The sequence below is a fragment of the Herbidospora yilanensis genome, assembly GCF_001570565.1.
GTDB lineage: Bacteria > Actinomycetota > Actinomycetes > Streptosporangiales > Streptosporangiaceae > Herbidospora > Herbidospora yilanensis.
Genome location: NZ_BBXE01000015.1, coordinates 276875 through 332970 on the forward strand (window position 1 = coordinate 276875; position 56096 = coordinate 332970).

General features: G+C 70.8%; 56 protein-coding genes and 1 pseudogene (1 of these 57 cut by a window edge). 25 read left to right on the top strand and 32 right to left on the bottom strand.

Annotation, left to right across the window (positions count from 1 at the left end):
- The first annotated feature begins 124 nt into the window (after positions 1-124).
- Together AW273_RS07570 and ilvA are read left to right on the top strand one after the other, a co-directional pair.
- Entirely contained in the window at positions 125-739 is a 615-nt protein-coding gene (locus tag AW273_RS07570) for a LysE family translocator (protein WP_232327154.1), read from the top strand.
- Positions 740-755: 16 nt separating this feature from the next.
- Positions 756-1970, top strand: a complete 1215-nt coding sequence (gene ilvA, locus AW273_RS07575) for a threonine ammonia-lyase (RefSeq protein WP_062346599.1) — start codon at positions 756-758, stop codon at positions 1968-1970.
- An 8-nt stretch (positions 1971-1978) separates the two neighbouring features.
- Here ilvA and AW273_RS07580 read toward each other — a convergent pair whose 3' ends face one another.
- The 3 genes from AW273_RS07580 to hppD are packed head-to-tail and all read right to left on the bottom strand — an operon-like array spanning position 1979 to position 5140.
- Positions 1979-3376 carry a M1 family metallopeptidase gene (locus tag AW273_RS07580; RefSeq protein WP_062346601.1) on the bottom strand — a complete coding sequence of 466 codons (1398 nt, stop codon included), beginning with the start codon at positions 3374-3376 and terminating at the stop codon, positions 1979-1981.
- A gap of 58 nt (positions 3377-3434) precedes the next feature.
- A complete protein-coding gene (locus tag AW273_RS07585) occupies positions 3435-3992 on the bottom strand; it encodes an RDD family protein (protein ID WP_083949575.1) in 558 nt (185 codons plus the stop codon).
- 53 nt (positions 3993-4045) lie between these two features.
- Positions 4046-5140, bottom strand: coding sequence for a 4-hydroxyphenylpyruvate dioxygenase (gene hppD, locus AW273_RS07590; protein WP_083949576.1), 1095 nt, complete (start codon positions 5138-5140; stop codon positions 4046-4048).
- A gap of 97 nt (positions 5141-5237) precedes the next feature.
- On the opposite strand from hppD, the gene AW273_RS07595 reads away from it, so the two are divergent.
- Both AW273_RS07595 and AW273_RS07600 read left to right on the top strand, forming a co-directional pair.
- Positions 5238-5705: an Lrp/AsnC family transcriptional regulator gene (locus tag AW273_RS07595; RefSeq protein ID WP_062338945.1), complete on the top strand. Its 468-nt coding sequence runs from the start codon at positions 5238-5240 to the stop codon at positions 5703-5705.
- An 89-nt stretch (positions 5706-5794) separates the two neighbouring features.
- A complete protein-coding gene (locus AW273_RS07600) occupies positions 5795-7906 on the top strand; it encodes a transglycosylase domain-containing protein (RefSeq protein ID WP_083949600.1) in 2112 nt (703 codons plus the stop codon).
- 38 nt (positions 7907-7944) lie between these two features.
- Here AW273_RS07600 and AW273_RS07605 read toward each other — a convergent pair whose 3' ends face one another.
- Genes AW273_RS07605 through AW273_RS07620 form a run of 4 tightly spaced genes read right to left on the bottom strand, consistent with a single transcriptional unit; the run spans position 7945 to position 12828 of the window.
- On the bottom strand, positions 7945-9897 hold the full coding sequence (locus AW273_RS07605) for a thioredoxin domain-containing protein (RefSeq protein WP_062346608.1): 1953 nt from the start codon (positions 9895-9897) through the stop codon (positions 7945-7947).
- Between the two features lie 47 nt (positions 9898-9944).
- Positions 9945-10277, bottom strand: coding sequence for an STAS domain-containing protein (locus AW273_RS07610; protein ID WP_062346610.1), 333 nt, complete (start codon positions 10275-10277; stop codon positions 9945-9947).
- Positions 10277-11296, bottom strand: coding sequence for a cobalamin B12-binding domain-containing protein (locus AW273_RS07615; RefSeq protein WP_062346611.1), 1020 nt, complete (start codon positions 11294-11296; stop codon positions 10277-10279). The genes AW273_RS07610 and AW273_RS07615 overlap by 1 nt, the downstream gene beginning before the upstream one ends.
- On the bottom strand, positions 11293-12828 hold the full coding sequence (locus AW273_RS07620; RefSeq protein ID WP_083949578.1) for a SpoIIE family protein phosphatase: 1536 nt from the start codon (positions 12826-12828) through the stop codon (positions 11293-11295). The genes AW273_RS07615 and AW273_RS07620 overlap by 4 nt, the downstream gene beginning before the upstream one ends.
- 160 nt (positions 12829-12988) lie before the next feature.
- Between AW273_RS07620 and AW273_RS07625 the strand changes: the two genes are divergently transcribed.
- Positions 12989-13387: an ATP-binding protein gene (locus AW273_RS07625; protein WP_062346614.1), complete on the top strand. Its 399-nt coding sequence runs from the start codon at positions 12989-12991 to the stop codon at positions 13385-13387.
- A gap of 93 nt (positions 13388-13480) precedes the next feature.
- Positions 13481-14629 (top strand): hypothetical protein, encoded by a 1149-nt coding sequence (locus AW273_RS07630; protein ID WP_062346616.1) that lies wholly within the window; start codon positions 13481-13483, stop codon positions 14627-14629.
- On the opposite strand, the gene AW273_RS07635 is transcribed toward AW273_RS07630, so the two are convergent.
- From AW273_RS07635 to mca, 3 genes are read right to left on the bottom strand one after another with little or no spacing between them, the layout of a single operon-like run.
- A complete protein-coding gene (locus tag AW273_RS07635) occupies positions 14618-14896 on the bottom strand; it encodes a GNAT family N-acetyltransferase (RefSeq protein ID WP_062346618.1) in 279 nt (92 codons plus the stop codon). The genes AW273_RS07630 and AW273_RS07635 overlap by 12 nt on opposite strands.
- A complete protein-coding gene (locus AW273_RS37045) occupies positions 14889-15059 on the bottom strand; it encodes a hypothetical protein (protein ID WP_157555625.1) in 171 nt (56 codons plus the stop codon). The genes AW273_RS07635 and AW273_RS37045 overlap by 8 nt, the downstream gene beginning before the upstream one ends.
- Positions 15060-15069: 10 nt before the next feature.
- Positions 15070-15960 carry a mycothiol conjugate amidase Mca gene (gene mca / locus AW273_RS07640; protein WP_062346620.1) on the bottom strand — a complete coding sequence of 297 codons (891 nt, stop codon included), beginning with the start codon at positions 15958-15960 and terminating at the stop codon, positions 15070-15072.
- A gap of 127 nt (positions 15961-16087) precedes the next feature.
- Here mca and AW273_RS07645 point away from each other — a divergent pair, with 127 nt between their 5' ends.
- The 3 genes from AW273_RS07645 (at position 16088) to AW273_RS07655 (ending at position 18447) form a co-directional block, all read left to right on the top strand.
- Entirely contained in the window at positions 16088-16501 is a 414-nt protein-coding gene (locus AW273_RS07645) for a DUF4307 domain-containing protein (protein ID WP_062346621.1), read from the top strand.
- Positions 16502-16580: 79 nt separating this feature from the next.
- Complete coding sequence (gene greA, locus AW273_RS07650) at positions 16581-17081, top strand: transcription elongation factor GreA (protein WP_062346623.1); 501 nt, start codon at positions 16581-16583, stop codon at positions 17079-17081.
- Between the two features lie 124 nt (positions 17082-17205).
- Entirely contained in the window at positions 17206-18447 is a 1242-nt protein-coding gene (locus AW273_RS07655) for a C40 family peptidase (RefSeq protein WP_232327155.1), read from the top strand.
- On the opposite strand, the gene AW273_RS07660 is transcribed toward AW273_RS07655, so the two are convergent.
- Together AW273_RS07660 and AW273_RS07665 are read right to left on the bottom strand one after the other, a co-directional pair.
- Complete coding sequence (locus tag AW273_RS07660) at positions 18416-19027, bottom strand: acyl-CoA-like ligand-binding transcription factor (protein WP_062346627.1); 612 nt, start codon at positions 19025-19027, stop codon at positions 18416-18418. The genes AW273_RS07655 and AW273_RS07660 overlap by 32 nt on opposite strands.
- Positions 19005-20480, bottom strand: coding sequence for an MFS transporter (locus tag AW273_RS07665; protein WP_062346629.1), 1476 nt, complete (start codon positions 20478-20480; stop codon positions 19005-19007). The genes AW273_RS07660 and AW273_RS07665 overlap by 23 nt, the downstream gene beginning before the upstream one ends.
- Positions 20481-20557: 77 nt before the next feature.
- Here AW273_RS07665 and abmR point away from each other — a divergent pair, with 77 nt between their 5' ends.
- The 8 genes from abmR to phoH2 all read left to right on the top strand — a co-directional run bounded on the left by abmR (position 20558) and on the right by phoH2 (position 28462).
- The gene (gene abmR / locus AW273_RS07670) at positions 20558-21067 is read left to right on the top strand and encodes an ATP-binding transcription factor AbmR (RefSeq protein WP_062346630.1); all 510 of its coding nucleotides are present in this window, start codon (positions 20558-20560) and stop codon (positions 21065-21067) included.
- 243 nt (positions 21068-21310) lie between these two features.
- Positions 21311-23104: a phosphoenolpyruvate carboxykinase (GTP) gene (locus tag AW273_RS07675; protein ID WP_062346632.1), complete on the top strand. Its 1794-nt coding sequence runs from the start codon at positions 21311-21313 to the stop codon at positions 23102-23104.
- Positions 23105-23288: 184 nt separating this feature from the next.
- Positions 23289-24251, top strand: coding sequence for a TIGR04222 domain-containing membrane protein (locus tag AW273_RS07680; protein WP_062346634.1), 963 nt, complete (start codon positions 23289-23291; stop codon positions 24249-24251).
- The gene (locus AW273_RS37785; protein WP_232327157.1) at positions 24241-25050 is read left to right on the top strand and encodes an MbnB/TglH/ChrH family RiPP precursor modification enzyme; all 810 of its coding nucleotides are present in this window, start codon (positions 24241-24243) and stop codon (positions 25048-25050) included. Before AW273_RS07680 ends, AW273_RS37785 begins: the two co-directional genes overlap by 11 nt.
- A 53-nt stretch (positions 25051-25103) precedes the next feature.
- The gene (locus tag AW273_RS37790) at positions 25104-25475 is read left to right on the top strand and encodes an SCO6045 C-terminal-like domain-containing protein (protein WP_062346638.1); all 372 of its coding nucleotides are present in this window, start codon (positions 25104-25106) and stop codon (positions 25473-25475) included.
- Positions 25476-25563: 88 nt separating this feature from the next.
- Positions 25564-26076 carry a hypothetical protein gene (locus AW273_RS07695; protein WP_232327158.1) on the top strand — a complete coding sequence of 171 codons (513 nt, stop codon included), beginning with the start codon at positions 25564-25566 and terminating at the stop codon, positions 26074-26076.
- Between the two features lie 56 nt (positions 26077-26132).
- Positions 26133-26894, top strand: coding sequence for an isoprenyl transferase (locus AW273_RS07700; RefSeq protein ID WP_062346640.1), 762 nt, complete (start codon positions 26133-26135; stop codon positions 26892-26894).
- Between the two features lie 254 nt (positions 26895-27148).
- Positions 27149-28462, top strand: coding sequence for an RNA 5'-3' helicase PhoH2 (gene phoH2 / locus AW273_RS07705; protein WP_062346642.1), 1314 nt, complete (start codon positions 27149-27151; stop codon positions 28460-28462).
- A 2-nt stretch (positions 28463-28464) separates the two neighbouring features.
- Here the strand turns inward: phoH2 and AW273_RS07710 are convergent, their stop codons facing one another.
- Genes AW273_RS07710 through AW273_RS07720 form a run of 3 tightly spaced genes read right to left on the bottom strand, consistent with a single transcriptional unit; the run spans position 28465 to position 31089 of the window.
- Positions 28465-28989, bottom strand: coding sequence for a hypothetical protein (locus tag AW273_RS07710; protein ID WP_062346643.1), 525 nt, complete (start codon positions 28987-28989; stop codon positions 28465-28467).
- Complete coding sequence (locus AW273_RS07715) at positions 28986-30407, bottom strand: ATP-binding protein (protein WP_062346645.1); 1422 nt, start codon at positions 30405-30407, stop codon at positions 28986-28988. Before AW273_RS07715 ends, AW273_RS07710 begins: the two co-directional genes overlap by 4 nt.
- A gap of 7 nt (positions 30408-30414) precedes the next feature.
- Complete coding sequence (locus AW273_RS07720; RefSeq protein WP_030451904.1) at positions 30415-31089, bottom strand: response regulator; 675 nt, start codon at positions 31087-31089, stop codon at positions 30415-30417.
- 181 nt (positions 31090-31270) lie between these two features.
- On the opposite strand from AW273_RS07720, the gene AW273_RS07725 reads away from it, so the two are divergent.
- Together AW273_RS07725 and AW273_RS07730 are read left to right on the top strand one after the other, a co-directional pair.
- The gene (locus AW273_RS07725) at positions 31271-32050 is read left to right on the top strand and encodes an aggregation-promoting factor C-terminal-like domain-containing protein (RefSeq protein WP_232327160.1); all 780 of its coding nucleotides are present in this window, start codon (positions 31271-31273) and stop codon (positions 32048-32050) included.
- A 66-nt stretch (positions 32051-32116) separates the two neighbouring features.
- A complete protein-coding gene (locus AW273_RS07730) occupies positions 32117-34015 on the top strand; it encodes a glycosyltransferase family 2 protein (RefSeq protein WP_083949579.1) in 1899 nt (632 codons plus the stop codon).
- Here AW273_RS07730 and AW273_RS07735 read toward each other — a convergent pair.
- The 6 genes from AW273_RS07735 to AW273_RS38455 all read right to left on the bottom strand — a co-directional run bounded on the left by AW273_RS07735 (position 34012) and on the right by AW273_RS38455 (position 40532).
- Positions 34012-35004, bottom strand: coding sequence for an alpha/beta fold hydrolase (locus AW273_RS07735; RefSeq protein ID WP_062346795.1), 993 nt, complete (start codon positions 35002-35004; stop codon positions 34012-34014). The two genes, AW273_RS07730 and AW273_RS07735, sit on opposite strands and share 4 nt — an antisense overlap.
- A gap of 52 nt (positions 35005-35056) precedes the next feature.
- Positions 35057-36916: a helix-turn-helix domain-containing protein gene (locus AW273_RS07740; protein ID WP_062346649.1), complete on the bottom strand. Its 1860-nt coding sequence runs from the start codon at positions 36914-36916 to the stop codon at positions 35057-35059.
- The gene (locus tag AW273_RS07745; RefSeq protein WP_062346651.1) at positions 36917-37681 is read right to left on the bottom strand and encodes a 3-hydroxybutyrate dehydrogenase; all 765 of its coding nucleotides are present in this window, start codon (positions 37679-37681) and stop codon (positions 36917-36919) included. It lies immediately after the preceding gene.
- 11 nt (positions 37682-37692) lie between these two features.
- Positions 37693-39132 carry a class II fumarate hydratase gene (locus AW273_RS07750; protein ID WP_062346653.1) on the bottom strand — a complete coding sequence of 480 codons (1440 nt, stop codon included), beginning with the start codon at positions 39130-39132 and terminating at the stop codon, positions 37693-37695.
- A gap of 33 nt (positions 39133-39165) precedes the next feature.
- A complete protein-coding gene (locus tag AW273_RS38450; protein WP_232327163.1) occupies positions 39166-40155 on the bottom strand; it encodes a serine/threonine kinase C-terminal domain-containing protein in 990 nt (329 codons plus the stop codon).
- A 185-nt stretch (positions 40156-40340) separates the two neighbouring features.
- Positions 40341-40532, bottom strand: coding sequence for a hypothetical protein (locus AW273_RS38455; RefSeq protein WP_232327165.1), 192 nt, complete (start codon positions 40530-40532; stop codon positions 40341-40343).
- 635 nt (positions 40533-41167) lie between these two features.
- On the opposite strand from AW273_RS38455, the gene AW273_RS38460 reads away from it, so the two are divergent.
- A complete protein-coding gene (locus AW273_RS38460) occupies positions 41168-41515 on the top strand; it encodes a hypothetical protein (RefSeq protein ID WP_232327167.1) in 348 nt (115 codons plus the stop codon).
- Here the strand turns inward: AW273_RS38460 and AW273_RS39290 are convergent.
- From AW273_RS39290 to AW273_RS07790, 4 genes and pseudogenes are all read right to left on the bottom strand, one after another.
- Positions 41407-42126, bottom strand: a pseudogene (locus tag AW273_RS39290) (serine/threonine-protein kinase); the annotation flags it as partial. The gene AW273_RS38460 and the pseudogene AW273_RS39290 sit on opposite strands and share 109 nt — an antisense overlap.
- Positions 42127-42169: 43 nt before the next feature.
- Positions 42170-43336, bottom strand: coding sequence for a serine/threonine-protein kinase (locus AW273_RS07780; protein WP_062346664.1), 1167 nt, complete (start codon positions 43334-43336; stop codon positions 42170-42172).
- Between the two features lie 80 nt (positions 43337-43416).
- The gene (locus tag AW273_RS07785; protein WP_062346666.1) at positions 43417-45060 is read right to left on the bottom strand and encodes a fumarate hydratase; all 1644 of its coding nucleotides are present in this window, start codon (positions 45058-45060) and stop codon (positions 43417-43419) included.
- A 102-nt stretch (positions 45061-45162) separates the two neighbouring features.
- On the bottom strand, positions 45163-46143 hold the full coding sequence (locus AW273_RS07790) for a DMT family transporter (RefSeq protein WP_063909870.1): 981 nt from the start codon (positions 46141-46143) through the stop codon (positions 45163-45165).
- 71 nt (positions 46144-46214) lie between these two features.
- On the opposite strand from AW273_RS07790, the gene pdxR reads away from it, so the two are divergent.
- A complete protein-coding gene (gene pdxR / locus AW273_RS07795) occupies positions 46215-47531 on the top strand; it encodes a MocR-like pyridoxine biosynthesis transcription factor PdxR (protein ID WP_062346668.1) in 1317 nt (438 codons plus the stop codon).
- Here pdxR and AW273_RS07800 read toward each other — a convergent pair.
- Entirely contained in the window at positions 47464-48651 is a 1188-nt protein-coding gene (locus tag AW273_RS07800; RefSeq protein ID WP_063909871.1) for an MFS transporter, read from the bottom strand. The genes pdxR and AW273_RS07800 overlap by 68 nt on opposite strands.
- A gap of 218 nt (positions 48652-48869) precedes the next feature.
- Here AW273_RS07800 and AW273_RS07805 point away from each other — a divergent pair, with 218 nt between their 5' ends.
- The gene (locus AW273_RS07805) at positions 48870-49493 is read left to right on the top strand and encodes a DUF1707 SHOCT-like domain-containing protein (RefSeq protein ID WP_232327171.1); all 624 of its coding nucleotides are present in this window, start codon (positions 48870-48872) and stop codon (positions 49491-49493) included.
- Here AW273_RS07805 and glpX read toward each other — a convergent pair.
- Entirely contained in the window at positions 49490-50542 is a 1053-nt protein-coding gene (glpX, locus tag AW273_RS07810) for a class II fructose-bisphosphatase (protein ID WP_062346671.1), read from the bottom strand. The genes AW273_RS07805 and glpX overlap by 4 nt on opposite strands.
- A gap of 99 nt (positions 50543-50641) precedes the next feature.
- Between glpX and AW273_RS07815 the strand changes: the two genes are divergently transcribed.
- Positions 50642-51235 (top strand): TetR/AcrR family transcriptional regulator, encoded by a 594-nt coding sequence (locus tag AW273_RS07815; RefSeq protein ID WP_062346673.1) that lies wholly within the window; start codon positions 50642-50644, stop codon positions 51233-51235.
- A gap of 24 nt (positions 51236-51259) precedes the next feature.
- Positions 51260-51784 carry a DUF4245 domain-containing protein gene (locus tag AW273_RS07820; protein WP_062346799.1) on the top strand — a complete coding sequence of 175 codons (525 nt, stop codon included), beginning with the start codon at positions 51260-51262 and terminating at the stop codon, positions 51782-51784.
- On the opposite strand, the gene AW273_RS07825 is transcribed toward AW273_RS07820, so the two are convergent.
- The 3 genes from AW273_RS07825 to AW273_RS07835 are packed head-to-tail and all read right to left on the bottom strand — an operon-like array spanning position 51781 to position 54203.
- The gene (locus AW273_RS07825; RefSeq protein WP_062346801.1) at positions 51781-52011 is read right to left on the bottom strand and encodes an exodeoxyribonuclease VII small subunit; all 231 of its coding nucleotides are present in this window, start codon (positions 52009-52011) and stop codon (positions 51781-51783) included. The genes AW273_RS07820 and AW273_RS07825 overlap by 4 nt on opposite strands.
- A 10-nt stretch (positions 52012-52021) precedes the next feature.
- The gene (gene xseA, locus AW273_RS07830; RefSeq protein ID WP_083949583.1) at positions 52022-53227 is read right to left on the bottom strand and encodes an exodeoxyribonuclease VII large subunit; all 1206 of its coding nucleotides are present in this window, start codon (positions 53225-53227) and stop codon (positions 52022-52024) included.
- A 4-nt stretch (positions 53228-53231) separates the two neighbouring features.
- A complete protein-coding gene (locus AW273_RS07835; RefSeq protein WP_157555627.1) occupies positions 53232-54203 on the bottom strand; it encodes a DUF8129 domain-containing protein in 972 nt (323 codons plus the stop codon).
- A 98-nt stretch (positions 54204-54301) separates the two neighbouring features.
- Here AW273_RS07835 and AW273_RS07840 point away from each other — a divergent pair, with 98 nt between their 5' ends.
- Complete coding sequence (locus AW273_RS07840; protein WP_062346677.1) at positions 54302-55276, top strand: 4-hydroxy-3-methylbut-2-enyl diphosphate reductase; 975 nt, start codon at positions 54302-54304, stop codon at positions 55274-55276.
- Positions 55277-55298: 22 nt separating this feature from the next.
- Here the strand turns inward: AW273_RS07840 and AW273_RS07845 are convergent, their stop codons facing one another.
- Both AW273_RS07845 and AW273_RS07850 read right to left on the bottom strand, forming a co-directional pair.
- Positions 55299-55769, bottom strand: a complete 471-nt coding sequence (locus AW273_RS07845; protein WP_062346678.1) for a DUF6542 domain-containing protein — start codon at positions 55767-55769, stop codon at positions 55299-55301.
- Positions 55766-56096, bottom strand: the 3' portion of a protein-coding gene (locus AW273_RS07850; RefSeq protein ID WP_083949584.1) for a DNA recombination protein RmuC. The gene runs 974 nt beyond the window's last position; the window shows 331 of its 1305 coding nt (coding positions 975-1305); its start codon lies beyond the right edge, outside the window — the gene reads right to left on this strand; the stop codon is at positions 55766-55768. The genes AW273_RS07845 and AW273_RS07850 overlap by 4 nt, the downstream gene beginning before the upstream one ends.

The window sequence follows — 56096 nt, forward strand, 5'->3', positions numbered from 1 at the left end:
CCTAGTGTCTGCGGCCCCTAGTGTCAGCGAGTCGTTCCGCTTGCGCCTGGGGCGGGGAATATTCCCGATTCGGCGACGGCTTGACCTGTTCATGGAGTGGGGTGCGTTGGCGGGGATCGCCGTGGTGTCTCTCGGGATGGTGCTGACTCCCGGGCCGAACATGATCTATCTCGCCTCGCGGGCGATCTCCCAAGGCCGTAAGGCCGGGCTGGTCTCCCTGGCGGGCACGTTCGTCGGGTTCGTCGTCTACCTGACCGCCACCTGCCTGGGGCTGACCGCGATCTTCGCGTTGGTTCCGGCCGCGTACACGGCGATCAAGTTCGCGGGCGCCGCCTACCTGCTCTATCTCGCCTGGAAGATCGTCAAGCCGGGCGGGCAGGCCGTCTTCGCCGCGCAGGAGCTCCCGCAGGACTCCAACGGGCGGCTCTTCACCATGGGGCTGGTCACCAACCTGCTCAACCCGAAGGCCGCCATCCTCTACATGTCGCTGCTGCCGCAGTTCATCGAGCCCGCCAACGGCCACGTGATCCTGCAGAGCTTCGCGCTGGGGAGTGTGCAGATCAGCATCAGCATGCTCGTCAACGGCCTGATCGTCATGGGCGCCGGCGGGCTGGCCGCCTACCTGTCGACGCGGCCGGCCGCCGTGCGGATCCAGCGCTACGTCACCGGGACCGTCCTCGGGGCGTTCGCGGTGCACCTCGCCGCCGACCGGTCCAAGGCCGTGCTGACCTCGCCCTAGTGGCAGGATTGCCCGCATGGCCGTACCGCAGGTGACGTACGACGACGTACTCGCCGCCCGTGAACTCCTCAAGGGCGTGATCGCCCACACCCCGGTCGTCCACTCCCGGGTGTTGTCCGAGACGATCGGCGGGCCGGTCTACCTGAAGGCCGAGAACCTCCAGCGGGCCGGGTCGTTCAAGGTGCGCGGGGCCTATGTGCGCATCGCCCGCCTGTCCGAGGAGGAGCGGGCCAGGGGCGTCGTCGCGGCCAGCGCGGGCAACCACGCCCAGGGGGTGGCCTTCGGTTCGGGGCTGCTGGGGGCCAAGTCGACCGTCTACATGCCCGAAGGCGCTCCGCTGCCCAAGGTCGAGGCGACCCGGGGCTACGGCGCCGAGGTGATCTTCGCCGGGCACACCGTCGACCACGCCCTCCAGGCCGCACGGCGGCACGCCGAAGAGACCGGCGCGATCTTCATCCACCCCTTCGACCACCCCGACGTCATCGCCGGTCAGGCCACGATCGGGCTGGAGATCATCGAACAGCTCCCCGAGACCGGCACCATCGTGGTCGCCATCGGCGGCGGGGGTCTCGCGGCGGGGGTGGCCCTGGCGGCCAAGCATCTCCGTCCGGGTGTACGTGTGGTCGGCGTCCAGGCCGAACGCGCCGCGGCCTATCCCGAGTCGCTCGCGGCCGGCCACCCGGTGATGGTCGAGCCGCAGTTCACGATGGCCGACGGGATCGCCGTCGGCCGGCCGGGCGACCTGCCGTTCGAGATGATCCACTACCTGGTCGACCAGGTGGTGACCGTCTCGGAGGAGTCGTTGTCGCGCGCCCTGCTGCTCTGCCTCGAACGCGGCAAGATGGTCGTCGAGCCGGCCGGCGCCGCCGGGGTCGCGGCCCTGCTCGACAAGCCCCACGCCTTCGAGCCCCCGGTCGTCGCGGTGTTGTCGGGCGGCAACATCGACCCGCTGCTGCTGGCCCGGGTGCTCCGCCACGGCCTCGCGGCGGCCGGGCGCTACCTGGCCTTCCGCATCCGCCTGGCCGACCGGCCGGGCGCGCTGGCCGCGCTGCTCAGGAGGCTGGCGGAGCTCAAGGCCAACGTGCTCGACGTCGTGCACGAACGTGTCGGGGCCCGCCTCCACCTCGACGAGGCCGAGGTGCTGCTCCAACTGGAGACACGCGGCCCCGATCACTGCGACGACGTGCTGGCCGCCCTCAGGCGAGACGGCTACAAGCTCATCTTCTCCTGAGCCGCCCGTCAGCGAAGCGCCGTCGGGCGGCCCTTCTCGAAGAGCCACTGGTCGAAGAGGTCGCCGAGTTTCTGCCCGGAGACCTGTTCGGCCAGGGCCGTGAACTGCTCGGTCGTGGCGTTGCCGTGGCGGTGGTCGGTCGCCCACCGGCGGATGATCGTGAAGAACGCGTCGTCGCCGACGCGGGTGCGCAGGGCGTGGAGGGCCATCGCGCCGCGGAAGTAGACCGAGTTGTTGAACAGGTCGGTCTTCTGCGCCACCCCGGGCGGATAGTTCCACATCGGGTCGGCGGCGTTGGCGTAGTGGCGGTCGAAGGTTTGCTGCGCGGTCGTCTGGCCCTGGTGCTCGCTCCACAACCACTCGGCGTAGGTCGCGAAGCCCTCGTTGAGCCACAGGTCCTTCCAGCGGGTGATGCTCACGCTGTCGCCGAACCACTGGTGGGCCAGCTCGTGGGAGATGATGCCCTCGTCGGGCTCGAAGCCGCCGTAGATCGGCTTGGTCTGGTTCTCGAGCGCGTAGCCCGACGCGAAGTCGTCGACGATGCCGCCGGTCGACTTGAACGGGTAGGGCCCGAAGACGGTCGACCAGTAGTCGGTGATCCGCGCCGACACCTCGTAGAGCCGGTCGAGCTGGTTCCGGTAGCGCGGGTCGACGGCCGCGTAGACGGGGATGCCGCCCTCGGAGTCGCCGGTCTTCACCAGGAACTTCCCGGTCGTCATGGTCGCCAGGTAGCTCACCATCGGGTGGGTCTCACGCCAGACGAAGGTGGTCTTCCCGCCCGTGGACGTCGGCTCGCCGGCCAGCTCGCCGTTGGCGATGGCGGTCACCCCGTCGGGGACGGTCAGCCGGAACTCGTAGGTCGCCTTGTCGGCCGGGTGGTCGTTGCCCGGGAACCAGGTCTTGGCGCCGTTGGGCTCGGAGGTCACGAACGAGCCGTCGCCGGTGGGCACGAAGCCGTAGGTGCCGAGGTTGGGCGAGTCGCGGACCGGCCGAGGCTCGCCCTGGTAGGTCACCGCGGCCTGGAACGCCGACCCCTTGGACAGGTCGGCGGTGACGGTCATCTCGTCGCCCGACCGGGTGAACTCCGCCGGCCGCCCGCCGACCGTCACCGAGCCGACGGTGAAGCCGTGGAGGTCGAGGTTGAAGCTCGACAGGTTCTCGGTCGCCGTCGCGTCGATGGTCGCGGTGCCGGCGAGTTGCCGGGTGGCGGGGTCGTAGCCGAGGACCAGGGTGTAGTGGCTGACGTCGTAGCCGCCGTTGCCGTCGTTGGGGAAGTCGGCGTCGCCGATCCCGGCCGCCCCGGCCGTGCCGGAACGGGAGATCTCCCGCTCGGACGCCCCCGACGGCGAACAACTCGTGAGTGTGACGACGATGAGCGCGCCTGACAGCGCCCTGGCCAACCGCATGGGTGCCCCTCCCCGAACCGACCCTGCCGGGACACCTTATGCGAGGTCGCGGACACGCTCAGGCATCGACGACCAGGGTTGATGCCGCTTTGTCGTGCAGCGCCTGCTTTCTGCGGTCGAACAAAATCCAGACCAGGTCCAGGAAGCCGAGACAGCAGGTCGCCGTGAGGACGACGTACACGACCGACCGCAGTGCCGCCTGGCCGACCCCGATCGGGCCGCCGTCCTCGCGGGCCACGCGCATGTGGAAGATCTTCTTGCCGGGGGTCTGGCCGTTCCAGTAGGCGTGGAAGAGCCAGTAGTACAGGAACCCGATCAGCAGGCCCCAGAACCAGTGGGTGACCTGCTCGCCGTGCCAGGTCCCGGTGCGCTCGTCGTAGACCGCCGACCACGACTCGTAGGTGAACGGCGAGGAGACGAGGCCGACGATGACCGCGTCCACGATGCCCGCGAAAAGCCGGCGCCACCGGCCGGCGAGGGGCCGGCCGGCCGGTGGCGGGGCGCCGTGACCGGGCGTCCCGTACGGGGGACGTCCGCCCGGCGCGGGCGGCGGTGTCCAGGGCTGGGACGGGTCCTGGCCCGGTAGATCACCCGGCGGCGGAGTCGGAGAAGCCATGCCATCGTGATCACCTGCCGCGGACCAGGGCAAATCCGCCGCGGAGTAAAGATCTACAGGTTGCCGCGCAGCTCCTGCTCGCGCTCGATCGCCTCGAACAGGGCCTTGAAGTTGCCCTTGCCGAAGCCGAGGGAGCCGTGCCGCTCGATGAACTCGAAGAACACCGTCGGGCGGTCCTGGACGGTCTTGGTGAAGATCTGCAGCAGGTAGCCGTCCTCGTCGCGGTCGACCAGGATGCGCCGCTTCTTCAGTTCCTCGACCGGGACCCGCACGTTGCCGATGCGCTCACGCAGCTCGGGGTCGTCGTAGTAGGAGTCGGGCGTCTCCAGGAACTCCACCCCGGCCGCGCGCATGCGGTCGACGGTGTCGAGGATGTCGTTGGTGGCCAGCGCGATGTGCTGCACGCCGGGGCCGCCGTAGAACTCCAGGTACTCGTCGATCTGCGACTTCTTCTTCGCCAGGGCCGGCTCGTTGAGCGGGAACTTGACCTTGCGGGTGCCGTCGGCGACGACCTTCGACATCAGCGCCGAGTACTCGGTCGCGATGTCGTCGCCGATGAACTCGGCCATCCGGGTGAATCCCATGACCCGCTCGTAGAACTCGACCCACTCCTCCATACGCTCCACATTGCCGACGCAGTGGTCGATCGCCTGGAACATCCGCTTGCCGGGCTCCACGATCGGCTTCGCCGCCACATATCCGGGCAGGTAGGGGCCGGTGTAGTTGGACCGGTCGACCAGCGTGTGCCGGGTCTCGCCATAGGTGGCGATGGCCGCGAGCACCACCTTGCCGAAGTCGTCCTCCATCACGTACGGCTCCGCGATGCCCGTGGCGCCCTGGGCCAGCGCGTGCCGGTAGGCCGCGTCGACGTCGGGCACCTCGATGGCCAGGTCGATCACGCCGTCGCTGTGCGCGGCCACATGGCGGGCGAGATCGGTGCCGGGCCGCACCGCGCCGCGGAACTCGAACCGGGCGCCGCCCGACTTGAGCACATAGGCGACCTCGTCGCGGCTGCCGGTCTCGGGCCCCTTGTACGCGATCAGCGTCATGCCGTAAGCCGTCGAGTAGTAGTGGGCGGCCTGCTTCGCGTTGCCTACCGCGAACACCACCGCGTCCATGCCGTGGACAGGGAACACGTCATCGCTCATGAGGCCCACTCTGTTCTTCAGTGTCCAACCTGTGCAACTGTGTCCGAAAACAGTGGACAATGTGTCTAGCGGGTGGCAGACCGGGAAGAGAAAAGTTGTGAGCGTTGACCAGTTGGATATTCGACTTGTGGCATTGCTGAATGAGGAGCCCAGAATCGGGGTACTCGAGTGCAGCCGCCGCCTCAACGTCGCTCGCGGCACCGTCCAGGCCCGGCTCGACCGGCTGGTCGCGCGCGGGGTGATCATCGGCTTCGGCCCCGAGATCGACCCGGCCGCCCTCGGCTACGATGTCACGGCGTTCGTGACGCTCCAGATCCGGCAGGTGTCCGGCCACGAACCGCTGGCCGACCGGCTCGGCCGCATCCCCGAGGTGCTCGAAGTCCACACGATCACCGGCAGCGGCGACATGTTGTGCCGTATCGTCGCCCGCAGCAACGCCGACCTCCAGCGGGTCATCGACCTGATCGTCGATCTCCACGGGGTCATGCGCACCGAATCGGTGATCGCACTGGACACACCCGTCCCTTACCGCACACTTCCGCTGGTCAGGGCGGCACAGCGCTAAGTGCACGGAGCATCACGACGTATCGTTTACGGTGATGGTTCATCGTCGGCCGGGGGGTGCGCGTGGGGATCGGCAGGAAGATCGCGGGTTTGTGGCCCCGACGGAGGTTCCTGCGCATCGCCCTCATCGGCTTCGGCGCCGCCGCCGTGGCCGCGATCGGCGCCTTCGCGGTGATCTGGGTGCTCACCCCCATCCCCGACACGACCCAGGAGCTGGCCACCGCGCAGGGCTCGGTGATCTACTACCGCGACGGCAAGACGGTGCTGGCCAACCGGGGCGTCGACCGTAAGAACGTGCCGCTCTCCGAGGTTCCGAAGGTGGTCAGGGAAGCGGTCATCGCCGCCGAGAACCGCACCTTCTACCAGGATCAGGGAGTGTCTCTCTCCGGTACGGCCAGGGCGATGTGGTCGACCCTCACGGGCAACCAGATCCAGGGCGGCTCGACGATCACCCAGCAGCTCGTGCGCAACTACTACAGCGGGCTCAGCCAGGAACGGTCCATCATGCGCAAGCTCAAGGAGATCATGATCTCCCTGAAGGTGGATCGATCCAAGTCCAAGGACTGGGTGCTGGAGCAATACCTCAACACGATCTACTTCGGCCGCGGCGCCCACGGCATCCAGGCCGCGGCCCAGGCCTACTTCCGGGTCGACGTCGGCAGGCTCACCCCCGCCCAGGGCGCCTACCTGGCCGCGGTGATCCAGCAGCCGTCCAACTTCGCCAACCCGACCGGCGCCATGCTCACCGCCGCGCAGGCCCGCTGGAAGTCGGTCGTCGACGGCATGGTCAAGATCGGCGCCGTCACCCCCGCGCAGGCCGCCCAGATGACCTTCCCCGAGCTGAAGAAGCAGAAGAAGCCGTTGTCGTTGTCGGGCCAGAACGGCTACATGCTGGCCCAGGTGGTCGGCGAGCTCAACCGCATGGGCTACAGCGACGAGGACATCTTCCAAGACGGCCTCAAGGTCACCACCACCTTCGACAAGAAGCTGATGACCGCCGCCTCCGACGCCGTGGCCGACGTGCTGCCCGAGGGCACCCCGAAGAAGGTCCGCGCCGGCCTGGCCGCCGTCGACCCGGGCAACGGCGAGGTGGTCGCCTTCTACGGCGGGCGCGACTACGCCCAGAGCGAGTGGAACAGCGCCTTCGACGCGAAGGTCCAGGCCGGCTCGACCTTCAAGGCCTACGCCCTCGCCGCCGCCCTGCAGGACGGCGTGCCGCTGACCCAGCGCTACTACGGCAACTCGCCCATGTACGTCAACGGCGCCGCCATCCCCAACTCGGGCGGCTCCTCCTACGGGTCGGTCAACATGGTGCAGGCCACCCAATATTCGGTGAACACCGCCTTCGTCGACCTCGGCCAGCAGATCGGCCTCGACAAGATCGCCGCTGCGGCCGAGGCGGCCGGGATCCCCGCCGACCAGCTCGCGCAGCACCGCAAGGCCGCCACCTTCCCGCTGGGGGTGGCGTCGGTGAGCGCCGTCCAGCAGGCCGGGGCCTACGCGACGTTCGCCGCCGGGGGCGTCCACCACGACCCCCACGTGATCAGGTCGGTGACCGACGCGTCCGGCAAGACCCGCAAGACCGACACCACCGGCCGCCGCGTCTTCACCGAAGACACCGCCGCCGACGCCACCTACGCGATGGAACAGGTCGTCACCTCGGGCACGGGCACCGGCGCCCGCCTCTATGACCGCCCGGTGGCCGGCAAGACCGGCACGACCGACGCCTCGGCCGCCGTCTGGTTCACCGGCTACACGCCGCAGCTCTCGGTGGCGGTCGACATGTTCCGCGACGACAACCTGCCGGTGACCATCCCCGGCTACGGCGAGCTCTACGGCGGCACCCTTCCGGCGCAGATCTGGAAGGCGTTCATGACCACCGCCATGGAGGGGAAACCGGTCAAGGAGTTCCCCGACCCGGTGACCTACTACCGCTGGGACAACGACTACTACCGCCCGACCGACGACGAGGAGCGCGAGTACGGCTCCGACGAGCCCAGCCCCGACCCGACCCCGACGGCCCCGGGCGACGACTGGAACACCCCGCCGCCGGGCGACGGCGGCCGGCCCGAGACGACACCCCCGCCGTCAGACGGCGGGGGCCCGAACGGCGAGCCCCCGGTGACCGAGCAGCCCGACAACCAGCAGCCCGACCTGCCCGACGAGAACAACCCGCCCGACGTGCCGGTGGGCACCCGCTGAACCATTCAAGGGGGGCGGGCCCGGTTCGGCTCCCCGAGTCAGCCGGCCAGTTCCGCCCTCAGGTCGGCCGGTGTGGTCACCGGCAGGCGGCAGGCGAAGCCGCGGCAGACGTAGGCGGCGGGTTCGCCGTTCACGAGGGTGCGGCCCGCCATCAGCGGGACCTCGCCCTCGCCGAGGGCGATGACCATGCCGGGAGCCCCCGACATGAGGGCGGCGCGGTGCAGCGCCCGGGTGCGGTCGTCGGCCGGGTCGCCGGTGAGGGCCACCTCGACCGGGCCCGCCAGGGCCGCCGCCGCGACGGCCAGGCCCCAGCCGGCGAAGCGGGCGTAGCGGTCGGCCAGCGTGGAGACCGGGCCGAGCGCGCCCTCGGCCGCCTGGCGGTGGCGGGTGGAGCCCGACAGGGCGGCATAGGACAGCAGCGCCCCGGCCGCCGCGAACTGGCCCGAGGGCGTCGCGTTGTCGGTCGGGTCCTGGGGCCGCTGGAAGAGGCGTTCGCCGTCGTCGGCGGTGTCGAAGAAGCCGCCCGCGCCGTCGGGGAACCGGTCGAGCAGGGTGTCGAGCAGGGCCTCCGCGCGGTGGTACCAGTGGGGGTCGCCGGTGATGCCGTAGAGGGTGAGGAAACCCTCGGCGACGTCGGCGTAGTCTTCGAGCACCCCGGCGTTGCCGCCCGCGCGGCCGTCGCGGGAGGTGCGGAGCAGGCGCCCGTCGCTGATGTGGACCTCGTCGATCAGGGTCGCGGCCCGGGTCGCCGCTTCGACCAGGGCCGGGCGGTCGAACAGGGCGCCCGTCTCGGCCAGCGCGGCGATGGCCAGGCCGTTCCAGGCGGCCACCACCTTGTCGTCGCGGCCGGGCCGCACGCGCAGCTCCCGCGCCGTCCGCAACCGGGCCCGGATCGACGCGTAGCGCCCCTGGTCGTCGGGGTCGGCGAGAAGCTGGAGCACCGAGGTGCCGTGTTCGAAGGTGCCGGTGACCTCGAACAACTCCGCGGCCCAGGCGGCGTCGGCCTGGCCGAGGACCTCCTGGAGCTGGTCGGGGGTCCAGACGTAGAAGCGCCCCTCCTCGCCCTCGCTGTCGGCGTCGAGGGCCGAGGCGAAGCCGCCTTCGGGGGTGCGCAGCTCGGCGATCATCCACTCGGCCGTTTCGAGGGCGACGCGCCGGGCCAGCGGAGAACCGGTGTCGCGCCACCAGTGGGCGTAGACGCGCAGCAGCAGGGCGTTGTCGTAGAGCATCTTCTCGAAGTGGGGCACCACCCACGACGCGTCGACGCTGTAGCGGGCGAACCCGCCGGCGAGCTGGTCGTAGAGGCCGCCCCGGGCCATGGCCTCCAGGGTGGTGTCGGCCATGGCGCGGGCGTCGGGAGTGCGTACGCGCAGCAGGAACTCCAGCACCATCGACGGCGGGAACTTCGGCGCGGCCCCGAACCCGCCGCGCTCGGCGTCGAACCCCTCCTGGAGGCTGCGCACCGCCGCCTCCAGCGTCTCGGCCGTCGGCAGCGGCCCCGACGGGAGGGCGGCGCGCTCGTTGAGCGCCTCGACGACCTTGCCGCCCTGATCGAGCACCGCGTCGCGGTCGGTCGTCCAGGCCTCGTGCACACCCATCAGCAGCCGCTGGAAACCCGCACGCGGGAAGTAGGTGCCGGCGTAGAAGGGGTGGCCGTCGGGGGTGGCGAAGACGGTCATCGGCCAGCCGCCCTGGCCGGTCATGGCCTGCGTGGCGGCCATGTAGACGGCGTCGACGTCGGGACGCTCCTCCCGGTCGACCTTGATGTTGACGAACCGGGCGTTCATGATCGCGGCGGTGCCCTTGTCCTCGAAGGACTCGTGGGCCATGACGTGGCACCAGTGGCAGGCGGAATAGCCGACGGAGATGAGGAGGGGGACGTCGCGGCGCCTGGCCTCGGCGAAGGCGTCCGGGCCCCATTCGAACCAGTCGACGGGGTTGTCGGCGTGCTGCAACAGGTAGGGGCTCGTGGCCCCGGCCAGCCGGTTCATACGGCCCAGCCTAGGTGAGTGACCCCGGCGGCCCGGCCCCGGCGGGACTACGCGGCCGACGTCGGCAGGTTGAACACCTGGTCGAGCGCCGTCACCTCGAACAGGTGCACGATGTAGGGCGTCATCCCGACGAACCGCATCTCCGCCGGATGCTCCTCCGCCGCGTCATAAAGGTGGATCAGGGTCGCCAGCCCCGACGAGTCGATGAAGGTCACCCCCGTCAGGTCGACTTCCAGCACGCTGAGGCCCCTGCTCATCAACGTGGGCGTCATGGTGGCCAGATCGGCCGACGTCGTGTAGTCGAAGTCTCCGGACAGGGTCAGCCGGGTGGTGCCCGGCTCCGGATTCTCGATCTCGATTAGGAAAGGCGCGGTGTCCATCAAGCTCCATCTGCGGCGAGCGTGCCCTCCGCCAGAAGGTGGCGGGCGCGCGGGAAATCATGCAGTTCGTCGTGGAGAAGGCGCAGGGCCAGCGCCACCGACCGGGACGGCACGCCGCGGGCGTGCAGGAGGTCGCAGGTCCACGTGACGAAGTCGGTGAACAGTCTCGTGTCGTCGATGTAGAGGGCGGCGGAGAGGAAGTCGGCGATGTGGGCGAGGTCGTCGGCGGTGTGGTCGATCTGGGCCTGGGTGTAGTCGCGCATCGGCGGGAAGCGGCGAGGGAGTTCGGCCATCACGCCGGCGAGGATCTCGCCCCGGCGCTTGGTGAACAGGGTGTACTCCTCGTCGGCCAGGTGGGGCAGGGTCGCGCCGGGGGTGGGGAACGACGGGAGCCTGCCCTCTTCGAGCAGGTCGGCCGCCGCGTCGGCCGTGGGCGCCCAGCCGTCGGCGCCGAGTTTGACGGCGAAGCGGCCGTCGGCGCCGAAGCCCGAGCCTCCGGCGAGGACCGGGATGCCGACGGCCTGGCAGGCGGTCAGGGTCGCGTGGGCGCGCGGCAGCCTCGTGGGCAGGGCGCAGCCGATCGCGACGGCGTCGGGGCCGGTCTGGTGGAGGTGGGTGATCAGGTGGGGGCCCGGCACGTTGGCCCCGAGGAAGTCGACGTGCCAGCCGCGCAACCGCAGGACCTCGGCCAGCAGGCGGGTCGGCAGGGCGTGGTATTCGCCGTCGGTGCAGGCCACCGTGATGCGGCTGCGGGTCGGGCGGGGACGCACGGCGGCGGCGATCGCGGCCACGGCGCGTTCGCTGATCGCGGTGGCGCCGTGTTCGCGGGCCACCGACCAGGTGCCGGCCGCCCACAGTTCGCCGACCCGGCGCTGGGCCGGGGCGATCACGTCGAGGAGCAGCGACTCGGCCGGCATGCCCTCGTCGAGCAGGCCGAGCACGAGGTCGATCGCGCCGAACTCGTCGGCCGAGCCGACCCGCTCCAGGTATTCGTCGACGACGTCGACCGCGACGCTCATCGTGACCGCCGGATGGCGAGCAGGGCGCGGTCGTCGAAGACTCCTCCCGCCAGCCAGTCGCTGTTCAACTGCTCAAGGCGCTCCACGACGGCCGTCGCGGGCATGCCGGCGCAGGTGGCCAGGGCGGTCATGAGGCGGACGGAACCGTACATCTCGCGGCCGGTGGGGCCGCCGAAGGCCTCGGTGATGCCGTCGCTGTAGAGGAGCAGCAGGTCGCCGGGCGCCAGGTCGACCGAGGCGGTGCGCAGCGTGATCGCGCCCGACCTGATCGCGCCCAGAAGGGTGCCGCGGGCGTCGACCTCTTCGACCACGCCGTCGGCGCGCAGCAGCAGCGGGGCCGGGTGACCGGCCACGGCCAGATCGATCACGCCGTCGCCGGGGCGGATCGCCGCCAGCACCAGCGTCACGTGGGACCGCGGCGTGTAGGAGCTCAGCAGCGCCTTGTTGATCAGGTGCATGAGCTGCTCGGGGTCGCGTTCGAGCAGCAGCAGCGCGCGCAGGCTGTGGCGGACCTGACCGGCCAGCACGGCCGCGCGCGGGCCCTTGCCGCACACGTCGCCGAGGGTCACCAGCGGGCCGTCGGGAGTGGGCAGCACGTCGTAGAAGTCGCCGCCGATCAGGGCGGTCTGCTGGGCGGCGCGCAACGAACCGGCCAGTTCGAGGCCGTCGACCACGGGCAGCGGCGGCGGGCGCAGGTCGCCTGCGAGGATCGTGTTGGTCGCGCTCTGCTCCTGGTAGAGCACCGCGGCCGAGATCGCCGCGCCGGCGCGGGCGGCGAACACCCGGACGAGCGTCTCGGTCTCGTCGTCGAAACCGGCGCCGCCCTCACGGCGGGCCAGCACCAGCGCCCCGGCCGGCACGCCGTTGCCGGGCAGCGGGGTCACCAGCAGGTGGCCGACCGGGCCGAAACCGGCCGGCAGCAGCCACTCGGGCGCCTGGTGGGGGTCGAGCCAGCGGCTCGGCACCGGCGGGAACCCGGCCAGCGCCTCGGCGAGACCCGGCACCTGGTCGGCGTGGGCCACCGGGATCTCGCCCTCTTCCAGGCCCGCCTCGGAGGACCGGAGCCAGGCGGTGCGCCGCAGGCCCCCGGGCGGCAGCACGACCATCGCCGCGTCGGCCAGCAGGCCGGTCGCGAGCTCGGCGGTGGCGCGGGCGCATCGGCGGGTGTTGAGCGAGGCGGACAACCGGCGGCCGGCCTCGACGAGGAACTGGGTGCGCTCGCGCTCGGCCCGCAGCGCGTCGGCTCGGGCGCTCTCTTGGGTGACGTCGCGCAGATACCACGCCTGGTGGACGATGCCGAAGATCTCCCGGCGGACGCGCAGCCGCCGGTCGCCGAGCGTCGTCTCGTAGGTCTCGCCGGGTTCGCGGCCGCGGTCGAGCAGGCTGGTCACGTCGCCCGGGACCATCTCCCTGGCGGCGCCGTTGACCAGCACGACAGCGCCGTCGGCGTCGCACAGGACGACTCCGTCGGCGGCCGCTTCCACTATCGCCCGCAGCACCTCTGTCGAGGGCGCATGCGTTATCGAATCCATCACCGGCCCTTTCGCGCGAGGATCGCTCAACTTTACCCGGCAGGGTCAGCCTCGACGCGTGCCAGCGATATTGCCCGTAAAGACGGCAATCATGCGGCTTGTGAATTGACCGGCGGGTGCCGGGTAGTTAGCGTGCGACGAGCTATCACAGGGGGACGGAGTGAACACCGACCAGCATCTCAGGTGGGCGATCACCACCGACCTGATCGGCTTGCGCGGCCGGGTGTCCGGCGTGGCCACCGAGGCAGGTCTGCGGGGCCATCGGCTCAACGACCTGGTCACGGTGGTCAACGAGGCCGTGATCAACGTACTGGAACACGGCGGCGGGGAGGGTCTCGTCGAGATCTGGTACGACGCCGACGGCATCACCGTCGAGGTGACCGACTCGGCCGGCACCCTCAAGCCACAGGACATCCACCGCAGCCGCCCCTCGTCGAACACGCCGCGCGGCTTCGGACTGTGGCTCATGGGCCAGCTCTGCGACGAGTTCAGCATCTCCCAGATGGTCGGCCGATCCCGCATCCGGTTGCGGATGACCCTTGCCCAGTCACCCCGCTAGCCGCGTCCGACCGGCGGGCGTAGGCTCACGACACGTGAGCGAGCGAACCGTCCGGCACCGGAGTCGGAAGCACATGCCGACGGAGGAGACCGCGTGAGTGTCGATCTGGACTTCGCGGCTCGCCACGCGGGCCGGCCCGCCCGTGACCTGACCCGGCGCGACGTGGCCCGCGCGCTGCTGGCCGTGCCCTCCGGGCAGGCCCTGGTGTCGCTGCCCGAGTTGCGCCGCGACCTGATGGCGGCAGGCAACCCCCTCACGGCCGTGTTCTGGGAATCGGCCAAGACGACCCTGACCCGCATCGAGTCGGGCGTGGCCACCGTCGGCGACGTGCAGCGCTGGCTGGAGTCGACCGGCACCGAGCCGATCCTGCTGACCCGCAGCTACTTCGTCTGGCCCGACGAGAGCGAGCGCGGCCCGGTGGCCACCGAGATGTACGCCCGCCTCGTGGCCCACCTGGAGGAGCTCGTCGAAGCGGGGGTGATCGACCCCGACGCGCTCGCCCAGGGCGACGTGAGCTCGCGGCAGGCGTACGAGGAACTGCAGGAGCGCTGGCTCACGGCCGGGCTGCCCGACGGGCGGGTGCCGGGCGTCTCGGTGAGCGAGGAGCAGGACGCCGAGCTCTACGCCGCCTGGGACGAAGAAGAGGCCTACGCCCTCCAAGAGCTCAGAAGGGCCCTCGACGACCTGCCCGAGCCGCCCTTCCCGGCGGGCGACCTGAAGGCGGCGGCCGATCGGCTGCGGCGCTCGCTGGTCGCGCCCGGCTTCCCCGGCAACGTGCTGCGGGCCTGCGCCGGCCTCGACGAAGAGCGGCTGCCCGAGGCCGACGAAGACCTGTGGTTGCGGGTGGCGGCGGGCATCGCCGCGCCCATCTCCGACCTGCCCGACGAAGAGGACGCCGCCCGGTTCTTCGACCTCGACGGCGAGCTCAGCCACGAAGACTCGGTGCTGGCGTCGTTGTGCGCGATCCACCACGCCGACTGGCTGGCCGCGATCGTCGCGCTGACCCGTTACGGCCCCGGGGTGCTGGCCTCGCCCGAGCGGATCGCCCGGTTCATCGCCGACTCGGAAGACCTGGTGAGCGAGCCCGACGACCCCGAGGAGCTGGAGGCGACCGAGATGCTCTTCACCTCGGTCACCCCGCTCTGGGCCCATCTCGGGATCGTCGACAAGGCCGAGGTGCTCACGCCGCTCGGCTGGTGGGGCCTGCCCAAGGCCCTCGAAAGGGCCTGGTCAGGCGACTAGGTCGGCATATTCGGGGTGGCGGTCGATGTAGCCCTTGATGAACGGGCACATCGGCACCACCTCAAGGCCGCGCTCGCGGGCCGAGTCGAGCACCGCGCGGGCCAGCTTCGAGCCGAGGCCCTTGCCCTCATAGGCCGGATCGATCTCGGTGTGCACGAACACGATCCGGCCGGGACGCGGCAGCCGGTATTTGACGAAGCCCGCGACCGTGCCCTCGACGCTGATCTCGAAGCGTTCGGTCTCGGTGTTGTCGGTGACGTCAGTCACTTTTGGAGTTCCCCTCGTGGGGCACCTCGATCTTCGCGATCTGCCGGTTCATCGACTTGATCAGGAAGAACAGGGCCACCCCGATGGAGGCGACGACGATGAACCCCAGCAGGCCGGGGCCGATTGCCGTCGGGTCGGTGGCGGGAGTGGCGATCGAAATCACGGTATGCAGTCTACGAGCAGGGGGTGGCGCTGGTCGCGGCGGGGACCTGGATGCCCGCGAACAGGTCGTCCTCGGGCAGGGTGACGTCGACCAGTGACCGGGCCAGGTGGTAGTCCTCCGTCGGCCACACCTCCTGCTGGATCTCGCGCGGGCAGGCGAACCAGAAGCCGTCGGGGTCGACCTGGGTGGCGTGGGCCATCAGGGCGCGGTCGCGGGTCTCGAAGTAGTCGCCGCACGGGATCCGGGTGGTCACCTCCCACTTCTGCGGGCGGTCCTCCCAGCGGGCGATCCAGTCGGCGTAGGGCGAGCCCAGCCCGCGGCTGGTCATGGCCTCGTGGAGGGTCTCGAACCGCGCCTTGGTGAAGCCCGAGTGGAAGTACATCTTGAGCGGCTGCCACGGCTCGCCCGTGCCCGGGTAGCGGTCGGGGTCGCCGGCCGCCTCGAAGGCCTCCACCGACACCCGGTTGGTCTTGATGTGGTCGGGGTGGGGGTATCCGCCGTCGTCGTCGTAGGTGAGGATCACGTGCGGGCGGAACTCGCGGACGGCCGCCACGAGCGGCGCCGACGCGACCTCCAGCGGCTGCAGGGCGAAGCAGCCCTCGGGGAGGGGCTCGTTCTCGTCTTCGGGCAGGCCCGAGTCGACGAAACCGAGGAACCGCTGGTCGACGCCGAGGATCTCCCTCGCGCGCTCCATCTCCAGGCGGCGGACCTCGCCCATGTTCTCCAGAATGTCGGGGCGGTCCATCTTGGGGTTCAGGATCGAACCGCGTTCCCCGCCGGTGCAGGTCACGACCAGGACCTCGACGCCCTCGGCGGCGTACCGGGCCATCGTCGCGGCGCCTTTGCTCGACTCGTCGTCGGGGTGCGCGTGCACGGCCATCAGCCTCAGCGCGTTCGTCACGGCTCTCCTTCGTTGGGGCAATCCGTAGCGCGAGCCAGGCCGGCCTGGCTCGCGTGTCACTGACATCCAATAGCGTTGATGGGAATTGTCTCGGACAACGCCGGGACCTCGCAGGGAGATTCCTTTCATGTCGGCACCAGCTCCGCGCCCGATCCTGGGCACCCCCGACGAGTTCCCGCCCAGGCCGCCCATGGGGCGCGGCCGGTTCGTCGTGTACGCCGTCATGGCCGTCGTCGTCGCGGTCGTGGCCGCCGGGTGGGGTTACGTGATCCTGTCGGCGCGGGGCAACCCCGAGGTGCGGGCCGACGTCATAACCTTCGACACCAGCCGCCCCGATTCCGCGGAGATCACCTTCGTGGTGCACAAGCCCGACGACCGCGCGGCGACGTGCCGTCTTCGCGCCGTCGACGTCCACCACGTCGAGGTCGGGACCCGGGAGATCACCATCCCCTCGGGCGACGGTGACGTCACCCTCACCGAACAGGTGAGGATCAACGCGCAAGCCACAAGCGTAGATGTTCAGGGCTGCTCCCTCGTATAGACTGGAATCTTTGGGGAAGCGTTCGAAGGCGTTAACTTGTTAGCCCTTCGACTCACCTAGGGAAGCAAGGAGAACCCGAGTGGCCGTCTCCCAGAACGAGAACGTCACCTGGCTGACGCAGGAGGCGTACGACCGCCTCAAGGAGGAGTACGACCGCCTTTCTGGCCCGGGTCGGATCGAGATCGCCAAGAAGATCGAGGCCGCCCGCGAGGAGGGCGACCTGAAGGAGAACGGCGGCTACCACGCCGCCAAGGACGAACAGGGCAAGATGGAGGCCCGGATCTTCCACCTCCGGCAGATCCTCGACACCGCGAAGGTGGGCGAGGCGCCCCGCACCGAGGGTGTGGTGGGGCCCGGCATGACGGTGACGATCCGCTTCGAGGGTGACGACGACGAGGTCACCTTCCTGCTCGCCTCCCGCGAGGAGAGCGGCGCGCCGATCGACGTCTACTCGCCGAAGTCGCCGCTGGGGTCGGCGATCAACGGCAAGAAGATCGGCGAGAAGGCCAGCTACACCATGCCCAACGGGCGCTCGATCACCGTCGAGGTGCTGGAGGCGGTTCCCTACATCGGGAGCTGACGCGTTCGCCTGACATCGAATCCGCCGGAGAAGTGTGCTCCGGCGGATTTTGACTTCTCGGGCCTCATTGGGCACAGTCGTGGAACGGGACAGCCCGATGAAGGTCTTCGGAGGGAGTGGTGGCGTGCCCCTGCGGGTCGGAGGCTTCCTCCACGAAGCCCGTCAGGATCTCGCGTTCCGCCCCCGGCTGCGCCGCCCCCACCTGGCCCGACGGGCGATCCCCGTCATCGGGGTCGCGCTCGCGGTGGTGCTGATCACCGACTTACTCGTGCTGGCCGGGCTCGACGGGGTGCAGGAACGGGCCGCCCTCGACGTGCGCCGCCCTCCCGTCGCCGGAGACTACGTCGCGGCCAGCGGTCAGGTCCCCTCCAACGCGGTCGCCCCCCTGGGCAAGCTGGCCCGCCCCCACCTGTTCGTCGTCGCCCCAGAAGCGCTCAAGCCCGAGCAGGTCGACAAGGTCCGCCGCCAGAAGGGCGTCAAGGCCGTCGAGATCGCCGACGCCGCCGACGTGAACCTGGGCGGCTGGCGGGTGCCGACGATGGGCGTCGACCCCTCGACGTTCCGGGCCTTCACCCCCAAACGAACCGCCTCCTCCGACGAACTGTGGGCCAACGTCGCCGCCGGCGACGTCGTGGTCTCCTACGAACTCGGCAAGGAGGGCGGCCTCAAGCTCGGCGACGACGTCCGCACCCCCGGCGCCGAGATGCGGGTCGGCGCCTACGCCACGGTCGGCATGGGGTCGATCCACGCCGTGGTCTCCCGCGACACCGCGACCCGGCTCGGGCTGCCCCACGGCAACGCCATGGTGGTGAGCGCCCCCAGCGTCGACTCGGCCAAGCTGCGCAAGGCGCTGCTGAAGGTGCTGCCGGGCAGCCAGATCGCCACGATCAACCCGGTCGTGATCGCGCCGCCCCGGCGTCACATCGCCCAGCCGCAGCGGGTCGTGCAGTGGCCGGTGTCGGCGCTGATGTCGGTGCCGCAGATCGAGACCGCGCTGAGGGCCGCCGCCTCAAAGCTCGGCAGCCGCTACGTCTGGGGCGCCGAAGGCCCCGACACCTTCGACTGCTCGGGCCTGGTGCAGTGGGCCTACGCCCAGGCCGGGGTGCGCATGCCCCGGGTGACCAACCAGCAGTGGGCGACCGGGCCGCAGGTGCCGCTCTCCCAGGCCCAGCCGGGCGACCTGCTGTTCTGGCGCAACGACCCGACCAACCCGGGCTACATCTCCCACGTGGCCATCTATTGGGGCAACGGGCAGATGCTCCACTCGCCGCGTACCGGCGACGTCGTGAAGATCGCGCCGCTCAACACCCGCAACCTGGCCGGGGTGGTCAGGGTCAGTCCTCAGGTCGCCGCGCAGGTTCGATAGGCAGACCGGCCTCCAGCAGCGAGAAGGCCTCGTCGATCATGTCGGCGAAGGGCGGGTTCTCCTCGGCCGTCGCCCAGGTCTGCAACACGGGGATGATCGTGCCCATGACCGCGCCGATGAGGACGCGCACCTGGAACGAGGCCGGGTCGGCGCCGGTCCGCCGGGCGATGCCCTCGGCGAGCAGGTCCATCGTGTCGAGCATGTTCTGGAAGATCCGGGCCCTGATGGCCGGCACGCCCATCTGGAGGCGGGCGCGGGCCCGGATCTCCACGAGTTCCTCGCCGGGGATGCCCTGCATGGCCTCCCCGAAGGCATTGCGCAGGGCTCTCAGGGGCGGCACCTCCGGCGGCTGGGCGATCAGGCGTTCGACCAGCAGCGGGTCGTAGTCGTCTTGGACGACGATGTCTTCCTTGGTGGGGAAGTAGCGGAAGAGCGTGCTGGGGGACACCTCGGCGGCCTCGGCGATCTGCTCGATCGTGGTGGCGTCGTAGCCCTGCTCGGCGAACAACCGCAGGGCGTGTTCCTGGATCGTCCGCCGAGTCTTCTCCTTCTTGCGCTCACGCAGTCCCGGCGAGTTCATGGGTCGATTCTCCCGCCGGTTCCGCGGGCGCGGAACGCATGAACGTCACGATCAGCACCGCCGCGAGGGCCATCAGGCCGCCGCAGGTCCACAACACGGCGTCCATGGCGTCGGCGAAGGCCGCGCGCCCGGCGTCGGCCCAGCCGGGGACACGCACCGCCATCGCCACCGAGTCGCGCACCGGGGCGGGGGCGGCCGGGGGGAGCGCGTGGACGTACACGGAGGAGAGCAGGCTGCCCAGCCCGGCCACGCCGAAGGCGCCGCCGGTCTGGCGGAGGGCCTGGAGGACGCCGTTGCCCATGCCGGTGCGGTCGGGCGGCAGCAGGGCGAGCAGGCCGTCCATGGCCGGGACCATGGTGAGGCCCACGCCGGCCCCGGTGAGGGCGAGCCAGGTCGCGGTGTAGGGGTAGTCGCCCGGCATGACCGCCCCCGCGATCAGGCCCGCCGCCAGCACCACCAGGCCGGCGCCCATGATGACCCGCAGGCTCAGGCGCCTGATCAGGCGTTCGCCGAGCAGGCCGCCGACCATCAGCCCGGCGACCATGGGCACGATGCGCAGCCCGGTGCCCATCGCGTCGAAGCCCTGGACGGCCTGGAGGTAGAGCGGTGCGACGAACAGGACGCCCATCATGCCGAGCGAGACCACGGTCGCGCCGAACGCGCCCCAGACGAAGGTGCGGTCGCGGAACAGCCCCAGGTCCATCATCGGGGCCTTGGCGCGGGCCTCCACCCGTACGAACAGGAGAAGGAGCAGGACCCCGGCGGCGATCGGGCCGAGCACCTGGGCCGAGCCCCAGCCCCGGACCGGCGCCTCGATGACGCCGAAGACCAGCGCGGCGAGCCCGGCCACCGACAGCAGGGTGCCGGGGACGTCGGTGCCCTTCTTCTGCGGATCACGCGACTCCGGCACCAGCACCACCACCGCGACCAGCGCGATCGCCACGGCGGGCAGGTTGATCAGGAAGATCGAGCCCCACCAGAAGTGGTCGAGCAGGTAGCCGCCGACGATCGGGCCGAGCGGCAGGCCCACGGCCATGCCGGCGGTGAAGACGGCGATCGCCCTGGCCCTTTCGGCGGGCGGGAAGATCGTCGGCAGGATCGACGTCGACAGCGGCGTGATCAGGGCCGCCCCGGCGCCCATGAGCGCCCGCCCGGCGATCAGCCAGGCGGTCGAGTCGGCCAGCATGGCCATCGCCGAGGCGACGCCGAACGCCACCAGCCCCGCGACGAGCAGCTTCTTGCGGCCGAACCGGTCGCCGAAGACCCCGGCGGGCAGCAGCAGGGCGGCGAACACGACGAGATAGGCGTCGACGATCCACTGGAGTTCGCCGGTGGACGCGCCGAGGTCGACGGCGAGGGTGGGCAGCGCGACGTTGAGGACGGTCGCGTCGAGCCCGATCACGAGAACGGAGAGAACCAGGGCTGAGAGTGCCCACCATCTGGAAGTAGCCATAAAATGATAGTAACTATCAAAAAGTAGTGACCGTCAATATCGGCTCGCCTCTGGAGCAACGATGTAATGTTGATTACATGAGTGCAGAAGCAGAGTGGTTCGCCCACCGTCTCCCCGAGACCTGGTTCACCGAGCGCCCCGAGGTCGTCGTCGACCGCGAGGAGATCACCGTCGTCGGCGTGCTGCCCCCGCTGACCGTCACCGAGGGCCTGCCCGACCCCGAGCGGGCCGCCGCCGAGGAGGGTTACGTCGAGCGCTTCCGCGAGGAGACCCGCGAGCGCCGCATCGAGATCGCCCGGCAGGCCGAGCACCGCTTCCGCCGGAAGGTCTCGTGGGGCGTGAAGATCGGCGCCGACGTGGTGATGTTCACCACACTCTCGGTCCCCGTCATGACCCGGCTGCGGCAGGGCGAGCGGCAGGTGCTCGACACACTCGTCGCCGCCGGAGTCGCACGCAGCCGCTCCGACGCCCTCGCCTGGTGCGTCCGCCTGGTCGGGCGGCACACCGACACCTGGCTCGCTGACCTGCGGGATGCCCTCCAGGCCGTCGACCGCGTGCGGGCCGCGGGCCCCGGCGGAGTGGACTGAACCAATTCGCCGAATGGTCTAAACCATTCATTTTGGCCTATACCAATGTTTAGTCCCGTATCTACGGGAAAGAGGTGCGCGGCACAATTTGAAATGGTTCGTCAGGGGTAAGCTCCTCCCATCATCCGGCTCGCTGACCAGCGGTTGTGGTGACGAATACGCATTGGTCCACACCAATTGGATTTAGTGGGTAATCGTCGCGGATGATGAATTGGCCCTGACGTACATTAAGGAGCCGCGCTCGTGTCCGTGTCAGTACAGGTGTCGCATCCGACCACTCATGCCGAGCTGGCCGCGTGGGTCAGCGAGATCGCGGAACTCACCGAGCCCGACCGGATCGAATGGTGCGACGGGTCCGAGGCCGAATGGACCCGGCTCACCAACATGCTGGTCGACCAGGGCACGTTGACCCGCCTGAAAGCCCGGCCGAACAGCTTCCACGCCGCCTCCGACCCGTCGGACGTCGCCCGCGTGGAAGACCGCACCTTCATCTGCTCCGAGCACGAGAAGGACGCCGGGCCCACCAACAACTGGATCGCTCCCGAGGAGATGCGGCGGACCTTCGGGAAGCTGTTCAAGGGTTCGATGCGGGGCCGGACCATGTACGTGGTCCCGTTCTGCATGGGCCCCCTGGGCGGCCCGATCTCCCAGTTGGGCGTGGAGATCACCGACTCGGCCTACGTGGCCGTCTCGATGCGCGTGATGACCCGCATGGGCGACGACGCCCTGCGCCTCATCGAGCGGCGCGGCGACTTCGTGAAGTGCGTCCACTCCGTCGGCGCCCCGCTGGAACGCGGTCAGCGCGACGTCGCGTGGCCGTGCAGCGAGACCAAATACATCAGCCACTTCCCGGAGACCCGCGAGATCTGGTCGTACGGCTCCGGCTACGGCGGCAACGCCCTGCTCGGCAAGAAGTGCTACGCCCTGCGGATCGCCAGCACGATGGCCCGCGACGAGGGCTGGCTGGCCGAGCACATGCTGATCCTCAAGCTCACCCCGCCGAGCGGGGAGATCCGCTACATCGCGGCGGCCTTCCCGTCGGCGTGCGGCAAGACCAACCTGGCCATGCTGCAGCCGACCATCCCGGGCTGGAAGGTCGAGACGATCGGCGACGACATCGCCTGGATGCGCTTCGGCGACGACGGCCGCCTCTACGCGATCAACCCCGAGGCCGGCTTCTTCGGGGTCGCGCCGGGCACCGGCCAGACCACCAACGCCAACGCGATCAAGACGCTGTGGGGCAACAGCATCTTCACCAACGTCGCGCTGACCGACGACGGCGACGTCTGGTGGGAGGGCCTGACCGACGAGCCGCCCGCCCACCTGACCGACTGGCGCGGCGACTCCTGGACGCCCGGCTCCGGCGAACTGGCCGCCCACCCGAACGCCCGGTTCACCACGCCGGCATATCAGTGCCCGACGATCGCCCGCGAATGGCAGGACCCGCAGGGCGTGCCGATCTCGGCGATCCTCTTCGGCGGCCGGCGCGCGACGGCGGTCCCGCTGGTCACCGAGGCCCGGAGCTGGCGGCACGGCGTCTTCATGGGCGCCAACGTGGCCTCCGAGAAGACCGCGGCGGCCGAGGGGACCGTCGGCGAACTGCGGCACGACCCGTTCGCGATGTTGCCGTTCTGCGGCTACAACATGGGCGACTACTTCGCCCACTGGCTGGAGATCGGCGAGACGAAGGGCGCCCGGCTGCCCCGGATCTACTACGTGAACTGGTTCCGCAAGGACGCCGGCGGCCGCTTCGTGTGGCCCGGCTTCGGCGAGAACAGCCGGGTCCTGAAGTGGATCGTCGAACGCCTCAACGGCCAGGCCGAGGCGGTCGACACCCCGATCGGACGCCTGCCCGTCAAGATCGACACCGAGGGCCTCGACATCGCCGAGGACGACATGGAGTTGCTGCTCACCGTCGACCGCGACGTCTGGCGCGAGGAGGCCGCCCTGATCCCGGCCCACTTCGAGACCTTCGGCGACCACCTGCCCGAGGGACTCTGGGAGGAGTACCGCACCCTGGTCGCCCGCCTGGGCTGACCCACCGAGCAGGAGTCCCGCCAACGGCGTCGGGCCTCCCCTCTTACGAACGGCCCGCGCCACCCGACGGCGCGGGCCGTTCGTGTCCGCATGACCTTCGTCATTCCGGACGATGTGCGAACCGCGTTCCCCATGCGATCGTCTAATCGGTTGAACTCTCCCTTGGAGTCGTCCTGGAGGCGGCATGGGCTCCCTTTTGCTCTTCATCCTCGCGTCCGTCGCGTCCGTCGTGGTCTTCCGTCAGGTGGGACGGGTGAAGAAGGAACAGCGCCGGGTCAAAGCCGGTGGCTACCATCCCGCGGCTCCGCCGGACCCCTACTCGCTGGCCTTCCTGGCCGGTGGGCCGCGCCGGGTCGTGAACACCGCGGTCGCGGTGCTCGTGTCCCAGGGGCGGGTGCGCATCTCCCGTGACGGCACCGTCACGGCCGTCCGGGGCATCGCCGGGGCGCCCGCCGAGCGGATCGAGCAGGAGGTGCTCGACCTGGCGGCCGGGACCAACGGCCGTTCGCTGGCCGACATCCGGCGGACCGCCGCCGTCGGCCCCGCGGTGACGGGCATCGACTACGGGCTGCGCGGTCAGGGGCTCGTGGTGGCCGAGTCGGCCCTGACGCTGGCCCGGCGGGCCAACACCAGGCTGCGCCGGCTGCTGGTGATCCCGGGGCTGCTCGTGCCGGTCAGCATCGTGACGATGGCGCTGGGCTGGTTCGACTTCCTGGTCTGGAACGTGCTGACCCTGGTCGTCTCGATGTTGACGTGGATCATCGCGCTGGCGGTCTCGTCGGGCTACGCCAACGAGAACCGCAGCGTGCTGACCGACGCCGGGCACGCCGCGCTCAAGTCGGCCATGGCGCGTTATCCGCGTACCCGCGAACTCGCCTACGCCCACAACGGCGGCAACGACAGCACCCTCGCCCTCTACGGCGTCGCCATCTACACCGGGCCCGGCCACGCCGAGCTGCAGAACGGCGGCGGGTGCGGGGCCGGAGCCTGCGGCGGGCCCTCGGGCGCCGACTCCGGGTGGGGCTCGGGCTCCGACTTCGGCGGCGGCGACTTCGGCGGCGGCGGTGGTGGCGACTCGGGCGGCGGCGACTCGGGTGGCGGGTCGAGTTGTGGTGGTGGCTGCGGCGGAGGTTGCGGTGGGAGCTGACCGGCTCGGGGTGGGCATCGGCTGGCGGTCGGAGATCGACCTGACCGTCGAGCACCTGCCCGGGGTCGAGTTCACCGAGGTCATCGCCGAGACGGTCAACCCCGGACGGGTGCCCGAGTCGCTGCGGGTGCTGCGCGCGCGGGGCGTCCCGGTGATCCCCCACGGGGTCGCGCTGGGCCTCGGCGGCGCCGAGCGGCCCGACCGGGCCCGTCTCGACCACCTGGCCGCCGCCGCGGAGGCCCTCGGGTCTCCGCTGGTCTCCGAGCATCTCGCGTACGTCAGGTCGGGAGACCTCGAAGCCGGGCACCTGCTGCCGGTGCCCCGGACGCGCGACGCGCTGACCGTGATCGTGGAGAACGTGCGGATCGCCCTCGACTGCCTGCCGGTGCCGCTGGCCCTGGAGAACGTCGCGGCCCTGTTCGGCTGGCCCGGCGACGAGCTGACCGAGGCGCAGTTCCTCGGCGAACTGGTCGAGCGGACCGGGGTGAAGCTGCTGATCGACGTGGCCAACCTCTACACCAACCAGGTCAACCTGGGGCTCGACGCGGTCAAGGCCCTCGACGCCCTGCCGCTGGAACACCTCGCCTACGTCCACGTCGCCGGCGGCCACGGCCACGGCGACGTGTGGCACGACACCCACACCGCCTCCCCGCCGGAGGAGGTCCTCGACCTCCTGGCCGAACTCTGCGCCCGCCACCGGCCGCCGGGCGCCCTGCTGGAGTGGGACGCCGACTATCCGAGCGACGCCGACCTCGCGGCCGAACTCGACCGCATCAGGGCGGCGATGGATCGTGGCTGAGCGGGGTCGGCGCGGCCGGTCGGCGCCGGGCGCAGCCGTGCCGGAGCAGCGGAATGGATGACCCCCGCGCCCGGCTGGCCGATCGGCAGCGTGCCCTCCTCTCCGCCCTGGTCGCGGGGGCCGCGCCGCCCGAGGGGTTCGACGTCGAGCGGCTCCGGATCCAGGCCGGCAGCCTGATCGCCAAGCGCCGGGGGCTGGTCGCCGCGGCCCGGCCCGATGTGCGGGAGGCCCTCGGGAACTCCTTCGCCCGGGAGTTCCACGCCTACGCTTCCGGCCGTCCGAAACCCCAGGGCGGCTCGCGGGCCGACGCGGCGGCGTTCGCCGACTGGTTGCGGGATCGCGGGCTGCTCGACGCGCCCGATCCGGAGACCCGGCAAAAGCGGCACTGGTGGCGCTTCACCTCAAAGAGGGATCAATCACGGTAGGGCCGGTTTGCGGGGGTCCGCCCGGGATACCCTCTGTGGCGTGGGTGGACTACGGTGCGTAGATGGGTCGTACCTGACGGTTGATCCCGTGGCATGCCGCGACAGCGCCGGGGTGCCCTATGAGGTCACCTTGGAGCTGTTCCGCGACGGGGTGGCCTACGGCTCGGTCGGGGAGCGGTGCGGCTGGTTCCTGGCCCGCCTGGCCCGGTCGGTGGCCGAGGCCCGGGAGTCCCAGCTCGCCTGGGACGATCCCGACGACCGCTTCCCGGGGGAGGCCGACGAGGCGGAGCTGTTCGGGTTCCGCTACCGGAGCCGCACCGACGTCGTGGGCGGCGGTGAGCTGCGGTGCCAGCTCCGGCTCATCCCCGTCTGGGTGCCCGGCCGGGGCGCGACCGGCCGGTGGCGGCTGACCAGGCGGGCCTGCGTCGAGGCGTGGGGCACCCCCGGCGTCGGGTTGCGGGCCGTGGTCACCTCCGGAGAACTCCTGATGTTCCTGATGGCTCTCGTGACAGAGGCAGAAGTCCGGCTTGGTACCCAATATGGGATGGAACGTAACAGCTCCCTCATTTCGGGAGCGGGGATTGCATCTCGCCCCCGATAATTGCTTGACCATGTCTGTCATGTGACAGCGGGCTCAAGCGAATCACCGGGGGAGTCATGGACCTGCGCGATCTTGTTTACAAGGTGTACGAACGCAGGCTCGAACGAAAGCTCACCTCGATCCAGGCCCCCCGCCACGTCGGTGTGATCGTCGACGGCAACCGCCGCTGGGCCCGCTCCAACGGCCACGACGACGTCCGCCACGGCCACCAGAAGGGCGCCGACAAGATCTCCGAGCTCCTCGTGTGGTGCAAGGAGGCCGGCGTCGAGTACGTCACCCTGTGGCTCCTCTCCACCGACAACCTCTCGCGTGACAAGAAGGAGCTCGAACCGCTCCTCCAGGTGATCGAGAACCTGGTCGACGACCTGGTCGAACAGGGCTGGCACATCAAGCCCATGGGATCGCTGGACCTGCTGCCCGATCACACGGCCCATGTCCTGAAAAATGCGAAAGAGGCAACATCACACCGGCCTGGGCTGATTGTGAACGTGGCCGTTGGGTATGGAGGAAGACGTGAGATCGCTGATGCGGTGCGCTCCCTCCTCCAGGAGCACGCCAGCAAGGGGGCGAGCATCGAGGACCTCGTGGAGGTCCTCGATGTGGAGCACATCGCTGAGCATCTCTACACGCGCGGCCTGCCCGATCCGGATCTCGTCATCCGGACCTCAGGGGAGCAGCGACTCTCCGGATTCCTGTTGTGGCAGAGTGCCCACTCCGAGTTCTACTTCTGCGAGGCCTACTGGCCCGATTTCCGCAGAGTGGACTTTCTGCGGGCGCTCCGCGCCTACGCCGCGCGTAACCGTCGGTACGGCTCCTGAAACGGCACGTGAACACCCCCTTTCGGACAGGATTGGAGCGTTGGCGCGGGGGGATTCAGGACGTACCGTAAGACGTGAGCATCCACGCTCACCTCGGGAGAGGGCCCGTTCTTGCGTCTTGATGACTTCGCAGGTGGGGCCGGTTCCCGGCACCGCCTTGAAGGCGTCCGGGCCCGGTCCGTTCACCACCAGTCAAGGCAGGGCGCCGACCCCCGGCGCCCGGGGGAGAACGCGTGGCATTGTCCAACCCGTCCATGTCCGGTCACTCGTCTGGCACCTCCCGGCGCACGTACATCCTGGACACCTCTGTCCTGCTCGCCGACCCGGCCGCGATGAGCCGGTTCGACGAACATGAAGTGGTGCTCCCCGTTGTCGTGATCACAGAGCTGGAAGGTAAGCGGCACCATCCCGAACTGGGATACTTCGCCCGCAAAGCCCTGCGATTCCTGGACGATCTGCGTGTCCAGCACGGCCGTCTCGACGAGCCGATCCCGATGGGTGAGGGAACCCTCAGGGTCGAGCTCAACCACAGCGACCCGTCCGGCCTGCCGGCCGGGTTCCGGCTGGGCGACAACGACACGCGCATCCTCACCGTCGCGCAGAACCTGGCGTCCGAGGGTTACGACGTCGTGCTGGTCTCCAAAGACCTGCCGATGCGCATCAAGGCCGCCTCGATCGGCCTGGCCGCCGAGGAATACCGCGCGGAGCTGGTCGCCGAGTCCGACGCGAGCTGGACCGGCATGGACGAGCTCCAGGTCACCACAGAAGATGTGGAGGCGCTCTTCGAACACGGCTCGACCGACCTCGAAGAGGCCCGCGACCTGCCGACCCACACGGGTCTGCGGCTGCTGACCAGCAAGGGTTCCGCGCTCGGACGGGTGCTCCCCGACAAGTCGGTGCGCCTGGTGCGCGGCGACCGCGAGGTGTTCGGCCTCCACGGCCGCAGCGCCGAGCAGCGCATCGCGCTCGACCTGCTGATGGACCCGGAGATCGGGATCGTCTCGCTGGGCGGCCGGGCCGGCACCGGCAAGTCGGCGCTGGCGCTCTGCGCCGGTCTGGAGGCCGTGCTCGAACGCCGCCAGCACCGCAAGGTCATCGTCTTCCGCCCGCTCTACGCGGTGGGCGGCCAGGACCTCGGCTACCTGCCCGGCACCGAGAACGAGAAGATGGGCCCGTGGGCCCAGGCCGTCTACGACACCCTGGGCGCGGTGACCACGCCCGAGGTGATCGAGGAGGTCCTCGACCGGGGCATGCTCGAAGTCCTGCCGTTGACCCACATCCGCGGCCGGTCGCTGCACGACGCGTTCGTGATCGTCGACGAGGCCCAGTCGCTGGAACGCGGCGTGCTGCTGACGGTCCTGTCCCGCATCGGCGCCAACTCGCGGGTCGTGCTGACCCACGACATCGCCCAGCGCGACAACCTGCGGGTCGGCCGCCACGACGGGGTCGTCGCCGTGGTGGAGAAGCTGAAGGGCCACCCGCTGTTCGCCCACGTCACCCTGACGCGTTCGGAACGCTCCCCGATCGCCGCCCTGGTGACCGAGATGCTCGAAGACATCACCCCGTAGGACTAGCGGGGAAGTTGCCGGCCCGGGGCCGCGAGGTGCCAGAACTCGCGGCAGGTGTGCTCACCGTAGGAAACCGGGCCGGTGGCGTCGGTCCTGGTGATCGTGACGGCCCAGATGTCCTCCCGCTGCCGCATGGCGGTGCAGGTCATCTGGGCCTGCGCCGTCTTGGTGACCGGCCGTCCGCCGCTGACGAACAGCGACAGCCGGAAGCCGTCGGCGTTGTCGGGGTCGTTGCGGACCGTGCCGAAGCGGGTGAGCTGGCTGGTCTGCCATGACAGGCCGGTGAGCTCGGTGGTGAGACCCGAGGTCGAGCGGGCGCCCGCCTCGAAGAGGGCGGCCATCACGTTGTCCATCGAGTGCGAGGCCACCGCGACGCTGCTGGGCTCCAGCTTGCCGTCACGCAGCAGGTAGACCGTCGCGACGGCCGCCTTCGGGCTTATCACCGGCGGCGGACCTCCGTCCTGAACCCCGGTCGGGGTCACGCCACACGCGGTGACCAGCAGCAGCGGCCAGAGCCATTTCCTCATGGTCTCGGTATCCACAACGTGAACTGGGTGCCGGGGTCGGCGAGCTTGACCGTGATCGTGCCTCGGTGGAGTTCGGCGTTGGCCCTGGCGATCGACAGGCCGAGGCCGCTGCCGCCCGAGCGGGCGCGGTTGGCGCCGGCCTTGAAGAAGCGGTCGAAGACGTGCGGCAGGTCCTCGCGGGGGATGCCGGCGCCGTGGTCCCTGACCCGCACCTCCAGGCCGCTGGGCAGGACCTTGGCGGTCACGATCAGCGGCTGTTCGCCGTGCTTGAGCGCGTTGCCGACCAGGTTGGCGACGATCACGTCGAAGCGGCGCGGGTCGACCTGGTAGGTCAGGCCGTCGGGCACCCGCAGGGTCACCTGGTCGGTCCAGCCCCGGATCTCCAGGCACTCCGTCAGCTCGTCGCCGACGTCGACGGTCTCGCGGCGGAGCACGGCCGCGCCGGAGTCGAAGCGGCTGACCTCGATCAGGTCGTCGACGAGCGAGCGCAGTCTCTCGATCTCGGCGACCACCAGGTGGACCGCCTGCCCGGCGTCGGGCGGCAGGCGTTCGGCCTCGTCGGAGAGCATGTCGGTGACCGCGGTCATGGTGGTCAGCGGGGTGCGCAGCTCGTGGGAGACGTCGGCGACGAACCGCCGCGACATGGCCTCCAGCGACGAGAGCTCCTGGACGGTCTGCTCCAGCGCCTGCGCCGTCTCGTTGAACGTGGCGGTGAGCTCGGCCAGTTCGTCGCGGCCGTGGACGGGCAGCCGGGTGTCGAGCCGGCCGGCCCCCAGGGCGCGGGCGGCCTCTCCGAGGCGGCGTACCGGAAGGAGGACCTGGCGGGCCGACAGCAGCGCGACGGTGAGCGCGATGACCAGGGTGAGCGAGCCGGCCTGGAGCAGGGCGGCGCGCAGGTTGGCGAGCACGCGGTCGACGTCGGTCATGGAGACGAACACGAAGACCGACATGCCGGTGGAGCGGACCGCGCCGCTGCCGGTCTGCCGCTTGACGTCGGTGCCGACCACGAGGGTCGGCTGCTCGTCGAGCGTCGTGGTGAGGTAGGCGATCCGGGTGCGCGCGGCGGCACGCAGGTCGTCGGGGATGTCGGCCGGGGTGACCTGGGCGCCCTCGGAGAACCTGGGGGGTTCCTGGCCGTACTCGACGATCACCTGGCGGTCGGGGCCGCTGAGGCTGGCGACGAGGTTGGTGAGGTCGTCGTCGGTGACCGAGGCGTCGTTGGGCCACAGCAGGTCGCTGGTGCCGATGGGGAGGGTCAGCCGGTCCATGGTGTCGCGGACGTCGTCGACCGCGCTCGACTCGGTCCGCCGCAGCAGCTCACCCCGGACGATCTGGTAGCCGATCCCGGCGACCATGAACGAGGCCGTCACCGCCACGACCGTGAAGGTGACGACGAGCCGCTTGCGCAGGCTGCTCACCTGAGGCTCACGGCCCGCTGAAACGGTAACCGAAGCCCCTGACCGTGTGGATGTAGACGGGGTCGCCCGGGGTGGGCTCGATCTTGGCCCGGATGCGCTGCACGCACGCGTCGACGAGCCGAGAGTCGGCCACGTGGGTGTGGTCCCACACCGAGCGCAGCAGGTAGCGCCGGTTGAGCACCTGGCCGGGGTGGCGCACGAGCTCCAGCAGCAGCCGCAGCTCGGTCGGGGTGAGGTGGACCTCGCGGCCCTCCAGGGTGACCTTGAGCGCGCCCCGGTCGATCATCAGGTCGCCGAAGGTGATCCGGTCGGTGGAGGCCGACTCCATGCGGCGCAGGATCGCCCTGATGCGGGCGTCGAGCACGCGGGGCTCGACCGGCTTGATCACGTAGTCGTCGGCGCCGGCCTCCAGGCCGACCACGATGTCGAGGTCGTCGCCGAGCGCGGTCAGCAGGATGATCGGCAGCGAGTCGAGCTTGCGGATCCTCCGGCACACCTCGACGCCGTCGATGCCGGGCAGCATCACGTCGAGGATGACGATCTCCGGCCGCCGCGCCCGAATGTGCTCCAGGGCCTCCTCGCCCGTGCCGAACGCGGTGATCGAGTGACCCTGGCGGGCGAGCGCGAGCTCCAGTCCGGTCCGGACCGAAGGGTCGTCTTCAACGAGGAGGATGCCTGCCATCCGGTCATTATGCGGCCTTACCGGACTGGAAGAAGCTGGCATAAGGCGACGAAATCGGGTGTGAGCAAAATCACATCAGCGAAGAAAGTGCTTGTTAGACCCCTTTGTCTAAAGAAGTGGTCAAGCGGGTTTCGCGAATCGGTTGCGGACCACCCACCCCCGCACGGCAAGCTCATAGGTCGTGAGTTCTGGTCAGCCTGTCAGGGAACGCCGCCCCGGGGCCCGTCGTGCCCGCCGGGCCGCGTCGCCGACGACACCCCCGCCGCCGCCGTCCCAGCCGAGGTTGTCGGACGAGCCTCCGCCGCCCCCGAAACGGCCCAAGGGGCCGTTGTTCACCCCCAAGCGCCTGGTGATCGCCGGCGTGACGGTGGCCGTGATCGCCGGGTTCACCACCTTCCTGGTCCGCACCGCGATCGACAACGCGAACCAGCCGAAGACGCCGATCGACATCCTCGGGTTCAACCCCGACATCATCGGCAACGACCCCCGGATCGACGCGCTCAAGGCCGACGCCGCCACCGCCATGCAGGAGAGCAAGCTGGCCGGCGGCCGGGAGGGGCGCAAGCCCTTCGGCCCCGACGACAGCGTCGAGATCCCCAAGGAGGCGCCGGGTGGCGGCGGATTCCTGCCGGCCGACTTCCCGCCCGGTTCTTCGCCCGACCCCGGCTCCAACAAGGCCCTCGGCAAGCAGATGAACGCCGCCATGGGCTGGGAGGGCGAGTGGGGCTGCCTGGAGAAGTTGTGGGACAAGGAGAGCCACTGGAACGAGCGGGCGATGAACCGCTACTCCGGGGCCTACGGCATCCCGCAGTCGCTGCCCGGCAGCAAGATGGCCAGCGCGGGCTCCGACTGGCAGACCAACCCGGCCACCCAGATCAAGTGGGGTCTCGGCTACATCAAGGGCCGTTACGGCTCACCTTGTGGCGCCTGGGGGCACAGCCAGCGGGTGGGCTGGTACTAGGTAAGGAATGGCCATCCTTCGGCAAGGCTGAACAGCGGTTTGGCGCATTCCCCGCACGCTGGGGGGATGCGCCAAGGGCTGAAAGTCTCCGTCGCGGTCCCTGTCGGAAATGCCGGGCCCGCCAGCGACTCGTTCGACGCGTGCGTGCGCTCATTGCTGGAGCTCCCGCCGGACGAGTACGAAGTGATCTTCGCCGACGACGGGTCGACCGACGGGACCCGTAAGCGCCTCGACGCCCTCGCCGCCACGCGGTCGAACGTGCGGGTGCTGCACCTCGAACGGACCGGCGATCCGTCCCGGGGCCGCAACGCCGCGTTGTCAGTGGCGCTGGGCGAGTTCGTGTTCCTGATGAACGCGCACGACCGGCTGGAGCCGGGCGCGCTGCGACGGCTGTTCGAGCGGGCCAAGGAGACCGAGGCCGACGTGCTGGTCGGGCGGCTGAGCGGCGACGGGCCCGTCGCCGCCGCGTTCACCCGCGACCGCGACCGGGCCGACCTGCTCCGCGACCGGCTGCTCACCGCCGTGACCGCGCACAAGCTGTTCCGCCGCGAGTTCGTCGAGACCCACCAGCTCCGGTTCGCCGACCGGGCGCTGTCGGAGCAGGCGTTCGTGCTGCGGGCCTACCTGTCGGCGAAGGTGATCGCGGTCGCGGCCGGGCACGTGGTCTGCCACGTCGGTCCCACCGGTGAGCCCGAGCCGGGCGACTGGGACCTCGTCGCCGGGCTGAGCGCGATCATGGACATCGTCGAGGCCCAGACCGAGCCGGGTGGCCAGCGCGACCGCATCGCCGCCCACTTCTTCCGCAGCGTCGCGCTGCGCCGCCTCGGCCCGCCGTTCCTCGGCCTGCCGGCCGAGCGCCAGGAGCTTCTGTACGGCCATCTCAAGGCCATCACCGCCGCCCGGTTCCCCGAGACCCTCGACACCCATCTGCCGGTCCACCTGAGGGCCAGGGCGGCGCTGCTGCGTACCGGAGACACCAAGGGGATCGTCGACCTGGCCAGGGCGGCGCAGGGGACCCGGCTCGACGCCGAGCTGGGCGACCTGCGCTGGGAGGGCCACGTGTTGTCGCTCGCCCTGACGGCCGAGCTGGTCGCCGCCGACGGCACGCCGATGGTGTTCGCGGCCGACGGCGACCGGGTCTGGTGGGTGCCGCCGTCGCGGGTCGACCGGCTCGACCCCGCGCTGCGCGAGATCACCGACGCGGCCGACGAGGTGCGGATGGAGGTGTACGTGCGGCAGTCCGAGACCGGCGAGATGCACTTCCTGCCGGTGACCGGCGAGTTGCGGCGGCTGCCCGTCGAGGGCGGCGTGCGGCTGCGCGCCTCCGGCGACGCCCGGTTCGACGTCGGCACGGCCGCCTTCGGCCGCCCCCTCGACCCGGGCGTGTGGGAGGTGCACGTGCGGATGCGCGGCGTGAACCCCGCCAGGACCCGGGTCGTCCGCCCCGAGCGGGGTGTCACCTCGGCCGGGATGATGGCCGAGTATCCCCGGCGGCTCGTGGTGCCGTGCTGGTCGGACAAGGGCGAGCTGAGCGTCTGCGTCGAACCCCGCTCGTTCGCCGAGTCGATCGCGCTGGTCTCCCAGGAGACCACGGTCTCGGCGCACGACGGAGCGGTGTTCGTGTCGGTCCCGGTGCCCTATGTGCCGCCCAACGGCGGCCCGTCGGCCGAGCTGGTGCTGCGCAGGGTCGGCGGGAAGACCGTCGTGGCGCCCGCCCTCATCGAGCCGGGCGAGCCCGGCAAGTTCGCCGGTCAGCTCATCGCCAAGCTCCCCGCCGGGCGCGGTGGCCTCACCCGGGGGGTCTGGCGGCCCAAGCTGCGCATGGACGGCAGCCTCGTCGACCTCCGCTTCGCGGTCGAGACGCAGCGCGGCAGGGCGGTCGTGCGGCCCCTGGAGACCCCACGCCCGCCCACCGGCTGGAAGCGCATGATCGCCTCGCTCAAGCGGCGGTACGGGATGCTCTAACCCAGGTGTTTGCGGAGCGCCTCGCGGAACTCCTCGGGCTTCTCGATGTGCGGGCTGTGGCCGCAGTCGTCGAGGACGACCTCGGTGTGGTTCCCGTACGCCTCCAGGAACGCCCTGGTCTGGGCGATCATCGGCTGGGCCGGGGTGCCGGGGGAGCCGGGGATCGCGCCGATGGCGCCCAGGTGGGCCAGGTCGAACAGCGAGGTGTCCGAGACGATCACGTCGTCGGCGCCGCGCAGCCACAGGATCGGCGGCTTCGGGTCGACGCCGCTGAGGTCGATGCGGAAGTGGGCGGGCGACAGGGTGTTCAGCACGCCCCGGACGCCGGGCGCGACCCCCGGCCAGTTGTCCGAGGGGACCGTGTCGCCCGGGTAGTGGTCGTCGCCGATGCGGGTGGTCAGCATCGAGGCGACCCAGCGGTCCTCGCCGGGCACGGGGTTCTTCACGTACGTCGTGCGGAACACCCGCAGCGGCGTCACCGGGCCGTCGCCGGTGTCGCCGTTGGCCAGGGCCGACACGAAGTCGGGGTTGGCGCCGCCGGCGCCGCTGCCCGCGTGGTCGGCGTGGGTGGAGGCGCCCGCGACGTCGTGGGTGCCGCCGAAGCCGTACGGCGAGACCGGGTTGACCAGCGTCACGCTCGCCACGACCGACGGGCGGTCCATGAGCGCCTGGAGCACCACGCCGCCGCCCAGGCTCCAGCCGACCAGGTGCACCCGGTCGATCTCCAGCGTGTCGAGCAGCGCCAGCACGTCGTCGCTGTAGTCGCGCACCCCGCGCGAGGCGTCGACCGGCTCGGGGTCGGTGTCGCCGAAGCCGCGCAGGTCGACCGCGAGCGGCCGGTGGGTGGCGGCCAACGCCTCAAGGGTGTCCTCCCAGAAGGCGCCGGACGACACGTTGCCGTGCACGAACAGCACCGCTTCGCCCTCGGCGCCGGGCACCGACCGGACGTTCTGCGTCAACCTCGCGGTGCCGATTCGTTCCATTTTCATGTCCACAACCTATGGAGTGACGCCCATCACAACCATGGGCGTACGGCACATATCACCGGCCCGGCGGGTGGCGGAAGGCGCTACCGAGCCGCAGCGCGAGCTGGATCTCCAGGGCCCGCTCGGGCTCCTGCCAGTCGTCGCCGAGCAGCCGCCTGATCCGGTCGAGCCGCTGGGTGACCGTGTTGACGTGGATGTGCAGGGCCTCGGCGGTCCGGGTGAGCTGCCCGCCGCACGCGAAGTAGGCGGCCAGCGTCTGGACGAGCTGAGTGCCCTTCCTCTCGTCGTAGTCGGCCACCGCCCCGATCGCGCCCTGGACGAACCCGGCCACGTCGCGCCCCTCGCCGATCACCAGGCCGACGAAGCCGAGCTCGGCCGCGCCCGCGCCGTCGCCCGCCCGGCCGAGCGCCAGCAGGGCCGACGCGCACCGGCGGGCCTCCTCGTAGGCGGCGGCCACGTCGGACCCCGCCTGCGCCGCGCCCGCGGTGGCCGGCCGGCCCAGGCTGGCCGACAACTCGGCGGCCACCCGTTTGGCCGTCACGCCCGGTTTGTCGCCCGGGAGCAGCAGCACCACCTCGTCGCCGCGCGCGGTCGCCAGGCCACCCGTGAGGGCCGCCTCCGACGACGCCCAGAACGCCGCCCGCTCGCGCTGCCCGTCGTGGGTGACGGTCACCAGCACATGGGGTTCGGCCAGGTCGAGGCCCAGGCGGCGGGCCCGGTCGGGGAGACCGGCCAGGTCGGGCCGGGCGATCAGGTCGTCGAGCAACTCGCCGCGCACCCGGCCCTCGGCGTCGGCCACGCTGCGGCGGAACAGCAGCAGCAGCGCGGTGACCAGGGCGGCCCGCTCCAGGATGCGCCGGTCGGTGTCGGCCACCGGGCCGGCCGTGCGCAACACCAGCGTGCACAACGGCGCGCTCTCCGAACCGCCCACGTCGACCGAGGCGATCAGGTTCCGGCCGCGCTCCACCGACCTGCCCAGCGCCCGGGAGGCCCTGGCCGCGTCCGAGACGCTCGGATCGACGTCGCCCGGGTCGCCGGCCAGCGGCTCGCCCGTGCCGTCGAGCACGGTCAGCCTGCCGCCGATGACCTCGGTGACCACCGCCGCGACGTCCTCGACGCCGCCGCCCCGCAGCACCAGGCCGGTCATCCGGTCGTGGGCGTCGGCGGCCCGCTCGATGGCCGTGGAGTGGTTGCGGATCAGCCGGTTGGCCTCGCTCAGCTCGGTCAGCGCGGCCCGGGTCTCCTCCAGCAGGCGGGCGGTGTCGATGGCGACCGAGGCGTGCGCGGCCAGCGACGACAACAGCGCGATCTCCTCCCGCGCGAACGGCCGGGCGCCCCGGTCGGCCGCGAACAGCACGCCGATGACCTGGCCGCCCAGCCGCAGCGGCACCCCCAGGATCGCCACCAGCCCCTCTTCTGTGACGGCGTCGTCGATCGTGATGGTGTGGCGGAAGCGCTCGTCGGCGAAGTAGTCGGAGGTCGCGTAGCCCTCGCCCGTCTGGGCCACCAGGCCGCCGAGGCCGGCGCCGAGAGGGAGGCGTACAGAACGGAAACGGGCGGATATCACGCCGTCGGTGACCCGCATGTACGTGTCGCCGCGCTCGGCGTCGTTGAGCGTCAGATAGGCCACGTCGGTGCCGAGCAGCCCGCGCACCCGGCGCACGATGGCGGCGAGCACGGCGTCGATGTCACGCAGGCCCGCGAGGTCCTTGGCGGTGTCGAACAGCGCCGACAACTCCGCCTCCCGGCGGGCCCTGCGCCGCATCACGGCCCTGATCCGCAGCGCGGCGACCTTCTCGCGCTCCAGCTTTTCCAGTGTGGCCGGGTCGGCGCCCGCCGCCCGCGCCTGGAGCACCGGCCCCTCGAACTCGACGGCCGAGGCCTCCCTGGCCAGCAGTTCCAGGAAGACGTTCATCTATCGCGCGCTCCAGCCTCCGTCGAGCGGAATGGACACCCCCGTGATGAACGATCCCGCAGGGCCGCACAGATAGGCGACCATCTCGGCCACCTCTTCGGGTTCGACCAGCCGCTTGATGGCGGCCGGTTGCAACATGATGCGCTCGACCACGTCTTCGGGCGAGATCCGGTGCGCCTCCGCCTGCGCGGCGATCTGGTTCTCGACGAGCGGGGTGCGCACGTAGGCCGGGCAGACACAGGTCGAGGTGATCCCGTAGGGGGCGCCTTCGAGCGCGATCACCTTCGACAACCCTTCGAGGGCGTGCTTGGCCGTCACGTAGGCGACCTTGAACGGCGAGGCCCGCAGCCCGTGCACCGAGGAGATGTTCACCACCCGGCCGAACTTGTTCCCTTTCATGTACGGCATCGCCGCCCTGATCAGCCGGAAGGGCGCCTCCACCTGCACCGCCATCAGACGGGAGAAGATCTCCGGCGGGAACTCGTCGATGGGCGCGACGTGCTGGAACCCGGCGTTGTTCACGATGACGTCGGCCTGGGCGGCGTGCTCGACGAGCGGCCCCCGCTCGAAGACGGCCGGATCGGCGAGATCGGCAGTGACCGCGACGCCTCCGATCATGGCCGCGGTCTCGGCCGCCTCGGGTTCCCGCAGGTCGGCCACGACCACCCGGGCCCCTGCCGCGGCCAGCCTGATCGCGCAGGCCCGGCCGATGCCGCTGCCCGCGCCCGTCACCAGCGCCGTCCGCCCGGCGAGGTCTTCCGTCATGCGACCCGAATCTACGCGGGCGGATCTTCGGCGCCCATGTGGGGATCCGACATAACGGACTTTTCTGGTATGTGGCCGGTCATGGGGAGCACGTCGAGGAGTTCGTCCAGCTGTTCCTCGGTGAGCGTCGCGGCGGCGACGTGCCCCCTCTTCACGACCACGTCGCGGATCGTGGCCCGTTCGGCGAGCGCCTGCTTGGCGATCCGGGCGGCCTCCTCGTAGCCGAGGTAGCGGTTCAGCGGGGTGACGATGGAGGGGGAGGACTCGGCGTACTCCCGCAGCCGCTCCTCGTTGGCCGTGACGTCGCGGACGCAGCGGTCGGCGAGCAGCCGTGACACGTTCCCCAGCAGCCTGATCGACTCCAGCAGGTTCCGCGCGATCACCGGCATCTGCACGTTCAGCTCGAACGACCCCGACGCCCCCGCCATGGTGATCGTCGCGTCGTTGCCGACGACCTGCGCGGCGACCATCGTCACCGCCTCCGGCACGACCGGGTTGACCTTCCCCGGCATGATCGACGATCCCGGCTGGAGGTCGGGCAGATTGATCTCGCCCAGCCCCGTCCGCGGCCCCGACCCCATCCACCGCAGGTCATTGGCGATCTTGTTGAGCGAGACCGCGACGGTCTTCAGCACACCCGACAACTCGACGAGGGCGTCGCGCGCCCCCTGGGCCTCGAAGTGGTTCCTGGCCTCGGCGAACGGCAGGCCGGTGGCGCGGGAGATCTCCGCGATCACCTTCCCGGCCCACTCGCGGTCGGGGGTGTTGACGCCGGTGCCGACGGCCGTGCCGCCCAGCGGCAACTCGGCGACCCTCGGGAGCGCCGACTGGAGCCGCTCGATGCCGAGCTCGATCTGGGCCGCGTAACCGCCGAACTCCTGGCCGAGGGTGACCGGGGTGGCGTCCATGAGATGGGTCCGCCCCGACTTCACCACCTCGGCGAACTCCACCGACTTCGACTCCAGCGCGGTCGCCAGGTGCTCCAGCGCCGGGGTGAGGTTCTTCGACAACTCGATCACGGCGGCGACGTGGATGGAGGAGGGGAACACGTCGTTGGACGACTGGGCGGCGTTGACGTGGTCGTTGGGATGCACCGCCCGCCCCAGCCGCTCCTCCGCCAGCGTCGCGATCACCTCGTTGGCGTTCATGTTCGACGAGGTGCCGGAGCCGGTCTGGAAGACGTCGACGGGGAACTGCTCGTCCCACCTGTTCGCGGCCACCTCCCCGGCCGCCTCGGCGATCACCGCCGCCATGTCGGCCTCCAGCAGGCCGTAGGAGGCGTTCACCACGGCGGCGGCGGCCTTGACCGTGCCCAGCGCGGAGATGTGCGCCGGCTCCAGCCCTCGGCCGGAGACCGGGAAGTTCTCCACCGCACGCTGCGTCTGCGCCCGCCACTTGGCGAGATCCGGCACCTCGACCTCGCCCATGGAGTCATGCTCGATGCGCGTCATACAACCCAGTCTGTCCCCAGACGGGCGGATGATTCAGTCGGGGTGGCGCTGGAACCGGAACGAGGCGAAAACGGCCTCCCGCTGCTTCGCCGACTTGGCCCACTGTGCTTCCGGGACCGCGTAGTAGATCGCGAAGGCGCCCCCGTCGGACCCGTCGACCCACCGCGACACGACGTGGACCAGCCCGTTCTTGCCCTCGTAGGCGTATTCCCACTCGGCCGTGTCCGCGCCCTTGTAAGGAGAGGTCTCCAGAGGTGCGATCCGGATGAGCTCGTAGCCCTCGTAGGGCTGCCCGGCCTCGGCCGCCTCGATCGACTTCAGCAGATCGGTGGTGATCTGAACCGTGGCCACCCGGATGGTCGCCCTGCCCTTGGCGGAGAAGACGACCTGGGTTCCCTTGTCCGTACGCCCGAAGCCCGCCGGGACGTCGATGGTGTAACCCTCGCCCTGCTCCCGCCTGGTCCCCTTGGCCGGGGCCGGCGCCGGAGGCTCCGGCGGATAGGTGGCCGAGGTCGGGCTGGGCGGGATGATCCGCCCGGCGGTCCGGGTCGGCCCGGCACCGTTGGCCCCGAACGCCGAGACCGCCACCACGGCGAGCGCCACGAACGCGACGAACGCGAGGACGAGCAGCAGGACCAACCGGCCCTTGCCCTTCGGCTTGGCGGCCGGAGGGGGCGCGGTCCGGTGCATCGAGAAGATGTCGGTGCCCAGGCCACGGGGGACGGCTTGGGTGGCGTTGGGGTCGGGCTCGACCGGGCCCTGGCCTGGGGGGAAGCCGGGCTGGTACTGGCCCGGGGGCATCTGCGGTGGGGGGTAGCCGCCTGCGGGCGGGGAAGCCCAGTGCTGCGGAGGCTGCTGGGGGTGCGGCGGCAGCGGGAGCGCCGAGGGGGGAGTGGCGTCGGCGTCGATGTCGAGCCGGCGGGCCCCGGGATCGGGCGGGTAGACCCGCCTGCCGGGGAGTTGCCCCTGCACGACGGTGACGTCATCGGCGAGACCTGCGGGGCCGGCGGCATCGGACTTCACGATGACGACGGTCTGGTCATCGGAAACGGCGGGCCGCCGGAAACGCGTGGCATCGGGATCCTCGAACGCTCCAGCCCCAGCCGCGCCAGCGCCGGGGGCACCCACACCGGGACCGCCTGAACCAGCTTCACCGGGCCCGCCTACGCCAGGAGCACCTGCCCCAGGACCGCCTGCCCCAGGACCGCCTACGCCGGGACCGCCTGCGCCGGGACCGCCTGCGCCGGGACCGCCTGCGCCGGGACGGCCTGCGCTGGGACGGCCTGCGCTGGGACCGCCTGTGCCGGGACCGCCTGCGCCAGGAGCACCTGCGCCAGGAGTAGCTGCCCCAGGACCGCCTGCATCAGGGGAGGGAGCACCGCCGAGCCGGGTGCCCGCACGCGGGAACTCCCCGCCGGGACCCGAGGCGCCCACTCCGGGCCACGCACTGGCGGAGTCCGGACCTGTTCCAGGTCCGGAAATCTCGGCATCTGGGCTGCCCAAGTGAGCGCCCGGTCCCCAACCAGGTCCGCCAGAGCCGGGTCCGCCAGAGCCGGGTCCGCCAGAGCCAGGCCCGCCAGAGCCAGGTCCGCCAGAGCCAGGTCCGCCAGAGCCAGGCCCGCTGGGACCGGATCCGCCAGCTCCGGACGCGCCATGTCCCGAAATTTCGGCAGCCGGCGTGGCTGCAGCAGCGTCTTGCGCCGATCGGCCACGAGTGGAGGGGGTGGCACCCGCGCCGCCTGCTCCCGTGCCCGGCCTGACTCCTCCGGCTCCATGTCCCGAAATTTCGTGACGTGCGTCGCCGCCGGTGCCCGGTGCCGCCCCCGAGCCTGCCGGTCCAGAGGCATATGGCGCGCTGACTCCACTTGCGCCTGGTGCGACTCCACTCGCCTGTCCCGAAATTTCGGGATTTCCGCCACCGGCACCAGAAGATGCCTGCCCGCCAGGGCGGGATGTTCCAGCGAGTCCGCCGGGAGCACCCGTCGCAGGTGAAGGTGTAGGGGTCGTCGTCCGGTTCGGGTCCTGCGGACCTGCCGTGCTGCCCAGTACCGGCCGGGGTGTGCCGAACGGCCGGTCCACACTCGGGTCCCGGCCGCTGTCCCCGTATGGCGACACCGCGTCGGGGGCGAAGGCGCCCCCGCTGGGTCGGGGGGCGGCCGACGCGGGGAACTGGGTCATCGTCGGCGTGTCGGCGACCGCGCGGAGCAGGACGGAGGCGCGTTCGGCCGTGATGCGCTTCGTGTGGTCCTTCTCCAGCATCGCTTCGAGGACGGGGCGCAGTTGCCCGGCGTTCCTGGGCGGGTCGCACACCTCGGTCATCAGCGCGGCCAGGGTCTCGGCGATCGACCGGCGTTCGTACGCCGGCCGGGCCTCGACCGCGTAATAGAGGGTCGCGCCCAGCGACCACAGGTCGGATTCCGGCCCCGTGTAGTCGCCGCGGGCCCGTTCGGGGGCCGTGTAGCCCGGGGAGCCGATCACCATGCCGGTCTGCGTCAGGGCGGTGTCGCCGCGTGACTTCGCGATGCCGAAGTCGGTCAGGACCACCCGGCCCGAGTGGGTGATCAGCACGTTGCTCGGTTTCACGTCGCGGTGCAGGATGTCGGAGGCGTGGGCGGCGCGCAGGGCGCCCAGCAGGTCGGCGCCGATCTCGGCGACCAGGCGGGGCGGGAGGGGGCCGTCTTCGTCCACGACCTGTTCGAGGGAGCGGCCCTCGACGAGTTCCATGATGATCCACGGCACGCCGCCGACCTCGATCGCGTCGAAGATCGTCGCCACGGAGGGGTGGTGGACACGCGCGGCGGCGCGGCCTTCGCGGATCATGCGTTCGCGGAGTTCGGTGCGCTGCTCCTGGGTCAGCCCCGGATCCTGGCGGATCTCCTTGACCGCCACGTCACGCCCGAGGGTCCGGTCGACGGCACGCCAGACCGTGCCCATCGTGCCGCGCCCGAGGGGAGATATCAGTTCGTAGCGCTCCGCGAGCAGCCTGCTCTGCATGACTAGAAAGATAGCGTCCTAGGCCTTGAGGAACGCTTTAGGTTCACTTGCGAAATTTCTTCGGCCAGAACCGCCGTGGCAGCACTATCCGGACGAAGTTCCAGAAGCTCCGGGTCAGGGGCCCGATGGGTACGTCGTAGGTGGCCGGCTTCCGGTGTGAGCCTTCGGCCGGCCGTCGTCGCTGCGCCGGGACGGGCACCGCCTGGAACTCGCCGGTCGGATGGGGTTCGCGGGGGAAGACCTGCGGGCTCTGCGGCCGGGGCACGGCCGGACGGTTGTCGGCCCGGTGTTGCCCCCGGTGAGGCGGCTTCCTGACGGGGGGCGGCGTGAAGACGGGCGGCGGGGACGGCCGGACCGGCGGCCGGTGTATCGCGATGGGCTCTTCGGCCGTGCCGCCCGCGGCGATCCTGGCCAGCATCAACGCCGCCCGCACGCCGTCGAGCCGGACCGCCGGGTCGATCTGGAGCAGGCCGCGGAGCACGGGGGCCAGCGGGCCGGCGTTGTCCATCGGTATCGGGGCGCCGCTCGTCAGGGCGGCCAGCGCGGCGGCGGCCGTACGGCGGCCGTGCAGGCCCCGGCCCTCGACGGCGGTGTAGAGAGTCGCCCCGAGCGACCACAGGTCGGCGGCGGGGGAGGCCTTGTCGCCGAGGACACGCTCGGGCGCGATGTAACCGGCGGAACCCAGTACGATGCCCGCCTGGGTGATGGAAACGTCACCTTCGAGTGCGGCCAGTCCGAAGTCGGTGAGCACCGCCCGGTCGTGGGTGACGAGCACGTTGCTGGGCTTGACGTCGCGGTGGAGGATGCCCTTCGCGTGGACGGCGCGGAGCGCGCCGAGCACCTGGCGCCCGATCTCGGCGACCCTGATGGGATGTTGCGGGCCCTGCGCCTTGACCAGTTCTTCGAGCGACTGGGCCTTCAGCAGCTCCATGACGATCCACGGCCGGTCGTCTTCGGTGACGACGTCGTAGACGGTGATCACCGAGGGGTGGGCGACCATCGCGGTGGCCCGGCCCTCGCGTTCGGTGCGGGCGCACAACTCGGCCCGTAGTTCCTCGTCGAGGACGAGGGGCAGCCGCACCTCCTTGACCGCCACGTCGCGGTCGAGAAGTTCGTCACGCGCACGCCACACCGTGCCCATGCCGCCGCGGCCTACCGGCTGGAGGAGCCGGTAGCGCGCGGCTAACTGGTATCCGGACGGCGCACGCATGGGTGGCAGCTTACCGATTTGTGTACGAGTGCCTGTAGAGACCGGGCCGATTCATTGTCGAGAACTTTTGTCAAACTCCGTCAGGTTCGGCGTCCGATGGACAGAATCGGCCCCGTTGTGTCGGTGAAGAAGTCGTTGCCCTTGTCGTCCACCACGATGAACGCCGGGAAATCGACCACGTCGATCTTCCAGACCGCTTCCATGCCGAGTTCCGGATATTCCAGGACCTCGACCTTCTTGATGCAGTCTTGCGCGAGCCGCGCGGCCGGGCCGCCGATCGAGCCGAGGTAGAACCCGCCGTAGGACTTGCAGGCGTCGGTGACCTGCTTCGACCGGTTGCCCTTGGCCAGCATGACCATCGAGCCGCCCGCCGCCTGGAAGCGCTCGACGTAGGAGTCCATGCGGCCGGCGGTGGTCGGGCCGAAGGAGCCGGAGGCGTATCCCTCGGGCGTCTTCGCGGGTCCCGCGTAGTAGACGGCGTGGTCTTTCAGATATTGGGGCATCTCGCCGCCGGCGTCGAGGAGCTCGCCGATCTTGGCGTGGGCGATGTCGCGGGCCACCACCAGGGGGCCGGTCAGCGACAACCGGGTCTTCACCGGGTATTTCGACAACTCGGCCAGGACCTCGGACATCGGGCGGTTGAGGTCGACGCTCACGACGTCGCCGCCGAGGTGCTCGTCGGTGGTGTCGGGCAGGAAGCGGGCCGGGTCGGTCTCCAGCTGCTCCAGGAAGACGCCCTCGGCGGTGATCTTCGCGAGCGCCTGGCGGTCGGCCGAGCAGGAGACCGCGATGGCGACCGGGCACGACGCGCCGTGGCGGGGCAGCCGGATCACGCGGACGTCGTGGCAGAAGTATTTGCCGCCGAACTGGGCGCCGATGCCGAGCTTCTGGGTCAGCTCGAAGACCTTCTGCTCCATCTCCAGGTCGCGGAAGCCGTGGCCCTCGGGGGAGCCCTCGGTCGGCAGGGCGTCGAGGTAGCGGGCGCTGGCGTATTTCGCGGTCTTCAGGGCGAACTCGGCGGAGGTGCCGCCCACGACGACGGCGAGGTGGTAGGGCGGGCAGGCGGCCGTGCCGAGCGAGCGGATCTTCTCCTCCAGGAAGGCCAGCATGCGCTTCTCGTTGAGGACCGCCTTGGTCTCCTGGTAGAGGAACGACTTGTTGGCCGACCCGCCGCCCTTGGCCATGAACAGCAGCTTGTAGGCGTCGTCGCCCTCGGCGTAGAGCTCGATCTGGGCGGGCAGGTTGGAGCCGGTGTTCTTCTCCTCCCACATGGTGATCGGGGCCATCTGGGAGTAGCGGAGGTTCAGCTTCGTGTAGGCGTCGTAGACGCCACGCGAGATGTGCTCGGCGTCGCGCCCGTCGGTCAGCACGTGGCGGCCCCGCTTGCCCATCACGATCGCGGTGCCGGTGTCCTGGCACATGGGGAGCACGCCGCCGGCCGAGATCGACGCGTTCTTCAGCAGGTCGAGGGCGACGAACCGGTCGTTGCCGCTCGACTCGGGGTCGTCGACGATCTTGCGGAGCTGGGCCAGGTGGGAGGCGCGCAGGTAGTGGGAGATGTCGTGGACCGCGGTCTCGGTCAGCAACCGCAGCGCCTCGGGCTCGACCTCGAGGAACCGCCGCCCGGCCGCCTCGACGACCCTGACCCCTTCTGACGTGATCAGCCGGTATTCCGTCTCGTCGGCTCCCAGGGGGAGGAGGTCGGTGTAGCTGAACTCGGGCATGGGGTCGAGCCTCCGTTGATCACGCCGGTGTGAGTCTTCAAAGACTGTACGGCAACCGCCCGACACCCCTGCCCGAAGGTGCAAATAGTGAGAAACTAGACATTAGACCTGAACGCGGGAGGAATCATGGCCATTATCGCGCTCGGCATCATCGGCGTCGTCGCCCTCGTCTCGGTCCTCATCGTCATGCTGATCAGAAGCGTCAAGAAGAACATGAACGACCCGCACCCGCACTGGCCGATCGGGTAGCAGCCCGACCACGATGCCGCCCACCACGACGGCGGCTCCGGCCAGTTCGGCGCCCGACGGCAGGCCCAGCCCGATGAGGGTCCCGGTCGTGATCGCGCCGACCGGGATCACGCCGGCGAACAGCCCGGCGCGGCCGGGCCCCAGCCGCGGCAGCGCGGTGTACCAGAGGAAGAACGCGCCACATGTCACCACCGAGGCGAGATAGGCGAAGCCCAGCGCCTCGGGCACCGTCGGCACGCGCAGCATCGCCGTGCCGTCGGCGACCAGCCCTGTCACGGCCAGCAGCGGCACGGCCAGCGCCACCGACCAGGCCGTCACGCCCACCGCGCCCAGCTTCGGCAGCAGCGGCAGCGCCAGCAGCGAGAAGCACACCTCGCACGCGACCGCCCCCAGCGCCCAGAGCAGCGAGCCGACCCCGCCCCCGCCGAGCCCGGTCGCCAGCAGCGCCCCGGCCACCACGATCCCCGCCGCCACGACCAGGCGGGGCCTCGGCTTGCGCGTGGTCACCACCGCCATCACCAGAGGCACCGTCGCCAGCATGGTCCCCACGAGCGCCGGACCGGCCCCCCGCGTCGACTCGACCACGCAGACGTTGAACAACACCAGGCCGGTCAGCGCGAGTGCGACCAGCAGCCCGAAATCCCTTACCGTGAGGTGGGCTCTGGGCCTGGAGGTCGCCTTCATGATCACGAACATGATCAGGGCGGCGACGGCGTAACGCACCGTTTGCCCGCCGTAGAGGGGATAGTCCTTGATCAGGCCACTCACCGCGGCGAGAGTGCCCACCAGGAACATCGCCCCCGCCGCCGCGGCCACCGTCGTGCCTTTGTTCATGACGATGGATGCTAGGAATGAAATGGTTCACAGAATCAGTCCAATCCCTCCGGTAAAACGAGGACCAATCGTTGGCCGACCTGCATCTCTCCCTTGACCGCCAGGCCGGCGGTCTCGCCCGCCAGGTGGCCGGCGAACTCCGCGAGGCGGTGCGAACCGGCCGGCTGCCCGCGGGCACCCGGCTCCCGGCGAGCCGTGATCTGGCGCGGGATCTGGCGGTCTCGCGCGGGGTGGTCGTGGAGGCGTACGAGCAACTCGTCGCCGAGGGCTTCCTGGAGTCGCGGATCGGGGCCGGGACGACCGTGGCCGCCGTCGCGATCGAGGAACCCGCCTCCCCGGCCGACGCGGCGGGCGACTTCGGCGGCCGGCCGACCTCGCCCGACCTCGGGGCCTTCCCCCGGCAGGCGTGGAGCGCCTCCTACCGCCACGTGCTGGCCACGCTGCCGCACGACGCGCTCGACTACGGCGACCCGGGCGGCGTGCCCGAGTTGCGGGGCGAGCTCGCGGCCTATCTGCGGCGGGTCCGCGCGGCGCGGGCCGAGCCCGAGAACGTCGTGGTGGTCACCGGGGTGGCGCAGGGGTTGTCGCTGGTCGTCCAGGCGCTCGGGCCGCTGCGGCTGGCCACCGAACTGCCGACGAGCGAGCGGCAGACCCCGCTGCTCCGCCGGGCGGGGGCCGAACTGGTCGGGATCCCGGTCGACGACGAGGGCATCGACGTCGCCGAGCTGGCCCGCAGCGGCGCCCGCGGGGTGCTGCTGACCCCGGCCCACCACTATCCGACCGGGGTGGTGCTGTCGCCGCGCCGCCGGGCCGAGCTGATCTCCTGGGCGGCCCGGACCGGGGCGACCATCCTCGAAGACGACTACGACGCCGAGTTCCGGTTCGACCGCGAGCCCGTCGGCTGCCTCCAGGGGCTGGCCCCCGGCCGGGTGGTGCTGGCCGGGAGCGTCAGCAAGGCCCTCGCGCCGGGACTGCGGCTGGGCTGGCTGGTCGCGCCCGCCTCGCTCGCCGCCGAACTGCGGAAGTTCCGGGGCGAGTTCGACCTGGGGTCACCGGTGCTCGACCAGTACACGCTGGCCCACTTCATCGCCACCGGCGCCTACGACCGGCACCTGCGGCGGATGCGCCGCGAATACCGGGCCCGCCGCGACGCCCTGGTGGGCGCGCTGGCCGAGCGGTTCCCCGAGGTGAAGGTCTGCGGCATCTCGGCCGGGCTGCACCTGTTCGCCGAGCTGCCGCCCGAGTGGGACGCCCGCGCGTTCGCCGCGCAGGCGGTCGCGGCCGGGCTGGCCGCCGAACCGGTCGACGGCCCGGCCGTGGTCATCGGTTTCGCTCGGTGGCCTGGCCATCGGCTCGCGGCAGCCGTACGGGAGATGCGAAGCCCCTAGCCAGCACCACGATCCCGGCGGCCAGCACGAGCGGCGCGACGAACGCGACCTGGAACCCGGCGGCGTCGCCGATGCCGCCGACCAGCGCGGCCCCGACGATGAAGCCGACGTAGTTGAACATGTTGACCCGGGCGATGGCCACCCCGGTCCCGGCCGGGTCGAGCCGCCCGGCCGCCGAGAACGACTGCGGCGCGACCACCGAGAGCCCGACCCCGGTCAGCGCGAACCCGGCGATCGCCACCGCCTCGTCCGGCGCGAGCACGATCAGCAGGAAGCCCAGCGCCGCGACCACCCCGCCGACCCGCACGATCGTGGCGGGCCCGAACCGGCTGACCGCCGCGTCGCCGCCGATCCGCACGACGAAGGTCGTCGCCTGGTAGGCCCCCAGCGCCCACGGCGCCATCCACGCCTCGGCGGTGAGCGCCTGGTCGAAGTAGACCGACCCGAAGTTCGACACCGACGCGTCGCCGACGTAGAGGAAGGCCATCGCCAGGCACAGCGGCAGGATCGGCCGCCACGGGATCGTCGCCGGGCCGGTCTCCACGGCCGTCTCGACGTGCTCCTCGGCCGGGCCGAACAACCAGCGGTTGGCGGCCAGCGAGATCACCACGGCCGGGATCATCACGATCGTGAACGCCGGCCCCAGGTGGAGCCCGAGCCCCGTCGCGTTCGACGCCCACGCGGCCCCGATCACCGCCGCCAGGCTCCAGAGGGCGTGGAACCCCGTCATCACCGGCCGGGCGTAACGCCGTTCGACGGCGGTGCCCTGCATGTTCATCCCGGCGTCGACCCCGCCCAGGCCCAGCCCGAACAGCACCAGCGCCGTCACCAGGACCGGCACGCTCGCCGCCCACCCGCTGAGCGCGACGGCGGCGCAGGCGAGCGGCTGGACGTACCGGAGCATGGACCGGCTGCCCCACCGGGCCGCCACCTGGCCCGCGACGACGCTGCCCACGCCCGCGATGACCGGCACGACCAGCAGGAGGAGGGTCAGCTCGCCGTCGTCGAGGCCGTGTTTGTTCTGTAGCGCCGCGACCTGGGTGAGCAGCGTCGAGAACGTGAGGCCCTGCACGAAGAACACCGCGAACGCGGCGAGGCGGGCCTGCCGGTCACGAGGCACTGGAGCCTCCCGAACATGAGCGAGGTTCAAGATTTCGCCCAGGCTAGGGGCGGGCCTCTTCCAGGTCAACAAGTCCCCGCCCGCGAAGGCGATCGGGCCGTTGAGAGCCGGGCGGAGCCGTAACGGAGGAAGGGGCTTCGGTCTCCGGGGGAACCCCGACCGCGGATCCGGGGTCGTCCCGGGTGGGCGATCCCCGGCCACCGCGTAATCTTCGAAGGGTGAGTAGCGACTTCCGGGAATGGATCGCCGCCCTGGTCACCCCCAGGGAGACCCCGTCGGGCCCGCGGCCCGAGGAACTGCGCGCCTCCGACGCCGATCGTGAGCGGGTCATCGCCGTGCTCACCGAGGCCGCCGCCGACGGGCGGTTGTCCCGGCTCGAACACGAGGAACGTGTCGACGCCGCCTACCGATCGTTGACGCTCGGGCAGCTCATGGTGCTCACCCAGGATCTGCTGCCGCCCGACCAGCAGCCGATCGCGCTGCACAACCGGCCGGTCGCGGCGGTCTTCCGCAACGAGTCGCGCGGCGGCCGCTGGGTGGTGCCCTCGACCGTCCCGGTGAGCTCGATCGGGGGCAAGGTCGAGCTCGACCTGCGCGAGGCGCTGCTGCAGTCGCGCCGGATCGTCGTGCAGCTCGCCGTGGTGGCCGGCACGGTCAACATGACGGTGCCCGAGGGGGTACGCATCATGATCGCCCCCGGCGCCCGCATCGGCCAGTTCAAAGACCAGACGCGACCACCCGCCGACCCCGACTGCCCGGTCATCGAACTGGCCGGATACGTCTGGGGCGGGCGGGTGCTCGCCAAGTCGCCCAAGCCGCCCAAGAAGGGCCGGCGTCGTTAGAGGGCCGTGTCGAAGTTGATCGCGCTGTAGGCGCCCAGCTTCCAGAGCTGGTGCTCGCTCTCGATCCGCCTGATCGTGCCCGACCGGCCGCGCATGACCAGCGAGTAGGTGTGCGCCACGCCGCCCCGGTTGCGCAGGCCGCCCTGGTAGCGGACGCCGTTCATCAGCTCGCCGTCGGTCACGCCGGTCGCGGCGAAGAACACGTCGTCGGAGCTCACCAGGTCGTCGGTGGTGAGCACCCGGTTCAGGTCGAGGCCCGCGTCGAGGGCGCGGCGGCGTTCGGCGTCGTCCTGGGGCCAGAGCTTGCCCTGGATGACGCCGCCCAGGCACTTCATCGCGCAGGCCGCGACGGTGCCCTCGGGGGTGCCGCCGATGCCGAGCATCAGGTCGACGCCGGTGCCCGGCTGCGCGGCCATGATCGCGCCCGCGACGTCGCCGTCGGTGATGAACTTGATCCGCGCGCCGGTCTCCCGGATCTCCTGGACGATCTTCTCGTGCCGGGTCCGGTCGAGGATGACCACGGTGACGTCGGAGGCCTTGCCGCCCTTCGCCTTGGCCACCGCCGCCACGTTGTGGGCCACCGGCGCCTCGATGTCCACGACGCCGGCCGCCTCGGCGCCGGTGACGAGCTTCTCCATGTAGAAGACGGCGCTGGAGTCGTACATCGAACCCCTGGGGCTCACCGCGATCACCGAGATGGCGTTGTTCATGCCCAGGGCGCACAGGCGGGTGCCGTCGATCGGGTCGACCGCCACGTCGCACTCGGGGCCGCTGCCGTCGCCGACCTCCTCGCCGTTGAACAACATCGGGGCCTGGTCCTTCTCGCCCTCGCCGATCACCACCTTGCCGCGCATCGACACCGTGTTGATCAACTGGCGCATCGCGCTGACCGCCGCCCCGTCGGCGCCGTTCTTGTCACCCCGGCCGACCCAGCGGGCGCTGGCCATCGCCGCCGCCTCGGTCACCCTGACCAGTTCGAGGGCGAGGTTGCGGTCGGGCGCATGGCGGTCGGTGGCAAGCGGCGGCGGTACAGACTGGTCTGAGTTCATCGCGTCTCCTTGAGGTATGACACTGCCTTACCCGGTATCGCCCGTTGATTCTGCGTGAGTCGTGCCACACCACCCGGCTCCATCGATAATCTCGCCTGCATGAGCGGCGACAACATCAAGGAGACCGGCCGGGGCACCTCGGAAAGAGGCGCGGCGACCCGGGTCGCGCTTCTCGACGCCGCCCGCGACGTGTTCATCACCCAGGGGTTCGCCGAGGCCGGGGTCACCGAGGTGGTCCAGCGGGCCGGGGCCAGCGTCGGCAGCCTCTACCACCACTTCTCCGGCAAGGCCGACCTCTACCGGGCGCTGTTCGACGAGTTCCAGGACCGGCAGGCCCAGCGCACCAAGACCGCCGTACACGCCGCCCGGACCGGGGGCGAGACCGAGCCGATGAAGTTGTTCCTGGCCGGGGCGCGGGCCTACCTCGACGGCTGCGTGCAGGAACGCGACCTGGCGGCGCTGTTCCTGCGGGGTGACGGGCCGCCCGGTTTCGAGGTGGTCATCCGCGAGCGGCTGCGCACGTGGGCCCGCCGCAACGCCTCGCTCTTCGAGCACGAAGACGCGCTGGTGGTGGTGATCACGGGGGCGCTGGCGGCGGTCGTCCAGGAACTGACCCTGTCGGCCGACCTCGACGCGGCCCGGCTGATGGCCGACCAGGCCCTCGGCATCATCGGCCGGATCAGGAACCCCTGACCGCAGCCGGTAACCTCGTTGACCGTGCGCCGATTCACCCAGGGCCTCTACGGCTACGCCTTCGCGCTGCTCGTCTGCTTCGCGGGCGTCGGCCTGTTCCTGCTGACCACCCCGCAGGGCCGGACCGAGCACATCCCGCGCGTCGACTTCACCATCGACGCCAAGAACGCCGCCGGCGCGGCCGAGTTCCCGATCGCGGTGCCCCAGCCGGTCCAGCCCGACTGGGTGCCGACCAGCTCCCGTCTCACCGACGAGGGCGGCGTGGTCACCTGGCGGCTGGGCTTCGCGACCGCCAAGCGCATGCACGCCATGCTGGCCCAGAGCAACGAGCAGCCCACGGCCGGGTTCGCCAACCGCCTGGCCAACACCGAGACCTCGATCGGCACCGAGGTGATCAAGGGCACGACCTGGGAGAAGCGCTTCCGGGAAGACAAGAACCAGAGGTCGCTGGTGCGCGTCGCCGACGGCCGGACCGTCGTCGTCACCGGCTCGGCCGACTGGCCGGAGCTGACCGCGCTCGCGGCCAGCCTGGTCGAGCGCGACGTCTAGAAGGGGGCCTCGTCGGAGGCGGGCTCGGGGCGGCGTTCGGCCATCGCGGCGGCCAGCTTGACCCGGGCGCCCTGGAGCCAGCTCTCGCAGATCGCGGCCAGCTTCTCGCCGCGTTCCCACAGTTCGATCGACTGCTCCAGGGTCAGGCCGCCCGCTTCCAGGCGGCGCACCACCTCGGTCAGCTCCTCGCGCGCCTTCTCGTAGGACGGCGTCTTCTCGTCAGCCACGCTGCCCACCCTAAAGGCCGGTGACCTCGACCCCGACCCGATCGTCGGGGAACCTGACGGTGAGCGCCTCGCCCTCGGTGAGTTCGGCGGCCTTCCTGACCACCTCGCCCGACGGCTTCTGCACGATCGCGTAGCCCCGTTCGAGGGTCGCGGCGGGCGAGAGGGCCACCAGCCGGGCCCTGAGGTGCTCCAGCCCGTCGGAGCTGCGGTGCAGCGAATGGTCGAGCACCCGCCGGGCCCGGTCTCTGAGCTGGTCGACCTGTTCGGCGCGGCGTTCGATCTCGCGTACGGGATCGGCGAGCGACGGCCGCGACCGCACCGCGTTCACCCACGCGAGCTCCCGCTCCAGCCAGCCGCCCATGACGCGCCTGCCCCGGTCGCGCAACTGGTGGACCAGCGCGAGCTGCTCGCCCACGTCGGGCACCACCTTCTTGGCGGCGTCGGTGGGGGTGGAGGCCCGCAGGTCGGCCACCAGATCCAGCAGCGGCGAGTCCTGTTCGTGGCCGATCGCGCTCACCACCGGGGTGCGGCAGGCCGCGACCGCCCTGACCAGCGACTCGTCGGAGAACGGCAGCAGGTCCTCCAGCGATCCGCCGCCCCGGGCCACGATGATCACGTCGACCTCGCGGTCGGCGTCGAGCCGGTGCAGCGCGTCGGTCACCTCGGCGACCGCCAGCCCGCCCTGCACCGCCACCTGCTCGACCTTGAACCGGACGGCCGGCCACCTGCGCCGGGCGTTCTCCAGCACGTCGCGCTCGGCCGCCGAGTCGCGCCCGCAGATCAGCCCGACGGTCCCCGGCAGGAACGGCAACCGGCGCTTGCGGTCGTTGTTGAACAGCCCCTCGGCCGCCAGCACCTGCCGCAGCCGCTCCAGCCGGGCCAGCAACTCGCCGACCCCGACGGGCCGGATCTCCATGGCGGTGAACGCGAACGACCCCCGGTTGACCCAGAAGTCGGCCTTGACGTGCACCACCACCCGCGCGCCGTCGACCGGGCGCGGGAGACTCGACTCGTAGACGTTCCGGGCGCACGTCACCCGGGCCGACACGTTGGCGACCGGGTCGCGCAGGGTCATGAACACCGTGCCGCCCCGGGCGGTCAGCTCGGTGATCTGGCCTTCGACCCAGACCGTGCCGAGCTTCCCGATCCACTGGGCGACCATCTGCAGCACCGACCTGACCGGCAGGGGCGCCTCGGGGGAGGTCTTCGCGCTCACCTGCTCAGCTTTCCAGCTTCGCCAGCCGGTTCTCGAACATCCGGATCACCTCCGGGCGCGCCGTGCTCGCCTTCTCGTAGTCGATCCAGCTCTGGATCTCCTCCTTCGACCGGCCGCGCATCCGGGCCCGGAGGGAGGCGAAGGTCAGGTCGGCGTAGCCGGGGATGGGCTCGGCGGGCAGGTCCCGGGCCGGGGGCTCCTCGGCGTGACCCGGGGTGACTTCGGGGACGGCCGTGTCGGTGACCGGCTCGCCCGGCGTCTTCTTCGCGGGCTTGGGCGCCGGCGGGATCTTCGAGGGGACGGCGGGCTCGGCGGCCAGCGCGGGGTCGGAGGAGGGCTCGGTGGTCTTCTGCCCCTGCGGTTCGGCGGCGACGGGGGTGGGCTCCTCCTCCTGCTTCTCCTTGGCCTTCTGGGAGGCCTCGGGGGTGGCGGCGGGGGTGGTCGCCTCGTGGTCGGCCGTCTCGGCGACCTTCTCCTCGGTGTTCTCGGCCTTCGCCGGTTCCGCGAGGGCGGGGTCGGTGGCGGCGTGGGGCGTGGTCTCGGTGGATGCCTTCGCGGCTTCGCTCACAGGGGTCTCCTCAGCCTTCGCGCCCGAGGCGACCAGGCGGTCGCCCTTGGGGGCGCTACCCCCCGGCTGGAAGATGACCGGTTCGGGCTTGTCCGATTTGGCCGGACGGGGCGCGAAGATGACCGGCTCGCGGCGCGGCTTCTTCTCCTCCTCTTCCTCGACCGCGATGTCGGAGACGGACTTCACGCCGGGCCGGGAGGGATCGGTGGGGTGCTCCTCGGCCGGGGCGTTGCCGGTGACCCGCTTCAGGGTGGTGCGGACCCGGTCGCCCAGGAGGAGCGCCTGACCCACACCGCTCAGCGCGCCCTGGAGCGCCAGCATGGGCAGGTCTTTCACCTTCTGTGATATCTCGTCACGGTTGTTATAGACCTCGCGAATGGGCTTCGTGATCGTACGCAAGAGGGACATGGGCAGCTCCCAGGAGATATTCCGTTGATGTCGCAGTCTGGCAAGACTGGCGCGGGCGGAGGTCAAGCCACTGCAGACCATCCACGTAGCATGAGACCATGACGTCACAGACCCCCGCGACCATTACAGATCGCCGTCGTGTCCTGGTGGCGAAGCCGCGCGGTTACTGCGCCGGCGTCGACCGGGCGGTAGAGGCCGTGGAGCGGGCATTGGCGCAGTACGGCGCGCCGATCTACGTGCGTAAGCAGATCGTCCACAACACCTTCGTCGTCAAGACACTCGAAGAGCGCGGCGCCGTCTTCGTCGACGAGACCGAGGAGGTCCCCGAGGGGGCCATCGTCGTGTTCTCGGCCCACGGAGTCTCCCCGGCGGTCCACCAGGAGGCCGCCCAGCGGAGCCTGAAGACCATCGACGCGACCTGCCCGCTGGTCACCAAGGTGCACAACGAGGCCAAGCGCTTCGCCGCGCAAGACTACGACATCCTCCTGATCGGCCACGAGGGCCACGAAGAGGTCGAGGGCACGGCCGGCGAGGCGCCCGACCACGTCCGCCTGGTCGACGGCCTCGACGGCGTCGAGACCGTCGAGGTGCGCGACCCGTCGAGGGTCGTGTGGTTGTCGCAGACCACCCTCTCGGTCGACGAGACCACCGAGACGGTCACCCGCCTCAAGAACCGCTTCCCGAACCTGATCGACCCGCCCAGCGACGACATCTGCTACGCGACGTCCAACCGCCAGACGGCGGTCAAGGAGATCGCCGCCGAGGCCCAGCTCGTGATCGTGGTGGGGTCGTCGAACTCGTCCAACTCCAAGCGCCTGGTCGAGGTGGCCCTCGACTACGGCGCCGACGCCTCCTACCTCGTCGACGACGCCACGTTCGTCGACCCGGCGTGGCTCGACGGCGTCACGACGGTCGGCGTGACGAGCGGCGCGTCGGTGCCCGAGATCCTGGTCGAGGGCGTGCTGGCCAAGCTGGCCGCCCACGGCTTCGGCGACGTCGAGGAGATCGAGTCGGTGACCGAGAAGATGCGCTTCGCGCTGCCCCACGAGCTCCGCAAGGACCTGCGGGCCTGACGGCCCGCCAGCCCCCGGGCCGTCAGACCTGGGGGCGGTCTTCCTTCGCGGTGCCGTAGACCTTGGGTTCGAAGTAGCCCTCGGGCTCGGCGTCGAACTCCTCTTTGCTCTTGCGCGGCGCCGGGACCCGGCTCTTCATGTCCTCGCGGGTCGCGCGCACGCTCTGCGGCAACCCCCGATACCAGGCCAGGCCCAGGGCCAGCGCCGATCCGGCGAACAACCACGGCGCCGCCGCCGACAGGGTCGTGAACATGCCCAGGCCCAGCGACTGGAGGGCCGAGTCGGCGCCCAGCGCGCTCAGGATCTCGACGATCAGGGCCGACACGAAGAAGACCAGGGGCGGGGACACCACCAGGGTCAGCAGGTCGCGCGGGTTCACCAGCCAGACCGCCGCCAGCACCCCCACGAGGAAGAACGGCCCCGGGAGGGTGAACTGTCCGAGCAGACAGACGAAGAACAGCAGCGTGATGGCGCCGCGCGCGGTCACCTTCATCTCTCCGGCCCCCCTCCCTGGTGGCTCAAGCTACCGTCATATCCGGTGTCGTCCCCGACGAGTTCGGGCATCGACAACGACCGTGGCGACTCCTCGACCGGCTGCGGGGCCGGCAGAAGGCTCTCCACCAGGCCGAGGTCGGTCATCTTGCGGGCACTCACCAGCACGCGGCTCTCAAGAGAGCCCACCGTCCTGTTGTACGCCGCCACGGCCCGCGCCAACGATCTTCCCAGACCGTCGACCTGCCGTCCGAGACTGCCGAGCCGGTCGTACAACTCCTTGCCGAGGTCGAACACGGCCTTGGCGTTCTCGCTCAGCGCCGCCTGC

Excerpts from the sequence above, each read along its gene's own strand:
- ilvA (WP_062346599.1), top strand. The coding sequence starts at position 756 with ATGGCCGTACCGCAGGTGACGTACGACGACGTACTCGCCGCCCGTGAA.
- AW273_RS07580 (WP_062346601.1), bottom strand. The coding sequence starts at position 3,376 with ATGCGGTTGGCCAGGGCGCTGTCAGGCGCGCTCATCGTCGTCACACTC.
- AW273_RS07585 (WP_083949575.1), bottom strand. The coding sequence starts at position 3,992 with ATGGCTTCTCCGACTCCGCCGCCGGGTGATCTACCGGGCCAGGACCCG.
- hppD (WP_083949576.1), bottom strand. The coding sequence starts at position 5,140 with ATGAGCGATGACGTGTTCCCTGTCCACGGCATGGACGCGGTGGTGTTC.
- AW273_RS07605 (WP_062346608.1), bottom strand. The coding sequence starts at position 9,897 with ATGAACCGGCTGGCCGGGGCCACGAGCCCCTACCTGTTGCAGCACGCC.
- AW273_RS07610 (WP_062346610.1), bottom strand. The coding sequence starts at position 10,277 with ATGGACACCGCGCCTTTCCTAATCGAGATCGAGAATCCGGAGCCGGGC.
- AW273_RS07615 (WP_062346611.1), bottom strand. The coding sequence starts at position 11,296 with ATGAGCGTCGCGGTCGACGTCGTCGACGAATACCTGGAGCGGGTCGGC.
- AW273_RS07620 (WP_083949578.1), bottom strand. The coding sequence starts at position 12,828 with ATGGATTCGATAACGCATGCGCCCTCGACAGAGGTGCTGCGGGCGATA.
- AW273_RS07645 (WP_062346621.1), top strand. The coding sequence starts at position 16,088 with ATGTCGGCACCAGCTCCGCGCCCGATCCTGGGCACCCCCGACGAGTTC.
- AW273_RS07660 (WP_062346627.1), bottom strand. The coding sequence starts at position 19,027 with ATGAACTCGCCGGGACTGCGTGAGCGCAAGAAGGAGAAGACTCGGCGG.
- AW273_RS07665 (WP_062346629.1), bottom strand. The coding sequence starts at position 20,480 with ATGGCTACTTCCAGATGGTGGGCACTCTCAGCCCTGGTTCTCTCCGTT.
- abmR (WP_062346630.1), top strand. The coding sequence starts at position 20,558 with ATGAGTGCAGAAGCAGAGTGGTTCGCCCACCGTCTCCCCGAGACCTGG.
- AW273_RS07680 (WP_062346634.1), top strand. The coding sequence starts at position 23,289 with ATGGGCTCCCTTTTGCTCTTCATCCTCGCGTCCGTCGCGTCCGTCGTG.
- AW273_RS37790 (WP_062346638.1), top strand. The coding sequence starts at position 25,104 with ATGGATGACCCCCGCGCCCGGCTGGCCGATCGGCAGCGTGCCCTCCTC.
- AW273_RS07700 (WP_062346640.1), top strand. The coding sequence starts at position 26,133 with ATGGACCTGCGCGATCTTGTTTACAAGGTGTACGAACGCAGGCTCGAA.
- phoH2 (WP_062346642.1), top strand. The coding sequence starts at position 27,149 with ATGTCCGGTCACTCGTCTGGCACCTCCCGGCGCACGTACATCCTGGAC.
- AW273_RS07710 (WP_062346643.1), bottom strand. The coding sequence starts at position 28,989 with ATGAGGAAATGGCTCTGGCCGCTGCTGCTGGTCACCGCGTGTGGCGTG.
- AW273_RS07720 (WP_030451904.1), bottom strand. The coding sequence starts at position 31,089 with ATGGCAGGCATCCTCCTCGTTGAAGACGACCCTTCGGTCCGGACCGGA.
- AW273_RS07730 (WP_083949579.1), top strand. The coding sequence starts at position 32,117 with ATGCGCCAAGGGCTGAAAGTCTCCGTCGCGGTCCCTGTCGGAAATGCC.
- AW273_RS07735 (WP_062346795.1), bottom strand. The coding sequence starts at position 35,004 with ATGAAAATGGAACGAATCGGCACCGCGAGGTTGACGCAGAACGTCCGG.
- AW273_RS07740 (WP_062346649.1), bottom strand. The coding sequence starts at position 36,916 with ATGAACGTCTTCCTGGAACTGCTGGCCAGGGAGGCCTCGGCCGTCGAG.
- AW273_RS07745 (WP_062346651.1), bottom strand. The coding sequence starts at position 37,681 with ATGACGGAAGACCTCGCCGGGCGGACGGCGCTGGTGACGGGCGCGGGC.
- AW273_RS07750 (WP_062346653.1), bottom strand. The coding sequence starts at position 39,132 with ATGACGCGCATCGAGCATGACTCCATGGGCGAGGTCGAGGTGCCGGAT.
- AW273_RS07780 (WP_062346664.1), bottom strand. The coding sequence starts at position 43,336 with ATGCGTGCGCCGTCCGGATACCAGTTAGCCGCGCGCTACCGGCTCCTC.
- AW273_RS07785 (WP_062346666.1), bottom strand. The coding sequence starts at position 45,060 with ATGCCCGAGTTCAGCTACACCGACCTCCTCCCCCTGGGAGCCGACGAG.
- AW273_RS07790 (WP_063909870.1), bottom strand. The coding sequence starts at position 46,143 with ATGAACAAAGGCACGACGGTGGCCGCGGCGGCGGGGGCGATGTTCCTG.
- glpX (WP_062346671.1), bottom strand. The coding sequence starts at position 50,542 with ATGAACTCAGACCAGTCTGTACCGCCGCCGCTTGCCACCGACCGCCAT.
- AW273_RS07815 (WP_062346673.1), top strand. The coding sequence starts at position 50,642 with ATGAGCGGCGACAACATCAAGGAGACCGGCCGGGGCACCTCGGAAAGA.
- AW273_RS07835 (WP_157555627.1), bottom strand. The coding sequence starts at position 54,203 with ATGTCCCTCTTGCGTACGATCACGAAGCCCATTCGCGAGGTCTATAAC.
- AW273_RS07840 (WP_062346677.1), top strand. The coding sequence starts at position 54,302 with ATGACGTCACAGACCCCCGCGACCATTACAGATCGCCGTCGTGTCCTG.
- AW273_RS07845 (WP_062346678.1), bottom strand. The coding sequence starts at position 55,769 with ATGAAGGTGACCGCGCGCGGCGCCATCACGCTGCTGTTCTTCGTCTGT.